Source organism: Brucella sp. BE17 (assembly GCF_039545455.1).
In the GTDB taxonomy this organism is placed as follows: Bacteria; Pseudomonadota; Alphaproteobacteria; order Rhizobiales; family Rhizobiaceae; genus Brucella.
Genome location: NZ_CP154467.1, coordinates 1,716,629 through 1,773,183, shown reverse-complemented (window position 1 = coordinate 1,773,183; position 56,555 = coordinate 1,716,629). Strand labels below are relative to the sequence as shown.

Here is a 56,555-nt window from a genome sequence, read left to right as displayed (position 1 = left end):
GGTGCGACCAGTCTATTGTAGCCCGCATAGCCATCCACTTGCAGGATACCTTTGAAGCCCTGCAATATCTGTTCGGCATATTGCCCAGATCGTCCCGGAGCATAAGTGAAAGCGACACCGGGCGGGGCATTGCCGCCCCATGGTCGATCATCCCGCGCCAAAGCCCAAAAATATCCTGTTTTGGTCTTTCCTGATCCGGGATCAAGAACAGGTGCACGCGTCTCATCCATGAAGAGTTTGTTCGATCGCTTCAGATCAGCAATGAGCGCATCAAAGACAGGGCGCAGCTCAAAGGCTGCCCGTCCCACCCAATCAGCCAGTGTCGAGCGGTCTATGTCGATGCCCTGACGGCCCATAATCTGGGCCTGCCGATAAAGCGGAAGGTGGTCCGCATATTTGGAAACCAGAACATGTGCGACCGTTGCTTCCGTCGGCAAGCCTGACGGGATCAATCGGGCGGGTGCTGGCACTTGCACAACACCATCCGTACAGGCGCGGCATGCGTATTTAGGGCGATGCGTGACAATGACACGAAACTGCGCAGGGATCACATCCAGACGCTCAGAAGCATCTTCGCCAATGCAATGCAGACAACCACCGCAGGCGCAAATCAGACTTTCTGGTTCAATGACTTCATCAATGCGCGGCAGGTGCTTTGGTAAAGAACCGCGATTGATGGCACGTGGCTTTGATGCAGGCTTCTCTGAAGCTGTATCCGCTTCATCTTCTGCATGGATCGCCGCAATTGCTGTTTCCAAGTCTTCCAGGGGCAGATCAAACTGCTCAGGATTAATCTTCTCTGACTTACGTCCAAAAGCGGCCTGTTTGAAGGCTGCAACCAGCTTCTCCAGTCGCGCAATGCGGTCATCTTTACGAAGACCGAGTGCCGTTGCTGCAATCAGTAGCGCCTTCAATTCAGCAATATCATTGGGCAGGTCGGCGGCATCCAGCATGGGTCGAACTTACCAAATCCGGCCTTGATATGCTTGACTATTAGGCTGTCAGAGTCACCTTGTCGCAGCAATTGGTGGCCATTTAAATAGTCATTGGCGCTCGGGCTTCCACCGCCCGCACGCGTCGCCAATCAAGCCCTGCAAACAAAGCCTCAAACTGCGCAAGGTTCAATGATATCAGCCCATCCCGGATCTCTGGCCAGCTGAACGTATGGGCTTCCAAACGCTTATAAGCCAGAACCATACCTGTGCCGTCCCAGTAGATCAGTTTTAACCGATCCGCCTTGCGCGAGCGGAACACGAATACAGTTCCCGTAAATGGATCCTTGCGCAGTTCGTTCTTCACCAACGCAGCAAGCCCGTCATGGCCTTTACGGAAATCGACAGGTGTTGTCGCCACCATGATACGCACCCGATTGGAAGGAAATATCATCCTGAGACCGCCAGTCCACGCGCCACTGCAACAATACGCGAAATTGGCGCACCCGATTCAAGGCGGACTGTCACTGGACCAATGCATATCTCCACGCAGCTGGTGTCAGAGCCCGATTGTTCCGCCAAGGGCTCGCTGATCACCAATCCTGCGAATTCTATTCCGTCGTCAGGTGCGGGCAAAACCAGTTGACCACGTTTGGCCAACGTCCGCCACATAGATAAACGGTTTGCCCGAACGCCATAACGCTGCGCAACATCAACAACCCGTGCGCCAGGCCGAAGAGTTTCTGAGACCAGCCTAGCCTTGAATTCTGGCGTCCATTTATTGCTTCCCCCGCTAATACTCTTCCCAGGGGTGAGAAACTCCACCGTAGGTCCCATGGGGAAACTCCTTCATCCTGCCATGAAAAGCCCTTCACAGATCTGGCCGCGCTAAACAACGTGGGACCAAAACATCGATTACGGTTCGACGCATTTGCAAGGTGTATGGATTTGCGACCTATGTTGGGGGGAAGCCTTCCCCCTGGTCGGCACTGGCGTTGCCGACGCACCCCCATCAGCGGGGAGACCCCGCAACGCCCCTCGCGAATGAGAGTGCGGACGGATTTTCCGTGACGGGTTGAGGGCTGGAAGAGAGGCTTCCGGCGCCTGTCGCGGAGATCATCCCGATGGCCGGACACGATCGCAGCCCTGTGGAAGGTGGCGCGCGCAGCAACCTATACGATGACATCACCAACAAGATCATCGCCGAGCTGGAGCAAGGGCGTCTGCCATGGGTCCAGCCCTGGGGCGCGTCACCCGATACTGCCCCGCTGGGCCTGCCGAGAAATGCTTCATCCGGCCGATCCTATTCAGGCATCAATATTCTCATCCTCTGGGGGGCTGTCATCCAGCATGGTTTCCCCGGTCAGGCATGGCTGACTTTCCTTCAGGCGCTTTCGCTTGGCGGAAATGTCAGGAAAACGGAGACTTAAAATGGCAACCATCGGCACCTTCAAGAAGACCGGCTCGAACGAATTCACCGGCGAAATCGTCACCCTCAGCGTCCAGGCCAAGGGCGTGCGCATCGTCCCCGACCTGCGCGCCACCGGCGAAAACGCCCCCAGCCACCGGGTTTTGGTCGGCCGCGCTGAAATCGGCGCCGCCTGGTCTAAGCGCTCCAACGAGGGCCGCGACTATCTGGGCCTCAAGCTGGATGATCCGAGCTTCAACGCTCCGATCTACGCCAACCTCTTCGACGAGGAAGATGGCGACACCTTCTCCCTTATCTGGTCCCGTACCAACGGTCGCCGCAGCGACTGATGCGAGGCACAAAGGCCCCGACCCGCAAGGTCGGGGCCTTTCTCATGCCCGCAAGAAACTCGTCTCGCCCACCGTAACTGCTACACCCAGTTCTCCACCCGCCCACCCGGCATGCGGACGAACTCCTTTATGCTGTTCGTCATCATGATCAGTCCTTCGGCGCGGACCGGCCTAGAATGGGCGGCCGCCTTTTCGCCATTCGGCTTCGATTACTGACACGGGAATGTCGTCAGAGCATCTCTCACACGGCACACAACGATGATAGCGAGAGATTGTTGAATGGATTGATCGGGTTAGGCGATCCACTTATCGGGTTAGGCACGCTACCGCAAAACCATTCAATACAGCAGCCTTTTCAGGTCGGGCATGGCCTTGCGCCGTCCGGCTTTGGGAGGACGCGCCATGCAGAGCATAGATTGGCGTAATCCGGCGGCATATAAACACGTCAAAGACCTTCCGCCCGCCGGTTTCGCTTGGGAATATCTTCGTCGTAACGAAGATTATCGCCATGACGTCGAGAGACTCGCGCAGAGGAGAGAACCCACGGGAGAAGAGGTTGACGCCTTTGCTTCCCGCTGGGGGGTGCGATTTCGCACACGACCCCGACGCGCAGCCTGACGGCGCACCGCCTTTCTGGTCGCCGCATCTCAATCCGCAGGCCATTATTCTGTCACCAGTCGAACGAAATGATCCCGATGGCGAACGGCTTGTCGCTCTCGCACATCTCGACGGCCTGCTCCTGCGCCGCGCGCCGGATGGCTGGCACGCCATCTGGCGTGTCGACGGGGTGGAGCATCAATTCTGGATGCCGCAGGGGGCGATCAATGCCGCGGTTTTCTATGCTGCAATCCTGCCTATGGACGAGTTCATGGAATTACGCGCCCATGCGGCTCGCCGCCTCTGGCGGTGTCTGACAGGCCGCTCTCCGGGACCGGATATTCGTGCCATGCCGGCGCAGCTTCGGCAATGGCACCTTCTGTCGCTACGGGCGCTGGACGCACGGCTGCACGGGGAAAGCTATCGGGCCGTTGCCGAAGTTTTACTCGGCTTCCGTGGCAATAAGGAAGATTTCGAGACTGATCCGCGCAAGAATAAGGCACGTCGCCTTGTTGCCCACGGCATCAGGATGATGCGCGGGGGCTATCGGCTGCTTTTGCATTATCCGCTCAAGCCGTTTCCACGATCAAAAGGCAAATGAAGCAATCTCACCAATTTCTGTTTGCCGCAGTCTGTTCCATTATTTGCCTGTAACCTTCCCGCGACAGCCATTGAGCGCGTTCCAGATGGCTCTGCCAGCATCGCCGGGTTCGCATCTCATCAGATGCCGGATCGCGGTGCAGAACAATCTGCGCCACTTCCTTCCAGTCCGCATCCTCGGCCTTGGCGTCAAGAAGACGCAGATAGGTCACGAAATGCTGCTCGTCATAGGCGGTGATAACATGACCGGACGGGGCCAGATCATCCACATCGGGATCAAGTTCGATGGGTGCTTTCACGGTCATTCCCCTTCTTTCAGAAGAGTTTCTGCGGTTCGCCCCCGCAATAAAACTCTCTGACTCCTGGTGATCGGGGAGTTAGTAACCGTGTTGAACGGCCCCATGGCCTTTAGCTGGAAAGCCTGTTGCATACGCCACAGGCTCCCCGACCATAGGGTCAAGGAGTGTGGTGCCGTCACGGCCGACACCAACCGTCAACAGGGGTTACTAAGCCCCGGAGCAGTGCGTCTGCTCCATCTGCATTCATAGCCGAACTGCGCGCCGATGTCTTGAGCGAATCCGCATCGACCTCCCTGAGTTGCTGAAATCTCACGTCTTTTCGCGCTGATATAGCCCCGTTCGGGGGTGCCGTCTGCGCATAGGCACAAATGCGGCACGCTACCCGCCGCCGATCACTTCCCATGGTTCGCCATAGCGCGCCGCCGTCTCCGGCAGCCGCATCAACCTGACGAACCGGAGGTGATCTCATGGCCGAGCGCCGCAATACGGAAATGCCACCGCGCATGCTGCGTACTCAGGAGGCAGCACGTTTCCTTGGTATTTCTCTTCGCACGCTGGAAAAGCACCGGACCTACGGGACCGGCCCGACTTATCGCAAAATCGGTGGCCGCGTGCTCTATACCGTCGAGGATCTCCAGTCCTGGGCCGACATCGGCGCGCGCAAATCCACCAGTGACAAGGATGCCGGCACGGTTTTTCCGGCGCGGCCTTTAACGCCTGAAGAGCGGAGCAAGCTCTGAATGCGGCGCGTCGATCACCCTGACGGCTTGCGGAGAGAAGGCGGTAGCGAGCGCAGCCACCTCGATCCCTTCGTCGTCGCAACCGGCGATGCCAGTCCGCGCGACCAGCGCGATCTGATGGAACGGCCTTTCTTCTCGCTGGCGAAGACGCCGCGCACGAAGCCGATTCTCTACAAGACTACCGATGTTGAGGTACAGGTGTTCGGGATGCCCGAACATGGCATGGCGACGATCTGGGATGCCGATGTGCTGATCTGGGCTGCAAGCCAGATCGTCGCCGCCGAAAACAATGGCATCAAGACATCCCGTTTCTTCCGTTTTACGCCCTATCATCTGCTGCGCGCCATTGGGCGCGACACCGGAAACCGGCAATATATGCTGCTGAAGGCGACGCTGGCCCGGCTGCAATCCACCGTCGTGGCCACGACGATCCGCAACGGCAAGCATTGGCGCCGCCGCCAGTTCTCCTGGATCAACGAATGGGAAGAGATGACGACGCGCGATGGGCGTGTCGAGGGCATGGAGTTCGTCCTGCCCGAGTGGTTCTACAACAGCGTTCTTGACCGGTCGCTGGTCCTCACCATCGACCCGGACTATTTCCGGCTGACCGGCGGCATCGAGCGCTGGCTCTACCGTGTCGCTCGCAAACATGCCGGACATCAGCCGCATGGCTGGGCGTTCGAGGTTGCGCACCTTCACCAGAAATCCGGCAGCATGGCCCGGATCTCCGATTTTGCGCTGGACCTGCGCCGCATCGCGGCCCGCCAGCCGCTGCCCGGTTACAGGCTCAAGATCCTACGCGAAGATCGCCGCGAACTGCTGCGAATCCGCCCTGAAAATCTATCCACAGTGCCTGTGGATAACATTGTGAATGCCGTCGGTACATCAGGCGCAAAGGGTATCGGTACATCAGGCGCAACACTATCGGCACATCAGGCGCACGAACCCCAGTTAAGTCTCTGGAACGAAGAGAAGAATCCGACTGCTAACTTAGAATCTAACATAGAATCTAACTTTTCTTCGTTGACGCGCGCGCATGGGAGGCACGGTGCCAGTGCCACTTTCCGCCGACCTGGGCGGGGTACGCCATGATCGTTGCGCTCCTCAATCAGAAAGGCGGCGTGGGCAAGACCACGCTGGCGCTGTATCTTGCCGGAGCCTGGGCTGCGCAAGGCAAGCGGGTCATCCTGATCGATGCCGACCCGCAAGGCTCCGCACTCGACTGGTCGCAGAGGCGCAGCCATGAAGGGCTCCCAAGGCTGTTCACCGTCATCGGCCTTGCCCGCGATACATTGCACCGCGAAGCACCAGAGCTGGCGCGGGACGCCGATCATGTCGTCATTGACGGTCCGCCCCGTGTCGCTGCTCTGATGCGCTCAGCGCTGCTTGCAGCCGATCTGGTGCTGATCCCGGTGCAGCCATCTCCTTTCGACGGCTGGGCCTCCGCCGAGATGCTGGCGCTGCTGAACGAAGCACGCATCTACCGCCCTGAACTGGCCGCCCGTTTTCTGCTGAACCGATGCGGTGCGCGCACCGTCATCGCCCGCGAAACGGCCGAGACACTGGCTGAGCATGATCCGCCCTTGCTGGCAACAACCGTCGGCCAGCGTGTCGCCTTCGCCGACGCCGCACAGACCGGACGGCTGGTCTCCGAGACCGATGGCGGAGAACGCGCCGCACAGGAGATCATCGCGCTTGCAGCTGAGGTGGATGCGCTCCGTATCGGGAGGATGCCATGACACGTCCGCCCGTCAAATCCGGCTTCGCATCGCGTCCGGGCAATCCCGATAGCTGGGTCAGAGCCGCCGATGCGCCGCCAACTGGCCTGACGGCTACGGAGGCGTACACCGCCCGTCTGACCATCGACATCACGCCCGAACTGCGCGGGCGCATCAAGGTTGCCGCTTTCCGGCGTGGCGTCACCGTCGCCGTGATGCTGCGCGAGCTGCTAGTCCGCGAGTTTCCACCCACCGAAGGAGACCAGCCATGACCGGCAAAACCGTGCGTGCAGCGCATGAACATCCGCTGGCAGACGGGCCTGCACCGTTCACAACATTGGTCGAACTGACCTTTCAGAAGAAGAAGGTCGAGCGCTGGATAAGCTTTGGTCGCAAGAGCTTTGAGCAGATCATCGACCGCCGTCGCAGCCTAGTCGGTTTTGCGCCCGACAGCATCTTCGCTTTCATTCGCTGGGCCTCCAACGATTACGGCACCATTGTCTCGCGGCTCGACATCCTGCGCGCCGTTGGTCGCGGCGAACCGTACCAGACCGTGCCCTTCGTTCGTCCTGGCGGCGAGATCCTGCTGCGTATCGAGGGCTGGCCGAAGGTCCAGCGGGTGCTGGCCCTGATCGACGCCGTGGACGCGCTTGGCGTCGATCCGGCCGATGTTGCGCCGGACCATTGGCGGCACGTCCACAACCGTTTGAGCGCCGGTCAGGAGCCCAATCCCTACACCCCGGAGCGCCATGCCGCGTGGATCAGGCGCCGGAGGATCGCACCATGAGCCGCCGTCATATCCTCGGCGTGTCCATCCTGGCGGTCGGCACGCTTGTCGCCACGGCGGTTGCCGATCTGCCAACCCGACTGATCTGGAATGCGACTGCCAGCGCGCCCATCGGCTTCTACACGGTTGCTCCCGCCGATGCGCTTGAAGCTCCCGAACTGGTCGCCATCATGCCGTCTGAGCCGCTGGAGCGGTTCATGGTAGAGCGTGGCTATATCGGACGCGGCATGCCGCTGCTGAAGCGCGTCCTCGGCCTGCCGGGACAGCGCGTCTGCCGCAGCGGTGCGATCATTACTGTTGATCATGTCGAGATGGGCGACGCGCTGGCGCGCGACCGCATGGGCCGGGATCTGCCGGTCTGGCAGGGCTGCCGCATCATCGGCGACGGTGAACTCTTCCTCATGAATTGGGAAATCCGGGACAGCCTCGATGGCCGTTACTTCGGACCTGTTCCCGCCAGTTCCGTCATCGGCCGGGCGCTCCCGCTCTGGACCGATGAGGAAGGCGATGGTCGCTACGAATGGCGGGCGGCCACGCATTGAACCCACGCCGAACCCTCAACGATAGGAGATTTTTCATGCCACAGATCGGATTGTTCACGCGCGATGAAACGGGCTTTTCCGGGCGACTTCACACGCTCACGCTCTTCCGTGAGCTTACCATCCTACCAGCCGAGCATTCGGACGCCGAAAATGCGCCAGACTACCGTGTCCATCACGGTGCTGATGACGGCCCCGAGGTCGGCGCTGCATGGAAACGCACCGGCGAAAAGGCTGGCGAATATTTCTCGTTGCTGCTTGACGATCCCGCCTTGCCGCAGCCGATCCGCGCCAACCTGTTTCGCGACGACGATGCAGGCTCGTCATGGTCGCTGCACTGGAGCCGCCCGCGCCCCCGCGAAGATCGGGACTGAGATCATGCGATCCCGAGCCCTTCTTCTCTTCACGGCCCTGCTGTCGGCTGGCAGTGGATTGACGCCAGCCATTGCGCAGGCACCGCCGCAAACCGCGCCTGTCGCAGCGCATCCCCAAGCTGCTTTCATTGCAGAGGCGTCACAGCGTTTCGGTGTTCCTGAGCACTGGATTCGGGCCGTGCTTCGTGTGGAAAGCGCGGGAGATGTGCGCGCCATCTCATCGGCGGGTGCAATGGGACTGATGCAGGTCATGCCCGACACCTGGGCGGGCCTGCGCAGCCGCCATGGTCTCGGGCGTGATCCTTACGATCCACGCGACAACATCCTCGCAGGTACGGCGTATCTGCGGGAGATGTGGGACCGCTATGGCAATGTCGCGGCCATGCTCGCCGCCTACAATGCCGGTCCGAGTCGCTATGATGAGCATCTGGCGACAGGCCGCGCTTTGCCCGCAGAAACACGCGCATATGTCGCCACGCTCGCACCTGTTCTTGGGCTTGCGACTGCGTCTGATGTGCCGGCGTTCGTGCCGCCGCCACCGCCGGATTGGCGCGAAGCTCCGCTTTTTGTTGCGCAATCCAGCGGCAATTCGGCGGCGGCCAATCAGCCGTCGAACGATGTCCGTGCAACCGTTCCTATGCGCGTTTCCGTCGATCAGGAGCCGCAGGACGACGGCATATTCGTGGCCCATGCGAGCAACGGAGATGCGCCATGAGCATGGCCTCTCCACGTTGTTTCGGTTCGCTTCCGGTGTGCAGTCAGGCAAGGGGTCGCCTGGCTGTATTCCCGGCAGGAAGGGCAAAAAGGGCAGCGAAGGCGGAGGGCAAGATAAAGGAAACCGGCACCCAGTCGGGTCGGTTTCTGGGCAAGCCCTTGTCTGCACACTGTTTTGGGGCGCGGCGCGCGGCACCCTGCTTTTGGGCCTCGGGTGCCGCGATCTGGTGCAAAGCCTTGGCTTTACTGGGCTTTGACCGGCACTATAGCCGAATATCTGCCGTTTGCGTGCCTAAACGACATGGAATACGCTCATGAGCACCGACGACGAGAACCCCTTTCGCCCCAGGCCAGGTCGGATCAAATCCGACGTGCCGAAAGCGGGCAAGGCGAAGAGCTTTCTGACGCAGGCGAAGAAACTGGCGCGTCAGCATAGCAACAGTTCCGGCAGATCATCATCATTAGCATCTCGGACGTCCTCGTCGCCTCCATCTGGTTCGGCCGGAAAGGGCGGAAAGACGTCGCGGGCTGGCAAAGGTCCGGGCGTGAAGCGCGGCCGGGGTGCGGCCTTCGTCCGCGCCCGAACCCTGTCGGGCGGTTGGCGTCACAGTACATCTGGAATGCGCCGCGTCGTCGTCAAAACCCGTTATGTCCAGAGCGCGGGGAAGAACGGCAAAGGGGCTGCCCATCTGCGCTATATCCAGCGAGACGGAACCTCGCGCGATGGCGAGCGCGGTCAGCTTTATTCCGCCACCGAGGACCGCGCCGATGGAGATGCCTTCCTCGATCGCGGCAAGGATGATCGCCACCAGTTTCGCTTCATCGTTTCGCCCGAAGATGCCGCCGATCTTTCAGATCTCACCGAGCACACCCGCGATCTGATGAGCCGCGTCGAGGCCGACCTTGGTACGAAGCTCGATTGGGTCGCCGTCAATCATTACAACACCGGCCATCCCCATGTGCATGTCATCGTCCGGGGGAAGGACGAGCTGGGCGAAAACCTGGTCATCAATGGCGACTATCTCGCCAATGGCATTCGCGAGCGGGCGAGCGAACTGACCATTCTGGAACTCGGCCCGGTGACCGAGATCGAGCAGAGCCGCAAACTGTCCGCCGAAATCGATCAGGACCGCTTCACACGCATCGACCGTGCCATGGCCGAGGAGGCTGAGGAACGGTTCCTCGACCTGCGCCATGAACCCGACGATCCGCGCCGCCAGTTCAGCCGAACCCTGCGCCTGCGCCGCCTCGTCAAGCTGGAGAAGATGGGGCTGGCCACGGAGCATGGGCCCGGCGTCTGGGAGCTTGGCGCGAAGATGGAACCAGCGCTGCGCGAACTCGGCGAGCGCGGCGACATCATCCGCAACATGCACAAGGCGCTGAAGGCCGACGGCCTGGAGCGTGACCCGATGACCTTCCAGATTCACGATGCAGCACCGGCGGCACCTATCGTCGGCCGCGTCGTTGACAAGTATCTGACCGACGAGATGGGTGAGAACCTGACGCTCGTGGTGGACGGGATCGACGGCCGGACGCATCATGTTCCGGGGATCGACCCGGCCCGCGTCGAGGATGCGCGGATCGGCAGCATCGTCGAAGTCGGTCCCGCCGACACGGGGCAACGTCCCTCTGATCGCACCATCGCTGCGATCTCGGAGAATGGTATCTATCGACCCAGCCGCCACCTCGAACAGGCGAAGTTCGAGGGCCGCATTCCGGGCGGCGACTATAAGGGCTATGTCGATGCCCATGAGCGCCGACTGGAGGCGCTACGCCGCGTCGGCATCGCCGAGCGGATCGACGCCGACCAATGGCGTATCCCTGAAGACTTCGAGAGCCGCGCCGTAGCCTATGATGCCGGCCGCAACCGTCAGGCCAGCATCCGTGTCCTCTCGGCCTTCGATCTGGAGAAACAAATCGGGGCGGACGGCGCGACCTGGCTCGACCGGCGGATGCTCGCCAACGACGCATCGGATCTCGCTCCGGCCGGATTCGGCCAGCAGGTGCGCGAGGCCATGGATCAGCGCCGCGACCATCATATCGAACAGGGCGACGCCACCCGCCAGCAGAATGGCCGTATCTTCTACCGGCGCAACCTTCTCGCCACGCTGCGCGAGCGCGAGGTGGCCCGCGTCGGTGCGGAAATGGCCGGAAGCAAGGGATTGCCGTTCCGGGCGACGGCGGACGGCGAGAAGATCAGCGGCAAGTTCACGGGGACGGTCCAGCTATCGAGCGGAAAGTTCGCCATCGTTGAAAAATCCCACGAGTTCACGCTTGTTCCATGGCGGTCGGTCATCGACCCTCAACTCGGCCGCCAAGTCGCGGGCGTCGTGCAGGGCGGATCGGTGTCGTGGCAGTTGGGGCGGCAGCTGGGGCTGGGTTTGTAGGCACTGCTATTCCGCTGCTTGACAACTGTCTCCGTCGCGAATGTTTTCACCGCGCGCTTCGTCGAGTAGCCAGTCAACAAAGCCGCGAACCAGATTTCCAGAATCGGCCTGACGGGGGATGACAGCGACATAGCCGGTCCTCGGCACCCGGATGTCGGGAAGCGGAGTCATCAATCTTCCGCTGGCAATGTCGATATCCAGCATGGGAAGCGGACCGATCCCGATACCAAGCCCGTCTTCCACCGCCTGGCGCGCCACGAAGAAGTGGTCAAATGTCTGTCGAGGCAATCCGGTCAGATGCTGGAGGCCCGCGGCTTCAAGCCAGTTCATCCAGTCGCCGGGACGCGTTTCGCTGGCAAGCAGCGTATGCACCTCAATGTCCATGGGCTTGAGGATCGGGCGCTCAGCAAATAACGCGGGGCTCATGATCAACGTATCCACGTCGTCGAGCAGCGGAACGACATGGTGCTGGGGCCATATATCTTCCCTAACCACACCGCGCCGGATCGAGAGATCCACGCCGCCGCGCAATTCTTCCTGAACACAGGACACGGTCGTAACGACGACTTCGACCTGCGGGTGATTGGCGTTGTAGCTCCCAAGCCGAGGGATGAGCCAGCGCATCGCCAGGCTGGTTGGGGCGCTGACGCGCAGGATGCGGCGCGCGTTCGGGCGCCCACAGGCCTCTGCTGCTACAGCCAAGCGACTGAATGATAGGCCGACCTCCGCGGCGAAGATTTTCGCCGTTGGTGTTGCGACCATCCGGCGTCCTTCCCGCACGAACAGCTTCTGACCCAGCCAGCCTTCCAATGCGGCGATCTGTCGGCTCACTGCGCCATGGGTGAGGCCGAGTTCAGCTCCAGCCTCGGCATAGCTCCCCGTCCGGGCAGCGACTTCGAATATACGCAGGGCGTTCAAGGGCGGAAGACGGCGCATCCTGTATCCGTGAGAAAAGCGAACGATATTCGTGAGAAAAATCATACTAGTCGATGAAAGCTCACACGTATACCGTCGAATGAGGACATAGCCAGACGTGGCAAGGCAAACAGCATTCTGGGCAGAATACTTAGAGATGAGCCGCAGCAGTCGATGGAACACTCAAAAGCGTAGCCTTGTCGGAGCCAGTCTCACACATGCCCTGCATGATGGTTACACGGACGCCCTCTATGCCTTCATGCCGATATGGCAGGCGCAGTTCGGGCTTTCCTATGCGGCACTTGCCGTTATGCGTGCCCTTTATTACGCGACCATGGGCGGTCTTCAACTGCCTGCCGATCGGCTTCTTCGCCGCTGGTCACCGCGCGCCGCGCTAGTCCTCTCGACAGCTATCGCAGCAGCCGGCCTGGTGATCATGGCTCTGCCATTGGGACTGGCGGGACTTTGCGTCGGCCTCGTCGTGGCCGGTATTGGGTCGAGCATTCAGCATCCGCGTGCTTCCATGCTTGTCGCCGAAAGCTATGGGGATGCCGCGCGACGCCCTCTCGGTATCTATAATTTCGCGGGCGATCTGGGCAAGGCCGTGTTGCCAGCGTCCACTGCGCTGCTGCTGACGGTTCTGACCTGGCAACCAGTGGTCGGATTGATGGCGATGCTCGGGATCGCTCTGATCTTTACTTTGGTTCGGCTGGTTCCCACCGTTTCCTCCTCCACGGAAGGTAGACGGCAGGCCACGATCAGCCATCAACGCAGCGGCTTTCGTATTCTGACGGTGATTGGCGGCTTCGATACCGCAACCCGCATGGGGTATCTGCTGTTTCTTCCCTTTCTTGTTCAGGCACGCGGTGGTGGCCTACCGACGGTCGGTGTCGCTCTTGCGCTACTGTTTTTGGGTGGCGCGTTCGGGAAAGCAGTATTCGGCGGCCTTGGAGAAAGGCTGGGCGTCGTAAGGACCGTGATGATAGCCGAGGCCACGACAGCCTCTCTGATTCTCGCGACACTGTTCACGCCACTTCCCTTGACGCTCATCTTGCTGCCGCTGCTCGGCATTGTTCTCAACGGCACATCGACGGTGCTCTACGGCACCGTGCCTGAACTTTCGGACGGCGATACAGGTCGGGCTTTCGCGATCTTCTATACGAGCGTTATCGGCTCCGGTGGCCTCGCCCCAATCTTATATGGCACCATTGCTGATCACAGCAGTCGGACAATCGGTGTTCTTGCGGCGGCCGCCACCGCTGTCTTGATCATTCCACTCGTACTGGCGTTAGGACCCCATCTGCGAAGGTCCGCAGCCCGAATCAAAAAACCGGCCGGCTCCTGACCGTCCTCACCCAATCACCTAAGGAAGGCAAGAAAATGAATACCGTTTCGCAGACACCCCTGATGTTGATAACTGGAGGAAGCCGTGGCGTGGGTGCTGCGACAGCGCGGCTTGCCGCGGCTAAAGGCTATGATGTCGTCATTACTTTTGTTTCCAATGAGGCCGCCGCTCATGCGGTCACAGCCGATGTGGAAGCCGCCGGGCGCAAGGCTTTGGCCGTGCGGGCAGACAGTGCCGATCCCGAGCAGATCACCCAGCTTTTCTCCACGATCGACCGGGAATTTGGCCGGATCGATGTGCTGGTCAACAATGCGGGGATCATTGCGCAGCAATCACGGCTGGAAAATATCAGCTTCGAGCGCATGCAACGGATGTTCGCGGTCAACGCGATCGGCCCGATGCTGTGCGCCCAACAGGCAGCCAAGCGGATGTCCACACGCTCCAACGGGAGGGGCGGCGTCGTAATCAACATCTCGTCTGCATCGGCCCGACTCGGCAGTCCAAACGAATATGTCGATTACGCCGCCTCGAAGGGCGCCCTCGAAACATTCACCATCGGCTTCTCCAAGGAAGTTGCGCGGGAAGGAATACGCGTCTGCTGCGTTCGTCCCGGCCACATCTACACCGAGATGCATGCGAGTGGCGGAGAGCCTGGACGGGTGGATAGGGTCAAGGACACAATCCCCATGGGAAGAGGCGGGCAGCCGGAAGAAGTCGCTCGCGCGATAGTGTGGCTGGCGAGCGACGAGGCCTCCTTCATTACCGGTACATTCCTCGACGTCACCGGCGGCAAGTAAGCGAAGCACTTTTGCGAAGTTTGTCGAGGTGGCAGAAGTAGGCACTGACGTTAGGAAATCGAAAAGCGGCCAATCGCGGACAAGAGCCCAAACAGCTCACGTATAACGACGGTTCGCGTCGTGACGTAATGCCTCGAGATCCTCACCCCTCATCGTTGGTTACGCCGCAATCATCGCCGTAACTGCCGCCCGCCCGATATCTGCCGTGGCGCGAAGATCGTGCGCGGTCGCTCCGTCCTTGGCCTGAACGGCAATCCCTTGCAGAACAGCGCAGAGGAAGCGCGCAGCCTCGCGGCAACGAGCTGGTGGCAGCCAATGCCGAAGGTCATTCTCAAGGCGTTCTGCCATATCGTGTCGGCGGGTAGCAAGCTCGTCGCACAGTTGAACGTGATCTGGGTGGCAGAAAAGCAATCCTATTGAAACCATGCATCCGCGTTCGCCCTGCTCCCCCGTCACTCTCTCGATGGCTTGATCGAACAGATGCCTAAGGGCTTCGTCGAGGGTCAGGGCTTCGTCTTCACTACGGGAAAGCGTGAATTCTGTCATCGCCGAGTAGCGATCCAGAGCCTCGCGATATAGCCCGGTTTTGCTTCCGAACGCGGCATAGAGACTGGGAGGCGCTATACCAATCGCTTCTGTGAGCATGGCAAGCGAGACTCCCTCGTAACCGTGCCTCCAGAAGAGATGCAATGCTGTCGCAATTGCACCGTCACGATCGAAGCTGCGAGGGCGGCCACCTTTATTCGCTTCCTGTTTCATATCGATCACTAAATAACCGTTGACCGCGACAAGTCAACGAGTTTAGATATGTAGTGATCAATAAATAAGGTGTGACATGATCCTCAAAACCTATGCACGGATGTTTTCGGCAGACTGCGATGCAACGCTGGTCACCCTCGAACGGCTTCACGGTCGCAAAGCACATGTGCGGTTCCGCTTCGGTGAATGGGATTTGGCCGGCGTTGGGGATATGTTCGTCGTTGCGGGAACAGAGCAATCACTGGCACCAATTCGAGACAGCCATGGTCCCGTAATAGTGCGTGATATCAAGGCAATTGAAGCCGAGCTGCTTGCGTGCGGAGCAACTATCACCCAGCCAATCGTTGACGTTCCTACAGGGCGGATGCTCTATGCCCGCCATGCCGATGGCCTCCACGTGGAATATGTGGAATGGACGGATGAACTGGTTGAACGATTTATCCGCGAGCCGCAACGTGACGGACGCTTGTCATCCGAACTGTAGACGGTGCTGGCTGCCGTATGCACGCGTAATATGGCTGCGAGCCAAGCGAGCATGTTGCCACATCATCGTCGAAGACTCGCAGCGTCAAGCTGGATGTGGTGATGTGCCTCGGCGCGAAAAATACTGCGCTGGCGTGCTGCCCAAGGCCTTCTTGAACATCGTTATGAACGCGTTGACCGACTCGTATCCCAGTTCTACGGCGACATTCTGCACCGTTTCTCCGCTGGCCAGTTCGCGCAGCGCGACGACGAGGTGAAGCTGCTGCCGCCAGCGCCCGAACGTCAGTCCCGTCTCGCGGATCAGCAGGCGGGCCAGTGACCGGTCGCTCATTGCAAGCCGCTTTGCCCAATCACTCAGCGTACTGCGATCTGAAGGCTCGATCGTGAGAGCTTCTGCCATCGCCCGTATTTTCGGATGGTTGGAGATCGGCAGGTTGAGCCGCTCATGCGGCATCTGCGCGAGTTCGTCGAGGATCACCCGCGCGATGCGGGCGGCATGGCTGTCGGCGAGATAGTCCGCACCCTCGCCAACAAGCCGATCGACCATCTCGCGGATCATCGGGGAAACCGACAGCGTGCAACTGTTTCCAGGCAGGTTCGCCGCGCCCGGGTCCACGAATAGATAGTTGAGCCGGGCGTTCGCGGTTGCGCGGGCGCTGTGGGGCACACCGCCGGGAATCCAGACCCCGCAGTTGGGGGGTACGATCCAGATCTCGTTGCCCGCAATGCAGGTGACGGCGCCGTGCAATGCGAGGATCAACTGGCCTTTCCGATGCACATGCAAAGGGATTTCCGCCTCATGGTCCGCGAAATCGAGCTTGTGGGCGACAGCGGGCAGATGGGTGAGGTCAGGATCGAAAACAGAAACGGCAGATCGCAGCAAAGGCATCAGAATGGCCAGGTTTAGGTATTTTATGTCACAATACCGAATTTATTTACTTTTGCAAATCGATCACAACTGGCGGCATGAACACCGCCCATCCCATAAACATCCCTTCGATTGAGACCGTTGCAGCCCGGTTTAAAGCTGGAACGAGCTTCCTGCGCACGCCCGCCATAAAGGCGGATGCGGATGCGATCCTGTTTTCAGCGAAAAGCTTTGCCGCAGCGATGCTGGCCTACTATGTTTCTCTGCGGATCGGGCTTCCCAAGCCGTTCTGGGCGATCATTACCGTCTACATTGTCTCGCAGACGTCTGCCGGAGCGTCGCTCAGCCGTGGTGTCTATCGCTTGGCCGGGACTTTCTTCGGCGCGATAGCGACGGTCGCGATCGTCCCGAATTTCGTGAACGATCCGATGCTATGTAGCCTCGTGCTTGCGGGCTGGATCGGCCTTTGCCTTTTTTTCTCGCTGCTCGATCGTACACCACGCGCTTATGCCTTTGTTCTTGCTGGCTATACCGCGAGCCTGATCGGGTTCCCGAGCGTGCTCGATCCAAGCGCGGTTTTCGAGACGGCGTCGGTGCGCGTCCAGGAAATCTCGATCGGGATCCTGTGCGCGGTCCTAATCCATCGCTACATCCTGCCTCAACGCATGACCGGCCAGTTCACCGGCAAGTTGTCGGCCACTTTGCGGGCAGCCCGTCGTCTTGCGGGCGATGCACTAAGTGGAACGCCGGGAGAAAGCCGTCGCGACCGCCACCAACTCGCAACGGACCTGTTAGCAATCCAGGGGCTTGCCACGCATCTACCCTATGATCCGGCGCCAACACCGCCACGCCAGATACTGCAACTTATCCATGACCGGCTTGCCCGTTTGCTGTGGCTCGCAGCCGAGATCGAAGACCGGATTGAGGCCGTTCGCTTAGGCGACGGCGATGCGCCCGGTGAGTTGATCGCCTTGGTCGGTGAAATCGGTGCCTGGGCCGCAAGGGGCGCGACGGAAGACCGGGAGGCTGCAGCAGCCCAACTGATCGCGCAGGCAAGATCAGTCCAGAAGCGCTTTGGCGCCGATGCTACGATGCCCTGCGATAGGCTTGCAGCCAACCTGGCAGGTCATCTCGCCGAATTGGTCGGTCTTCTACAGGACTGCGACAGGCTGGAGCGGAACATCGCAGCCACGGGGCGATTGCGCGATGCCACGCCGCTTCGTGGGCCGAAGCGGGCGAAAGGCTATGTCTATCACCGCGATCCTTGGATGGCGGGGCGCACCGCGTTCGGCGCGATCATCGGCATTCTCATCGGCTGTGCCTTCTGGATCTGGACGGCCTGGCCGGAGGGTGGAATGGCCGTCTCCATTCTTGGCGTCTGCTGTACCCTGTTCGGCAATTTCGATGCGCCTGTGCCCTTTGTCGTCAAATATATCGTCGGCTCAATCTACGGGGTCATAATCAGCCTAGTCTACAGCTTCATCATCCTGCCCCAGGTCACGGAATTTCGGGTTCTTGTCGCGGTGCTTGCGCCGGCCTTCCTGTTCGCTGGTTCCCTCCAGGCACGCCTGCCGACGACCTTCATGGCGCTCGGCATCACGCTGACCATTCCAATCCTCTCGGCTCTCGGTCCCAATTATACAGGTGACTTCGCCACTTCACTCAACAGTGTGATCGCGCTGTTTGCAGCGGTCGGCTTCGGTGCGGTGAGCATGTCCCTGTTCCAGACCGTGCCGGTCGATGGAGCGATCAACCGCTTGCTCCGCTTGAGCCGCCGAGACGTTGGCCGACGCGCGCTTGGCGCTGCACCCAACGAAGCGCGCTGGACAAGCCTGATGATCGATCGGACAGCTTTGTTGCTGCCTAGGTTGCGGCTGACCGGCAAAGCGTATCCAGATGTGCTCGACGATACGCTCCACCATCTTCGTATCGGGCATGTCGTCGGACAGCTTCGCAAGACGATCCCACAGATCAAGGGTGAGGTCGGCGTCGAACTGAGAGAGCTTCTATCAGTCATCGCCAAGCGCTTCATTGGCGGGAAGCCGCCAAAGACGACCGGCCTTCTCGACCTCGATCAGCGGATCGAGAGCCTGATCGAGAAGATCGCAGGCAGCGTGCTCAGGAACCGCCTGGAGATTGTCGATCTGCTCATCGACCTGCAGTTCGCGCTTGGCTCTCAAGCAGACAAGAGGATTATGGCCGATGATCGTTGATCTCAATGTCGGAGGCGTCCTCGTCCCTGGCCTGGTGGTGCTCGCGTTTATCGCGCTGATTGCCACCATGGCGGTGCTCCGCCTGTTTGCCGTCACCGGTCTCAATCGCCGTTTCGCTTATCGGCCACTGGCCGAACTCGCCACCTTTGTCATCATCTACGGTCTGCTCGTGCAGTACCTGCCATCGATCGGACTCCTGCCTTGAAACCTGTTTTATCCCTGCTTGGGCGTTATGCCCTGACTCTTTGCCTCGTCGCCGTCTCCGCCTTTATCGCGCTGAAGGCGTGGTACCATTACGAGCGAACGCCTTGGACCCGCGACGGACGGGTTGGGGTCGATGTCGTGCAGATCGCGCCGGAAGTCTCCGGCACGGTCAGCGCAGTTTCCGTGGTTGATAATCAGAATGTGCGTCGGGGCGACATTCTTTACGAGATCGACCCCGAGCGGCTAAGGTTGGCAGTGTCGTTGGCTGAGGCTGAAGTTGAAGCGAAACGCCAGGATATGATCGTTCGTCAGGCGACGGCGCGGCGGCATAGCCAGCTCAAGGACGTTGTCTCCCAAGAGGCGTCCCAGCAATCGAGTGGCGCGGCTGCGGTCGCCGGCGCCGCCTATCAGTCAGCGATGGCGGCGCTTGATCTAGCCAGGCTTGACCTCGCCCGATCGACTGTCCGCGCGCCGGTCGACGGCTATATCACCAACCTCAGGCTTAGGCCCGGCGACTACGCGACCGCTGGCGTGACGAAGGTCGCCGTCCTCGACGCCGCCAGCTTCTGGATCACCGGCTATTTCGAGGAGACGAAGATCGGCCAGATCCGAGTTGGCGACCCGGCACGGATCATGCTGTTGGGTTTTGATCAGCCAGTCACTGGTCATGTCGAAAGCCTCGGTCGGGGGATCGACAACAGCAACGATGCGCCCGGTCATCTCGGCCTCCCCAATGTAGCGGCGACATTTTCCTGGGTGCGGCTTGCCCAGCGCATCCCTGTGCGCATCCATATCGAAAAGGTGCCGTCCGGTGTTGAACTCGCAGCGGGTATGACGGCAACAGTTGAAATACTCATCTCAGATGATGAGGCCGTAGTGAGCAAGCGACCATGAAGGCCATCTAGCCCGGCTATTATTGGATAAGTTGGCGCCCCCTTTGAGAACGATAAACGACGTTCACGGATGTCCTAAGCGACAGTTTCGTCGCCAATCATCGATGATGACGACGTTGTGGACCGTTCTTTTCGGCAGTGGTACGATTTAGCTTTGCACAATTATTAGCGCTCCAGGCGAACGTGGCGGAAGTTCCAACTATTTCGATGTTCGGAGAACTAAGGGCAAGAAGACCTCGTCTATGATTTCCTTGATGCTTGTGTCAGAAAGAGGTCTGAGCGTCATTAGCATATCGTGGCGTGCCAAGTCAGTCGGTAGGGAAATTATACGGGGCGTGATCCGCGATGGATCAATTTCGCCGCGTTGCGCCCCTCGCGCTAATATGTCAGCCACTAATCCTTGCTCGCCAATTCTTCCTGGAAGGTCTGCCAGGTGAATATTGTCTTTCAGGAGATCCTCTCGCATATCGAAAAGGATCCGAATCAGATGCGGTTGTGCTCTTTCTGACAGCCCCTGAAGAAGCGATATCATCTCGCTGCGGACACTGCCTTGATCCGTCACATTAATAGGGTTGCGGGCCACGTAGCGAGCAAGAGCAGCGACGACGAGTTCACTACGGCTCTTCCAACGCCGGTGAATAACTGGTCGGCTTGTACCCGCGCGGCTTGCAGCGGAATCTAATGTCAAACCACCATATCCCTTGGTTATTATTTCATGCCAAACGGCATCTAAAATCGCTTCGTCCAACTCCGGACCACGTCTTCTCTGGGCTTTAGCGCTCATTTTTCCCTCAAATAAGATGCGGAGCGCATCTTGACTCTTTCGAAATAGGATGCGACGTGTATCTTATAAGCAGGAGATACTCGTATGTCAAAACGTGAGAACTTTCCACGAAGAGTACTAATTTCGGGAGCAAGCGTGGCTGGTCTGACGACAGCGTACTGGCTTGACCGATTTGGATTTGACGTCACTCTAGTCGAGAGGGCATCAACTGTACGTAGTGGGGGATACCCCATTGACGTGCGTGGGACGGCGATTGGCGTTCTTGAGAAAATGAGCCTCGCGCCGCAGGTTAGGTCGGAGCACATAGACTCCCGCTCCATGACGTTCGTCAACGGTCATGGACAGGTAATCGGTACCATTCCGCCCTACGTCGTCATGGGGAACGAAATAGAACGCGACGTCGAACTTCCTCGCGGGGCGCTCACCGGTCTTATTTATGGTTTCGTCAAAGAAAGCCGCGTTACTTGCCGTTTCAGAAACTCCATTGAAGCACTCGATGATGACGGTGCAAGCGTTAGTGTGCTTTTCGAAGATGGAGTAAGAGAGAAATACGATGTCGTTATCGGTGCGGACGGCCTTCATTCCCGCACACGTCAACTAGCATTCGGGCCAGAGGATAAGTTCAGCCATTATTTGGGCTACTGCTTCAATCTTTTCACGATGCCAAATGACCTGCGGCTGGCGCACGAGGCAATCACCTACGCAGAACCGGGTCGCGCCGCTGGCATGATCGCAGTACGAGAAAGCCATGACGTTTTCGCTTTCCTAATCTTTGCAACAGAAAATCCTGGTCCAGCATTATCGCGTGATCTGATCGAACAGAGACGGCTTACAGAAGCGGTTTATGCAGAAAGCGGGTGGCAGGTACCTAAATTGCTCAATGCAATGTCCAATGCGGATGATCTTTACTTCGATTCCGTCAGCCAGATCCGAATGAGTAATTGGGCAAAGGGGCGAGTTGGTTTAGTCGGAGACGCAGCTTACGCGCCATCGTTTCTGTCTGGGCAAGGCACGAGCCTTGCACTTGTGGGTGCCTATGTTCTCGCCGGCGAGCTTGCCTCCCATTTTGACCCTGTCGAGGGTTTTATGGCTTATGAGAAAACCATTCGCCCTTACGTGGAAGCCAACCAAGCCTTGGCGACCGGTCAAGGAAGTCATTCCTTTTTCCTTCCCCGCACACCTGAAGAAATTGAACAACGTGACGAGATGTTAATCCGCTCAGCAAACGGGGAAACTCTAGGAGCGGCCAGTGAGACCTCCGTCAAAGCCTATAACCAGCTAGAGCTTCCGAAATACTAGCTGAACGAGAACAGGCGGGAACATCCAGCCTAAACAGGCAGCAAGTGTCCTGGAATGTGTTGTTTAACGCACGCGATCCTGTCCCACCGCCCGCATACAAATTTTCGATTTAGCTGCGCTCGGTCAACAACCGTCGGCTTTGCGCTGATACCCGTAAATGGAGCAGAGACATGACAATCGAGTTTGGCCACTGGCCAGAAAATCCCGTGAGATCATTTCAGGTTACCAAGATTCTGGGGCTTGCGTCCCTTGGATTTGCAGACGTCACCGAGATTTTTGAAGCCTGCAAGAGAATTGACCCGGAGAGTGACGACTCTTGGATCAGGGAATGGCTTGCGACATCGAGAGCCGTGGAAAAGCATGGGCGGGATGCTGAAGCCACCGGCAACTGGCTCTCCGCAAGAAACGCCTACTGCCGAGCGTGCAACTACAACCGTGTCGCGGAATTCTTGATTGAGGCCCAAGACACGCGAAAAATTGATCTGCTTAAAAAGACATCTGAGCTATTCGACGCCGCCTCTCGCTATTTCGATGTGGTTCCTGAGAAGGTGCAAATCGACTACGAAGGTGTGAAACTCGAGGGGTATTTTTTCGCCCCACCCTGGGTGCAGGAGCCTAGAGCGACTGTATTGTCTTTGAATGGCGGCGATTGCCAGACTACGGAAAACTATTTCAACATTGGCCCAGCATTAATCCAAAGCGGATACAACTTCTTCGTTTACGACCAGCCCGGCACAGGACTATCCCTTTATGAAAAAGGAAAGCCAAGGCGCGCAGACGCGGAACACTTTCATTCCAAGGCAGTAGATTTCCTTGCTTCCCGGCCCGAGGTTGATGCGAGCAAGATCATTGTGTTCGGCGAGAGTTTCTCAGGCTACGATTCACTCAGGCTTGCCTCACAGGATCCTCGTTTGGCCGCGGTCATTTCTAATGGAGGGCCGCACAAGTTCAATTGGGGTGAAATGCTCAAGTGGATGCCGCCCAGCTACGCAGCCCACGCAATGCATATTTTGGGCGCAGAAAGCCTGGACGATTTCGCGAACGACCCTCGTTTCAACTACAATCTCGATGGTTTTGTGGAAAAAATCGAGTGCCCTCTTCTCGTCATGCACGGCGTAGAGGAGGTGATGGTGCAACCAAATCCGCTCCATCAAGCTCTGACAAATTATCAGCAGGCAGGGACGTCCAACAAATCCTTCGTCGCGATCGAAGATCGGCGGCTGGGTGGTCTTGAACATTGTCAGGTGGACAATCGAAACGTCACGCATGAGGTCGTATTGAATTGGCTGTGCTCTATCGGTCTGGGTCCGGCAGCGCCGCGCGGAATGACTGAGATTGTGCAGCCATGACCAGACCCAGAATACTTATTGTTGGGGCCAGCATCGCTGGACCTACGGCCGCTTTCTGGCTAGTGCGTGCCGGCTTCGATGTCACCATCGTCGAGCAGGCATCTGAGTTGCGCCGGGGCGGAAACGGTGTTGACGTAAGGTCGGAGGCGCTCGCAGTTATCGAGAGAATGGGCCTTTTATCTGCTGTTCGCGCCAGGGTCCTCAGAATCAAGGGTATGCGTTTCGTCGATCACCGCGATCGGGAACGCGCGAGAATGCCGCTTGCGGCAATGGAACGGATGGTTGGTTCCGAGGATCTGGAGATCAAGCGCGGCGATCTGGCGGAACTGCTCTTCGACGCAACCAAGAACGACGTGAACTACATATTTGGCGAAACGATCAAAACTTTCACCCAAGATGAACGTGGGGTGGATGTCACGTTCGCAAAGGGGCCGCCTCAACGGTTCGACCTGGTCATCGGCGCGGATGGGCTGCATTCGAGTGTGCGTCGCGCAGTGTTTGGGGCGGAGGAGGCGTTCCTGAAATTCAAGCAACACTACTTCGCTTTTGTGAACGTCGATCTTCCCATGGGCGAATACGGCTGGGTGACGTTTTACAACGAGCCTGGAAAATCCGCGGCAATCTTCCGCGCCGAGCCTGGACTTGGGCAAATAAACTTCATGTTTCGCAGCGATACTCCGCTCAGCTACGATTACCGCGACGTCGAGAAGCAGCGCGCTATGCTACGCGAGGCCTTTACGGGTCTCGGCTGGCATGTACCTGCCCTGCTTGGGAAGACCGACAGCTCTCCTAATTTCTACTTTGATGCGCTTGCTCAGGTTCAGATGCCATCATGGTCGTCGGGGCGGGTGGTGCTTGTGGGAGATGCCGCATATTGCGCGTCCCCTGCGTCAGGTGCAGGCGCGCTTCTTGCATTAACCGGCGCTTACCGGTTGGCAGGAGAACTGGCTGCCCATGGAATTTCTTCCGCAGCTTTGTCAGGCTACGAAGCTGGCCAGCGCCCGTTGGTTGCGCGAAAGCAAAAGCAGCTATTCACGGGGCTTTCTACGCCTCGCACCCGCTTGGGTATTCTCACTCGCAACTGGCTACTGTCGCCACCACTTCGTGCGCTGATCTCAAGGATGCAGGGCAAGGAAACGCCAGCCAATATCCACGAGTACCGTTTTCGACCTGCCGTCTCGCTGCAAGCAGAGGGTGCGACTGGACTTGCAACTGAGAGGCTGCCTTCTAGCTCGTTTGCGCGCGAGGGCAGGGGTGTCGAGCGTTGATAAAAATAAGTATTGGAAGAGGTGAGCCCGCGCAGACAAATGCGATAAAGTTCGGGCGGGACAGAATGCGGTTCATCACGAAACACGCGTGGCGTCTTGATGGAACATTGGTATCCTCATGCCGTACGGGACTCTTTTTTTTGTTGGCTATGCCCTTGCTTACCGCATGCACAACCGTGCCTCTAAAAGAGGGCGGTACGCTCACCTCGTACAGTCGCCTTAGTCCTGAGAAAGGCAAACTGTCCAAGCGGCGAACTTATGTCGACAGCGCGGCTCTGTCACCATTGAGAACTGCTACGATCATTCCTACGAGCTTCACTCAGGCAGCCGCTTTGCGAGTGCAGACCCCGGATGATCGCAGATTGGTGACGAACATCCTTGATCGCTCACTCTGTATCGCGCTTAGTGACCGGTTTTACATGGTACCCTTCGGCCAGGGTGCCGACGTTACCGTTCGCGCAGTCGTCACGGATATAATACCGACGGACAAAGTCGCAGCGGGAGCTTCAACGGCGTTAACGCTCGGGACCGCAGTAGCGCTTCCCCTAGCCGCTCCACGCCTGCCAATCGGGCTCGGCGGCATTGCGATTGAAGCCGAAGCAGTTGGCCAGCGAGGGAATCAGCTCGCTGCGTCGGTCTGGGCGCGCGGAGCTAACTCGATTTCGAACACGCCACAAGTATCCGAGGTTGGAGATGCTTACGCATTAGCGGCCACTTTTGGGAGCGAGTTCGCAAAGCTTCTGGTCTATGGCCAGGATCGAAATGGACCCGATTTTTCGCTGCCATCAGCCAACCGGATCCAGTCATGGTTTGGTGGCAAGCCCAAGCACGCCGCGTGCGATACCTTCGGGCGCTCACCGGGTATAGCTGGCCGGATCGCTAATCGGCTGGGCGCTCCGCCTGATTGGACCGACAAACAAGCTGAGCTAGGGGCATCACGCTAGTGCTGCGCTGGAGGACTGTCATCACTACACCATGCGCTCTCACGATATCAATGATGATCAAGGACATGTTCATGCCTAAGCCTTTTAAGTGGCGACTGGACAGTTGCGGACCCAAGTCAGCGAAACACCTCCCACCCGGCTCACGGTGATTGGTTTCGTGGGCATGAGTTCTCAAGCAGCGATGGCAAACTCGCGGTCACCTGACTTAGATTGTTGCGAACCTTATCACAGAGGTAGTTTTGCGCCGTAGCAAAGGTCGCGCAACAAGAGCGTCACGGATTTACGCTCTTACAGACGGACGGGTTTCACTGAAATCGCTCGTCCAAACGCTGGCTGTTGCCGAGTATTTGAGTTTCCAACGGGCCGCTTCGGCGTTGGGCACCAGTCAGTCGAGTGTCAGCGCCCGGATCAAGCTGCTGGAAGAGGACCTTGGTGTCATTCTCTTCCAGCGCAACACGCGCGGCGTTCGGCTCACCGATGCTGGACGCGAGTTCGTCGATCAAGTTCAGGAAGCCGTCAGCACTCTTGATGCTGCGATCAAGACCGCCGGAATGAATGCACAAGGAGATAAGGGCGAACTGCGGATCGGCGTTTATGCGCTTACAGCAGGTTGGTTCCTCGACCGATTACTGAATCAATTCCACGACAAGTATCCAGATATTCGGTTGCAAATCACAGAAGCAACGGCCCGTGAAGCTGAGATGATGCTTCGGGAATGCAGAATTGATATCGCTTTTATAGCTCAGAACCATGAAATTTCTGACCTCAATTCGCGCGTCATATGGCGCGATCGTCTGGTCGTCGCGTTACCAGTTGTGCATCCTTTGGCCCTGCGGACAAACATCGAGTGGCGTCAACTCGCCGGTGAAACATTTCTCGTTCGGCATGGCGGAAGCGGCCCACAGATTCATGACCTGATCGTGACGCGGGCGACTGGAAACTGGTTGACGCCGACAATTCACCGTTGCGATGTTGGACGCAGCACGTTGCTATCAATGATTGCGGCGGGCCATGGTATTTCTCTGTTTGTGGAGGAAGTCATCCGAGCCAATACTGCGAACGTTTGCTTTCTGCCGATCAGCGACGAACCGGAAACGATAGCCTTTTCTGCGGTGTGGTCGCCCCAAAATCGCGATCCTGCGCTTTCAAAACTCCTCAGCGTCGCGAAGAAAGTCGACTGCCACCACCTTTCCCCTGATACTCGGTAACGCATCCTGAGGGGGCCGCTGCATCCTTCCTATTTGCCGCCGATGGTATCCGGCATTCCTCCGGCAAGACCTTTTCTGTTGCCACTCGCGTAAACCGCTATTCTCTGATCGGCTCCGTCACTCTTGCCAATTGGAGCCTGTATGCGTGGAGGCCGAATACTCTGGAACCAGATCATTGTCGTCTTCACCATCGTCGTGGTGATGGTATGGGCTGCAACGCAATGGGTTGCTTTCCGGCTTGGCTTCCAGCCCCAGCTCGGCGATCCCTGGTTCGATATTGCCGGATGGCCACTCTATTATCCACCTGCCTTCTTCTGGTGGTGGTTTTCCTATGACGCCTATGCGCCCGGCATCTTTACCGAAGGCGCGTTCATCGCCGCGTCCGGGGCGGTTCTTGCCATAGCTGCCGCCTTTCTCCTGTCGATCATCCGGGCACGGGAAGCCCGCAATGTCGCCACCTACGGTTCTGCGCGCTGGGCCGAGGACAAGGAAATCCATGCTGCCGGATTGCTCCGCCCGGATGGCGTCGTGTTGGGGCGGCACAGCAAGGATTATCTGCGTCATGACGGCCCCGAGCATGTGCTGTGCTTTGCGCCAACCCGATCCGGCAAGGGTGTTGGCCTCGTGGTGCCGACGCTGCTGACCTGGCCGGGAAGCTGCATTGTCCATGACATCAAAGGCGAGAACTGGAATCTGACCGCAGGCTTCCGGTCCAATCATGGCCGCGTCTTGCTGTTCGATCCGACCAATGTGCATTCGGCAGCCTATAATCCGCTGCTGGAAGTCCGGCAGGGGGAATGGGAAGTCCGCGATGTGCAGAACATCGCGGACATTCTCGTTGATCCCGAAGGCAGCCTCGACAAACGCAACCACTGGGAAAAGACCAGCCACAGCCTGCTGGTCGGTGCGATCCTGCATGTTCTCTACGCCGAGAAAGAAAAGACACTGGCTGGTGTCGCCAATTTCCTGTCCGATCCGCGCCGTCCGGTCGAGGCGACCTTACGCGCGATGATGGACACGCCGCATCTGGGCGAAGCCGGGGTGCATCCCGTCATTGCCTCGTCTGCACGGGAGCTTCTGAACAAATCCGAGAACGAACGCTCTGGCGTGCTTTCGACCGCCATGTCGTTTCTTGGACTTTATCGAGATCCGGTTGTGGCCCGCGTGACGGAGCGCTGCGACTGGCGCATCGCCGATCTGGTTGGCGCGAAAGAGCCGGTCAGTCTCTATCTTGTCGTGCCACCCTCGGACATCAATCGGACCAAGCCACTGATCCGCCTCATTCTTAACCAGGTCGGGCGGCGGTTGACCGAGGAACTGGAAACGTCCGGCAAGCGGCATCGGCTGCTGCTAATGCTGGACGAGTTCCCCGCACTGGGGCGGCTGGATTTCTTTGAATCGGCGCTCGCCTTCATGGCCGGCTACGGTCTGAAAGCGTTCCTAATCGCCCAATCCTTGAACCAGATCGAGCGCGCCTACGGGCAGAACAATGCCATTCTCGATAATTGCCATGTGCGCGTGGCCTTCGCGGCCAATGACGAGCGCACCGCCAAGCGGATCAGCGATGCGCTCGGCACGGCTACGGAAATGCGCGATTCTACCAACTATGCCGGCCATCGCCTCGCACCATGGCTGGGGCACCTTATGGTGTCACGGCAGGAAACGGCGCGGCCACTCCTGACGCCCGGCGAAATCATGCAGCTTCCACTCACCGACGAGATCGTCATGGTGGCGGGGGTCCCGCCGATCCGTGCGGCCAAGGCACGCTACTATGCTGATGCGCGGTTTCAGGAACGGGTAATGTCGCCGCCCGATCTGCGCAAGCAGTCGGTAAAAATCAGCACATCGGCGCCAGATGACTGGACGAGCCGCATTGTCGCGGCTGCGACCGGCAATGTCTCCGCCTCAGATACATCCGATGACGATCCGGCCAATGCCGGTATCCGGCGCGAACCTGAACTACCTGAGCATGAGGAAATCATCCCGCCACCTCCGCCACCATCGCAGGAGTTCGATTTTCTGGATGATGAGCCGGACGTTGATGCCGCCAAGGCCCGTGCTCTGCGATCGCGGATGCGGATGATTGCCCGGCAGGCGTCGATGAATCCCGATGACGGCATTGAACTTTGAAAGGGCGCCCATGATGACGCGCACCCGTATGAATGTCTATTTCGACCCCGCTCTGCTGAAACAGGTGGAAGCGCTGGCGCTACGCCGCAATGTCTCAAAATCCGCCGTGATCGAGGCTGCGGTAGCATCCTTCATGTCCGGCGATACGACTGAGCGGCTGGAAGCCGCCATGTCGCGCCGCCTGGACAAGCTTGGCCGTCAGTTCGACACACTGAACGAGGATATCGCCATTCTGGGCGAAACCCTTTCGCTATTCGTACAATTCTGGCTGACCCTCACGCCGCCGTTGCCGGACAGCGCAAAGCAATCTGCGCGTATCAAAGGAAATGAGCGTTTTGAGGCGTTCATGCAGTCACTTGGTAAGCGCCTCGCCACCGGTGACAGGTTTCTCAAAGAAATATCGCACGATATGGCTGCGCTACACGACACCCCATTGGGCGGTAAAAACGAAGGTGACGGCGATGGGGTCTAGGATTGCAACCCGGCCTATTCACCGCCAGACCCCGCCGATGGCCGCACGCGCGTAAACATATGTTGAAACAGTCCAAAATCAGGTTCTTTTAATCGACCCCGATCCGGGGTCCGTCTTTTGCGCGCCCCTTCATGAACGGGGCCGCTATGACCGCACCACATCAGAAGCCGGAAACGATTGCCCGTGGTGCGCGGATGCTGCGTACCGCGCTTGGGGCATCCATCGCCCGGTTTCTGGAAGATCCTGGCGTGGTCGAAGTTATGCTGAACCCGGATGGCCGTATCTGGGTGGATCGGCTGTCCGAAGGTCTGGCCGACACGGGGGAAAGACTTTCCGCTGCCGATGGCGAGCGGATCGTGCGCCTCGTCGCCCATCATGTCAGTGCAGAGGTTCATGCCCGATCCCCTCGCGTCTCGGCCGAGCTGCCCGAAACCGGCGAACGGTTCGAGGGATTGTTACCACCCGTTGTCGCCGCGCCCGCCTTCGCCATCCGTAAGCCCGCCGTCGCGGTGTTCACGCTCGACGATTATGTGGCAGCCGGGATCATGACCAGTTTTCAGGCTGAAGTGCTGCGCCTGAACGTCGCCACGCGCGCCAACATCCTAGTGGCTGGCGGCACGTCCACCGGCAAAACCACACTAACCAATGCGCTGCTGGCCGAGGTGGCGAAGACATCGGATCGCGTGGTCATCATCGAGGATACGCGCGAGCTGCAATGCGCCGCGCCCAATCTCGTGGCCATGCGGACCAAGGATGGCGTGGCGACGCTCTCCGATCTGGTCCGCTCATCGTTGCGCCTTCGCCCTGATCGCATCCCGGTCGGGGAGGTCCGTGGTTCCGAAGCGCTCGATCTGCTTAAAGCTTGGGGAACGGGACATCCTGGCGGCATCGGCACCATTCATGCCGGTTCCGGCATCGGTGCCCTGCGCCGTCTGGAACAGCTCATCCAGGAAGCTGTCATCACCGTCCCGCGCGCGCTGATCGCCGAGACCATCGACCTTGTTGCCGTCCTTGCCGGGCGCGGATCTTCCCGCCGCCTGGTCGAACTCGCCCGCGTCGACGGGCTTGGACCAGACGGCGACTACGCAATCACCCCTGCAACCACCTCGAAAGGAGATCATTCATGATCCGCACGATTTCGCGCGGCTGCCGCATCATGGCAACCGCCGCCGCCGTTGTTTCCATCAGCCTGATGCTGGCGCCTGCCGCACACGCTTCCGGCTCTTCCATGCCCTGGGAAGCACCCCTGCAATCCATCCTTCAGTCGATCGAGGGGCCGGTCGCCAAAATCATCGCCGTGATTGTCATTATCTCGACAGGTTTGGCGCTGGCCTTCGGCGATACGGGCGGTGGCTTCCGCAAGCTAATCCAGATCGTGTTTGGCCTCAGCATCGCCTTCGCCGCCAGTTCCTTCTTCCTGTCGTTCTTCTCGTTCGGCGGCGGGGCGCTCATCTGATGGCGGGCGGCCTCGAACAGCTCGACGCGGTGCCGGGTTTTTCCGTCCCGGTCCACCGGGCGCTCACCGAGCATATCCTGCTCGGCGGCGCACCGCGCTCCATCGCCATCGTCAATGGCACGCTGGCCGGGGCCGTAGGCCTCGGCCTACGCCTGTGGCTGGTCGGTCTCGCCATCTGGGCAGTCGGACACTTTCTCGCGGTATGGGCAGCTAAACGCGATCCGCTCTTCGTCGAAGTCGGCCGCAGGCATCTGCGCATCCCCGGTCATTTGTCAGTGTGAGGGCGCGGCTATGATGAACCTCAGCGAATATCGCCGCACCTCCGCCCGGCTTTCCGACTATCTGCCGTGGGCAGCTCTGGTCGCGCCAGGCATTGTGCTGAACAAGGATGGCAGTTTTCAGAGGACGGCGAAGTTTCGCGGGCCGGATCTGGATTCTGCTGTCGCTGCCGAACTGGTCGCGGTCGCCGGTCGCATCAACAACGCAGTGCGTCGTCTTGGGTCAGGCTGGTCGATTTTTGTTGAAGCGCAGCGCTCCCAGGCCGCGACCTATCCAGACAGCCGTTTTCCAGATCCGGCCTCCGCTTTGGTCGATGCCGAACGCAAGGCTGGCTTCGAGGAAGCTGGCACCCATTTCGTTTCAGGCTATTTCCTGACCTTCCTCTGGCTGCCACCTGCCGAGGACGCGGCTCGTGCCGAGACATGGCTCTATGAAGGCCGCGAGCAATCTGGCGTCAATCCGCATGAATTGTTGCGCGGCTTCATCGACCGCACCGACCGCGTGCTGGCCTTGCTCGACGGGTTTATGCCGGAATGCGGCTGGCTCGATGATAGCGGCACGCTCACCTATTTGCATTCGACCATCTCGACCAACCGGTATCGCGTGCGCGTGCCCGAAGTGCCGATGCACCTTGATGCGCTGTTGCCCGACCAGCCCCTGACCGGCGGACTGGAGCCGCGCCTTGGCGATCAGCATCTGCGCGTCCTCACGATCATCGGCTTCCCGACCGCGACCACGCCTGGCCTGCTCGACGAAATAAACCGGCTCGCGTTCCCGTACCGCTGGTCCACCCGCGCCATCCTGATGGACAAGACGGATGCGACGAAGCTCCTCACCAAAATCCGCCGCCAGTGGTTTGCCAAGCGCAAATCCATTGCTGCGATCCTCAAGGAGGTGATGACCAACGAGCAATCGGCGCTGGTGGACACCGATGCGTCCAACAAAGCCCTCGATGCTGACATGGCCTTGCAGGAACTCGGCGCTGACGTCGCCGGCATGGCCTATGTCACAGCAACCGTCACCGTCTGGGACGCCGATCCCCGTATGGCTGACGAGAAGCTGCGTCTGGTCGAGAAGATCATTCAGGGCCGTGACTTCACGGCCATGCCGGAAACAGTCAACGCCGTCGATGCCTGGCTAGGCTCGATCCCCGGACATGCCTACGCCAATGTCCGGCAGCCGCCAATCTCGACGCTTAACCTTGCCCACATGATCCCGTTATCGGCCGTGTGGGCGGGGCCGGAACGGAACGAACACCTCGGAGCGCCCCCCTTGCTTTACGGCAAGACCGAGGGTTCGACGCCGTTCCGGCTTTCCCTTCATGTCGGCGACGTGGGACATACTCTCGTCGTCGGCCCGACCGGCGCGGGCAAGTCCGTGCTGCTGGCGCTGATGGCGCTGCAATTCCGTCGCTATGAGCGCAGCCAGGTATTCGCCTTCGACTTCGGGGGATCGATCCGGGCATCCGCGCTCGCCATGGGCGGCGATTGGCATGACCTCGGCGGCGGGTTGACCGAGGGATCGGAGGTTTCCGTTTCCCTGCAACCGCTCGCGCGAATTGATGACGCTTATGAACGGTCATGGGCCGCTGACTGGATCGCCGCCATTCTGATGCGCGAAGGCATGACCGTCACGCCGGAGGTGAAGGAGCATATCTGGACGGCGCTGACCTCGCTGGCATCTGCTCCCGTCAGCGAACGCACCATCACAGGTCTTGCGGTCCTGCTGCAATCCAATGACCTGAAACAGGCGCTGCGGCCCTATTGCATCGGCGGCGCTTATGGCCGGTTGCTTGATGCCGAGGCTGAACATCTCGGTCACGCCGATGTACAAGCCTTCGAGATCGAGGGGCTGGTAGGTACGGGCGCTGCGCCTGCCGTGCTGGCCTATCTGTTCCACCGCATCGGCGACCGGCTCGACGGGCGACCGACGCTGCTTATCATCGACGAGGGCTGGCTTGCCCTGGATGATGAAGGCTTCTCAAACCAGCTCCGCGAATGGCTGAAGACGCTGAGGAAGAAAAACGCTTCGGTCATCTTCGCCACGCAAAGCCTGTCCGACATCGACGGCAGTAATATTGCGCCCGCCATCATCGAAAGCTGCCCGACACGGCTGCTCCTGCCGAACGAACGCGCGATCGAGCCGCAGATCACGGCGATCTACCGCCGTTTCGGCCTCAATGACCGGCAGATCGAGATCCTCGCACGGGCCAGTCCCAAGCGGGACTATTACTGCCAGTCGCGGCGCGGCAATCGCCTGTTTGAGCTGGGCCTCTCCGAAGTCGGCCTCGCGCTCTGCGCCGCGTCATCCAAATCCGATCAGACCCGCATCGCCGATCTTGTAACCGAAAATGGGCAGGACGGCTTCCTCGCCGCCTGGCTGCGCGAGCGCGGCGTCGAATGGGCGGCCGAGCTGATCCCCGATCTCACCAATCTCACCCCCCAGACCGAAAAGGAGTCCTGACCATGACTATCCGTCTTTCCCGTTTGCGGGCCATGCTCATGGCGGCAACACTGCTTGCCGCGCCGCTTGCGCTCTCACCCATGCTGACCAGCCCGGCCCACGCACAGTTCGGTTTCGGTCGCATCGTCTATGACCCGACCAACTACGCGCAGAACCTTCTGACTGCCGCTCGCACGCTGGAGCAGATCAACCATCAGATCACCTCGCTTCAGAACGAGGCGCAGATGCTCATCAATCAGGCGAAGAATCTGGCGAGCCTGCCATATTCCTCGCTTCAGGCGTTGCAGCAGAACGTCCAGCGCACGCAGCAGCTCCTGAGCCAGGCCCAGAACATCGCCTTCGACGTGCAGAACGTCGATCAGATGTTCAGCCAAAAATACGGCAATGTCTCGCTGTCGGCCACCGACACCCAGCTTGTCGCGGATGCCCGTTCGCGCTGGCAGAACACAGTTGGCGGTTTGCAGGATGCCATGCGCGTGCAGGCTGGTGTGGTCGGCAATATTGACACCAACCGCGCCGAGATGTCGGCTCTGGTCGGCCAGAGCCAGAACGCCACTGGCGCCTTGCAGGCAACGCAAGCGGGCAACCAGCTTCTCGCCCTCCAGTCGCAGCAGCTTTCCGACCTGATCGCACTGATGTCGGCCAATGGCCGGTCCGAGGCGCTGAGCGAAGCCGAACGCGCCACCGCCGCCGAACAGGGCCGTGTGCAGCGCGAGCGCTTCCTGACACCAGGTTCGGGCTACCAGCCCGGCAATGCCCGGATGTTCGGCAACGGCAACAACTAACCGGACAGGAGGGGCGCAACATGGACGGCAAGATGCTGGCCCGGCTGGGCGCGATCATATTCGTGGCTATCGCCATCACCGCCACGGTGATCGAAATGGCCCGCGAGGACGAACCGGCGCAGAACCGCCCGGCTCCGTCGCTTCAACCCTCTGCCGATCCGCTCCGCCAGAGCCTGCGCCGTTGCCAGCAGTTGGGCGAGGCCGCAGGGAGTGATCCCGGCTGCCACGCCACTTGGGCCGAGAACCGCGACCGCTTTCTCGGCCGGACGCCGGTGCCCGCCGCCCCGCATCAGAACGGGGGAGAGTGAACCATGGGTGGCACCGGCGTCATCGACAATTTTCTGGTCGTATTCACCAGCTATATCGACAGTGGGTTCGGTCTGCTTGGCGGGGAAGTCGCCTTTATCGCCACCACGCTGATCGTCATCGACGTAACGCTGGCGGCATTGTTCTGGTCCTGGGGTGCCGACGACGACATCATCGCCCGGCTGGTCAAGAAAACGCTCTTCGTGGGCGTCTTCGCCTATCTGATCGGCAACTGGTACAATCTCGCCCAGGTCATCTTCGACAGCTTTGCCGGTCTGGGACTCAAGGGGTCGGGCACCGGCTTTTCCGCCGCCGATCTGCTGCGTCCCGGCAAGGTGGCCCAGACTGGACTTGATGCTGGTCGCCCGCTGCTCGAATCCATCTCCGACATGATGGGCTACTGGTCGTTCTTTGAGAACTTCATCCAGATCGCCTGCCTGATGTTTGCCTGGGCGCTGGTGCTGCTCGCCTTCTTCATTCTCGCCGTGCAGCTCTTCGTAACCCTGATCGAGTTCAAGCTGACCACGCTGGCGGGCTTTGTACTCATCCCGTTCGGCCTGTTCGGTAAGACCGCCTTCATGGCCGAGCGCGTGCTCGGCAATGTCGTTTCCTCCGGCATCAAGGTGCTGGTGCTGGCCGTCATCATCGGTATCGGCTCGACGCTGTTTTCACAGTTCACGGCAGGCTTCGGCGGCGTGACGCCGACCATCGACGATGCCATGGCGATCGTGCTGGCAGCCCTTTCCCTTCTCGGCCTCGGCATATTCGGTCCCGGTATCGCGTCCGGTCTCGTTTCCGGCGGCCCGCAGCTGGGCGCAGGTGCTGCCGTTGGAACCGGCCTTGCCGCAGGCGGCATGATGCTTGCCGGGGGTGCCGCCGCAGGCATGGCCGCGAAGGGAGGAGCAGCAGCGCTCTCTGGTGGAGCGGCTGCCGTACGGGGTGGTGCTGCCGCCGCAGGTGCGGCGAGCGCCGCCTATAGTGTCGGTTCGCTTGGCCAGTCCGGCGCTGCCGGTGTTGCTTCGGGTCTGGGTGGTGTTGCCCGTGCCGCAGGCTCCGCCGCCGCATCGCCCCTGAAACGTGCTGCCTCGAAGGCATCGGAAAGCGTCAAGTCCAGCTTTTCCGATGGAGCGCGTGCCGGCTTCGGCGTCAGCGGCGGCTCTTCGACGGCTGGAACAGTCGGAGGTGCGAGCGAGGCTGCGAGCGCGGCCCTGTCACCCGCCGCGCAGGCTGGCGGTTCTCCGGCATGGGCAAAGCAGATGCAGCGCAAACAGACACTCGGCCAGGGCACGTCGATGGCCGCCCATGCCGTGCGCTCTGGCGACAGCCATGGCGGCGGCTCCTCCATCAATCTTTCTGAAAGTGACCGCTCATGAACATCTTCAAACGTCCATCGGCCCATTACGGCAAATCGCCCGAACCCGAGACGCCCTATCAGAAAGCTGCCCAAGCTTGGGACGAGCGTATCGGCTCGGCTCGCGTGCAGGCAAAGAACTGGCGCATCATGGCCGTCGGCTCACTGATCCTGTCCGCTGGCTTTGCCTCCGCGCTGGTCTGGCAGTCGGCGCGTGGGACCGTAGTGCCTTGGGTGGTGCAGGTCGACAATCTCGGGCAGTCGCAGGCTGTTGCGCCGGCCGTCGCCGACTATCGCCCGACCGATCCCCAGATCGCTTTTCATCTCGGCCGCTTCATCGAGCAGACGCGCTCGATCGCGTCCGACGCCATCATCGTGCGCCAGAACTGGCTGCGCGCCTATGAGTTCACTACGGATCGGGGTGCTGCGACCCTCAATGATTATGCCCGTGCCAATGACCCGTTCACCAGGGTCGGACGGCAGCAGATTGCGGTCGAGGTTTCGTCGGTGATCCGAGCCTCGAATGACAGCTTCCGTGTCGCCTGGACCGAGCGCCATTACGAAAATGGCCAGCTCTCCGCGACCGAACGCTGGACGGCGATCCTGACCATCGTAATCCAGACGCCGCGCGATGCTGAGCGCCTGCGCGCCAATCCGCTCGGTATCTACGTCAATGCAATTTCATGGTCGCGGGAGATGAGCCAATGACCCGCACAATGGTTCGTAATTCCGGCTTGCCGGTTTTCCGTAAACCCGCTTTGGCGGCTTTGTTGTTGTCGGCGACCATGCTGGCCGGTTGCGCAACCAACCGCACGCCACAGTTCAGCTATGATGCCGATGTTCCCGCATTGCCCGTGGTGCAGGCCGCCGTCACCGACGACCGGCCCCGGGCATTGCACACGCCGCCCGCGTGGACAGTGGCACGCGGCGGCACCGCTGCCGGAACGCCGGCAGGTCGCGTCGAGAATGCCAATGCCGCGGCCCGCGTCGAGCCGCGCCGGGAAGGCTACTATAACGCTATCCAGATCTATCCGTGGTCGGAAGGCGCGCTCTATCAAGTCTATGCCGCGCCGGGCCAGATCACCAATATCGCGCTGGAGCCTGGCGAGAGCCTGACCGGCGCGGGACCGATTGCCGCTGGCGACACCGCCCGCTGGATCATCGGCGACACCGAGAGCGGATCGGGAACAACGCGCCGCGTCCACATTCTCGTCAAGCCTACCCGGCCCGATATCTCGACCAATCTCGTGGTGACGACCGACCGGCGCACCTACATGATCGAGTTGCGGGCGCGTGAGGCGCTCTATATGCCGTCTGTGTCCTGGTCCTATCCTGCGCTGCCTGCCGGTCAACGCCAGACGGCTCCCGCCGCGCCGATCATTCCAGCCGAGGCCGCGCGCAACTATCGCTACTCCTTGCAGGTGCAGGGCGATAGCCCGCCATGGCGGCCGGTTTCCGTCTTCGACGATGGACGCCGCGTCTATGTCGTTTTCCCGGCCGGGATTGTGCAGGGCGAGATGCCGCCGATCTTCGTGCTTGGATCGAACGGCGAGCCGCAGATCGTCAACAGCCGTATCCATCAGAACGTCTTGATCGTAGATCGCCTGTTCGGCGCGGCCGAGCTGCGCCTGGGCAGCGGCGATCGTCAGCAGACCGTCAGGATTATCCGCGTTGAACAAAGGCATGCGGCTCAGCCCGCGAATACCGGGGAGGAGCCGTCATGAGCGAAGAGACGACCACCAATGCGCCTCCCATGCGCCTGCGTGCCGAGCCGCCGCGTGTCACTCGCCTGTCGCGCAAGATGCTGGCTGGTGTTGGCGCTGTCGCGCTCCTCGGCATTGGTGGCGCACTGATCTATGCGCTCCAGACCCGCGATATGAATGGCAGCGGCGAAGAACTTTATTCGACCGAGAACCGCCCGACAGCGGACGGGCTGGCCGGTCTGCCGCGTGATTATACTGGGCCGGTTCTGGGACCAGCTTTGCCGGGAGACCTCGGCGGCCCGATCCTCGACGCCCAGAACAGGGGGCAGCCCGTTACGCCGTCCGCTATGGCGACACCAGCCCGTGATCCTGCCGAGGAGCGACGTCTTGCCGAGGAAGAAGCAGCACGTCTTAGCACCGTGTTCTTCCAGTCGGGGCAGAGGATAATGACAACACCTGGCTCCAGTGTGCCGGGCCTCGCTGGCCTTGACCTTGGCGGTCAGCCCGCAACGCAGGACCGGCACACGGCATTTCTCAATGGTCCGGTGGATCGGCAGACCGTCGCCACCGACCGGATCATGGCGCCAGCCTCGCCCTATATCCTTCAGGCAGGGGCCGTGATACCGGCGGCGATGATTACCGGCATCCGTTCCGATCTGCCTGGCCAGATCACCGCGCAGGTCACGGAAAATGTCTATGACAGCCCGACCGGCAGCCTGCTCCTGATCCCTCAGGGAACACGGTTAATCGGCCAGTATGACGCCAGTGTGCAGTTCGGCCAGCGCCGTGTGCTCCTGGTCTGGAACCGCCTGATTCTGCCCAACGGCCGATCCATCGTGCTGGAGCGCCAGCCCGGTGCGGACGCTTCCGGCTATGCCGGGCTTGAGGGTGGCGTCGATTACCACTGGTGGGATCTGATGAAAGCGGCGGGCCTGTCCACGCTGCTCGGCATCGGCACGGAACTGGCGACCGACGACGAAGACCGCCTGATCCGCGCCATCCGCGACGGGGCGCAGGACACCATCAATCAGGCCGGACAGCAGATCGTCCAGCGCCAGTTGCAGGTCGCGCCGACCCTGACCATCCGGCCGGGCTATCCCGTCAGGGTCATCGTCACCCGCGACCTTGTACTCGAACCTTACAGGAACTGACCATGACAAAGCTGAAACTTGGGCCGCTTGTTGAGAACAAACCCGTCAAAGTGACGGTGGAGCTGCCGGGCGCGCTCCACCGCGATCTGATAGACTATGGTGCTCTCTTGGCCGATGGCGGCGCGCCCATCGAGCCTGCCAGACTGATCGTGCCGATGCTGGAGCGGTTCATCGCTACGGATCGCGGCTTTGCCAAGGCGCGGCGTGTCCAACAGCACGCCAAGATAGCTAGAGTAAGCAATGATGCGCTATGATGACATTTGCTCGCTGTGTCGGTCCAGCAGACAGTTCAGTCAATAGAGGGGCAAGTTGCCAAAATCTCCGAGCAGTCTGGGCTGCGAAGCGCGATCCGCTCTTTGTCGAGGTCCGGGGACAGAAACTGTGCATCTGCCGTCATCTGTCGGTGTGACTCGGCTTTGGTCGCCCAGAGCCAGAATACCGCCAGCGCGCTGCAAGGCACCTAGGTCGGCAACCAGCTTTTCGCTTCGCAAAGCCAGCAGCTTTCCAACCTGATCTCGCTCATGTCGGGCAATGGCTGGGTTGCCCCTTACATGAGGCATTTTGCTATCGGCGGTTCCGCCGCAAAATCATTGACCCGACTGAAGTTGTAGAGATACTTGTAGTTGTTTCGGGAGGCGGATGATGCGTCTAATTGGTCTTACAGTTGAGAACTTTCGTTGTTACTCAGCACCTGTCACGGTACGCTTTGGTAATTTGACCGCGCTTGTTGGTAGAAATGACGTAGGTAAATCTACTCTCATGGACGCGCTGGCAATCTTCTTTGAAACTGCTTCGCCTGACAAGGATGACGCCTGCAAGGCAGGTGATCCCAAACAGATGCGCATAACATGCGAATTCGATCATCTTCCTGAGCAGATGGTGGTGGATGCTGAATTTCCTACCACGCTCTCTGGGGAGTATCTTCTGAGTGCGAACGGAACGCTTGTGATTCAGAAGACCTACAATGGAAGCCTCGGGACGCCGAAGATCACTGCGATAGAAGCATTGGCTGACCATCCGACAGTAGAAGGGTATAACGACCTTCTTACTCTCAAAAAAGCGGACCTTGCCAAACGGGCGGCCGATCTCGGCGTGAATTTGGATGGTGTGGACAAGAGAGCAAACGCCCTCGTGCGAGCGGCGATTTGGCAGAGCTGTGACGACCTTAAACTAGCAACGGTCGCGGTGCCTCTTGATGCAGAAGGGAGTAAACAGGTTTGGGCTGAGTTGCAGCAATACCTGCCAACGTTCGCACTGTTTAAGTCAGACCGAGCTAGCACAGATCAAGACGCGGAAGCTCAAGATCCTCTAAAGGCCGCAATTAGAGAAGCGATCAAGGCCGTCGAGCCAAAGTTGCAGGAAATTCGAGATTACGTTGAAGGTGAGGTGAATAAAATTGCTACCGCAACTGTAGAGAAGTTGCGGGAAATGGATGCGTCCATTGCTGAAACCCTCAATCCCGTCATCACGACCAAGAAATGGGATACGTTATTTTCTACGAGTATTACTGGTGACGAAGGCATTCCGCTAAATAAACGTGGCAGCGGCGTAAAACGCCTCGTCCTCCTCAATTTCTTTCGGGCGAAAGCCGAGAAGGCTGCTGTCGAGAAAGGCTCAGCATCGGTAATCTATGCTATTGAGGAACCTGAGACCAGCCAGCATCCTAGAAACCAACGCCTACTATTGAACGCTCTTCGAGAACTCTCGGATGGAGAAGGTAAACAAGTCATAGTTACCACGCATACTCCTATGTTGGCCCGTTATCTGGACGAGACTGATCTTCGATTCATACAGCGAGGAGAAGGCGGAATTCGTTCGGTCAACGAAGGCAATGAAGCAACGTCCGCTGAAATAGCAAAATCTCTGGGAGTTCTTCCCGACCACAATGTTAAAATCTTTATCGGCGTGGAAGGTCCACATGACATTGCATTTCTCAAAGGTGTATCTCGAATACTTATCGCCGCAGGCGAAGAAGTGTGCGACCTCGAAAAACTAGAGTTAGATGGGGAACTCATCTTCGTGCCACTTGGGGGTAGTAACCTAGCGTTATGGGCATCGCGTCTGGCCCCGTTCAATAGGCCAGAGTTTCACATTTGTGATCGTGACAATTCTCCGCCGGGTCTGCCGAAGTATGCCGATCATATGAATGCAGTTAACGCCCGCGCTGGATGTCAGGCCGTTGCAACACAGAAGCGTGAGTTGGAAAGTTACCTGCACCATGAGGCCATTAATGAGGCCTACGCTATGAACCAGATAAACATTGCATTTGCAGCACCCTTCGGTGATTTCGACGATGTACCGAAAATCGTGGCGCAGGCAGTCCATGCGGCTAATGGTGCTGATCCTTGGGACAATCTTGATGAGGAGAAGCGGCGGAAGAAAGAGAGTGCAGCGAAGCGCTGCCTTAATAATGCGGCGATGTCTCGTATGACCCTCGATAGGCTTGCGGTAACAGATCCTCAGAATGAGATCAGGGGGTGGCTTACTACAATTTCACAAATGATGGTCGCGGTCGATATATAGCCATTTGGGCTGGCGACGAACTGTCTCGGGCGGGAACCATATGCCACTGTCTATAACTCATTCTCCAACTACAGAATGTGATTTTTCGGAATGGACAATAAGCAAGAAAAATCGTGCCAAACTAATCGAAATTATCGCCTATCTCTATTTGCGACAGGAGGAAAACGCTCAGCGAGTGATCAATGCTTTGGAACCGCGACGGCGCGTTTCAAAAGGCAGGGTCGCTCAGAATGTCGTGAGGAAGCTGACGGCTCCGCGTGCCGAAGACGTTGAGCTTTTCCGGTCGGGAACCGACGAACAGAAGGAGGCGGCAAGAAAGCGGATAAGGACGTCCGTTATTCACCGGGACGGACTGTTATTTCAGCATATCTCCTGGGTTGCGGCGCGGCTAGCTCTTTCGAACGGTTATATGACATCGCCTCATGTCCGACAGGCAGACAAGGGATTCGACGGCTTTATAATCGAACTGGAAGATGGTGGGCGCGAGATCAAGCGCATTGTGCTTTGTGAGGACAAAGCTTCGAAATCGCCGCGCAGCCTTATAAGCTCCAGCGTATGGCCCGAGATCGGAACTATTCTGTGCGGTGATCGCGATGATGAAATCCTCGCCGACCTCGTAACCTTGCTGAAGAGTGTCCCTGACATTGACGCTGAGGCAGCGGTCTGAGCTGCTGCCGGTTTTGAGGACACCGAGTTAAGGTGTTTTTGGAACTGGAGAGTTTTTATGGAGAGACGCAAGTTCAGCCGGGAGTTCAAGCTCGAGGCTGTTAAGCTGGTCAGGGAACGGGGCGTTGCGGTGGCGCAGGCGGCCCGCGATCTGGATCTGCATGTGAACGTGTTGCGCAAGTGGGTGCGCGAGCAGTCTTCCGACCCGCAGCAGGCCTTCCCCGGTCATGGGCAGATGAAGCCCGAGCAGCTTGAGATCGAGAAGCTGCGCCGTGAGGTCGCCAAGCTCAAGGCGGAGCGCGATATCCTAAAAAAAGCCGCGGCCTACTTCGCCAGGGACTCGATATGAGGTTCTCTTTTGTTGCGAAGCACCGAGGGATCTGGCCGGTCTCGTGGATCTGCGAGGCGCTCGGTGTGTCTCGCTCGGGCTTCCATGCCTGGCTCAACCGCTCGCCGAGCAGACGGACTCAATATGACGAAGTGCTTGTCGCCGGGATCCGGTCCAGCTTTGCCGGAAGTGATCGCACCTATGGCGCCCGGCGAGTCTGGCACGATGTGCTGGCCGAGGGGCTCGAGGCCGGCCTGCATCGCATCGAGCGGCTGATGCGCCAGGAAGGCCTGCGGGCACGCCCTCGTCGGCGCGGCCTGCCCAAGGATGGCGGGCAGCGCCACGCGGTCTCGCCCAACATCCTGGACCGGGCGTTCGTGGCGTCGGCGCCGAACCAGAAGTGGATCGCCGACTTCACCTACATCTGGACGGCTCAGGGCTGGCTCTATGTGGCGGCGGTCGTCGACCTCTACTCCCGCCGGGTGGTGGGCTGGTCAATGAGTTCATCGATGGCCGCTCAACTGGTGACCGATGCGCTGATCATGGCGATCTGGCGTCGCGGCAAGCCCGACAGGCTGCTGCACCACTCCGACCAGGGCAGCCAATATACATCCGAGCAGTTCCAGCGCCTGATGGCCGATCACGGCATCACCTGCTCAATGAGCCGGTCTGGCAATGTCTGGGACAATGCGGCGATGGAGAGCTTCTTCTCCTCGCTCAAGACCGAACGCACCGCCCGCAAGGTCTACCGCACAAGGGACGACGCCAAGGCCGATGTGTTCGACTATATCGAGCGCTTCTACAACCCGAGGCGCCGACACTCGACACTGGGCTATCTCAGCCCCGTGGAATACGAAGAGCAAGCTAAGCTAGCCTAACTTCGTGTCCACCGAACCGGCAGCAGCTCAGTCGACGAGATGTTCTGGGAAGGTGCTCGCGAGTTCAGAGTTGCCGTGGCGACCGGCGAAGATCAGCGCAAGGCCGGAAGCTTTCTGCATATCATAGCCGGGTTTGAAGCGGTCGCTGGTGGTGAGCTCGAAACTCGCACGGCCGGAGTGCTGGCTTTCGAGGACGTGCGCAAGGGGTTGGCTCTTCTCGCCGGCGAGGTGGCGGCTAAAGTCCAGGAGATCGCCGGTGTTTGATCCAAGTTCTCGCGCTCTTCTACGAGAGGCTCCGGACCTACCGGGTCTCGATCCTGAAACGTTGGATGAGTTGTTGACGGCGGCTCACATTGAGTTGGCGACAGTTCGCCTTCTGTCACGTGAAGGTGAACCTGAGCCTGCAAGCGGAGTGATCGACCGGGTGAGGCGTCTTGCTTCGACTTTTGAAGCCTATGTCGCACTCAATCTTCGACCTGAGCAGACGCGTGCCGCGGCCTTCGTCGCCGCTAGTGCTCATCAGATATTGAGCCGCGTTCGTGAAACTGCGTTGGTTCGTCCAACCGTTGTTTCGAGTGATGCAATTGCATCATCAATCTCGGCAACGCTACTGTTCTTGGTTGCTGATCGGGCGGCGGACGCTGCGGAAGTGGCGGGGCAACTCCGGGCCAGGGGCGAACGGCGGGCGGTTCGACGATCTCTGATCCTGAGCCTTCGGGAATTGGCAACTGGCAATCTCACGACGCTGATAGAGCGTGACCTTGGCGAAGACTCCATCGCAACGGGAGATAGCCGAGAAGTAGCCACTGACCTTCTTCTAAGGGAATGTGCTTACGTGGTTCAGGGACTTGGACAGGAGGCGCGCGGGAGCGCTGTGTCCGACCCTGATATCCGTTCAAGGCTCAAGCGTGTTATCCGCTTGTCGGAGGCCACAGCCGTAGATATCAACGTTGCGATGGAAGGAACCGTGCATCACCAGTTTGCCGGTCCGCATCATCTGGCCACACTGTTGAGTCGGCTTGTTGATGGAATGCAGGCCGCGATGCTGGTTCGACTCCCAACACCATCTGGAGCGCAAGCCAAGGCATGGGCTGACTGGCTCCTGTCTCAGGCGCAATCGCGTCCGTTTCTGTGGATCAATCATCTGAAAGCTATCAGGACGGGATACCTGAACCGTGGCAGGTCTATGGTGATGACATCGCCCACCGGTTCGGGGAAGACCACGCTATCCGTCCTGAAAATCGCAGCAACCCTATGCGCGGGAGAGAGCGTCGTCTACCTGGCTCCTACTCACGCTCTCGTAGATCAGGTAGAGACCGATCTCTCTGCACAAATCGGAGGCCTAGAGGCGGTCAGCGTCGTTGAAGACGTTGCGCTCGAAGAGCTTGGGGACAAGCTACCACCATTCTCCGTCATGACACCCGAGCGTTGCCTTGCCCTCCTTGGTTTCGCGCCTGAGCTTTTCGACAAGGTCGGCCTCCTCGTCTTCGATGAGTTCCATCTCATCAGTGCCGACGATCCGGCTACGTCATCGAAAATCAGCGCACGCGCCATTGATGCGATGTTAGCGTTCTTGACGTTTCTCCGCCATCGCAAGGAAGCAGACCTGCTGCTGCTGTCTGCTATGGTCGCCAACGGCGCCGAAATCGCTCGTTGGCTGCGGGCCGTGACGGGAAGGGAGGTCGAAGCGTTCGACGATCCTTGGAAGCCAACACGGCAACTTCGCTCTTGCGTCATCTATGATCGCTCTGACGTGCTTGAGGCTGTGCAAGCGGCATCGAAGGCGAAGACCCAGTCCGCGCGGAGTCGGGTCCCCGCACAGCCTCTTGGACTCTTTTCGTTGATTTCTGGATGGCACCCCAAAAGGTCGGAGAAGCTGGTCGTGCAGGCGCTCACGGATCAACGGCCGCCGCTCGTGAAAAATGCCAAGGGGAAGTTGACATCGAACAGGAACGAAGTCGCTGCGCGGATCGCGGCCGACTATGCGGCCGTAGGAAAGCGCGTGATCGTCTTCTGCAACGATACTAAAGCATGCGGGAGCGTTGCGGATCAGATCAATGGACTATTGGCCCCGGCCACCATCGCTCTGGATGAGACGCAGGAGGAAATGCGCAAGTCAGTTCTCAGGGATGTGGGAGCGGCCGAAGCCACATTCGATCCCATGGGGTGCAGAGCAGCGGTGCATCATGGTGATCTGCTGCCATTGGAGCGGCGGTTGACGGAAAGCGTTTTTCGGGTTCGCAGGGATTCTGAGAGTGAGGATCTGGGCCTTGATGTGGTTGCCGCGACATCCACAATTGCGCAAGGGTTGAATCTGCCGTGCGATGTCGTGATTCTTGCAGGAACCGACAGGAGCGCGGTTGATGACCCAAGCGGCAATCCTCGCACGGACTTGCGTCCTCACGAGATACTCAATGCGCTCGGGAGGGCTGGACGCGCGGCGTATGCTGCAACCGGTCTGGCAATCGTTGTTCCCGCAAAACCCATCGGTGTGGAAAGAGGGAACCTCTCTCTTCCGTCCGAAGGAATTCTGAAGACCGTTTTCTCCGAGCAGGATGCCTGTGAGGAGGTTTATGATCCGATAGAGTTGCTTCTTGATCGGATCGAGGTATCCGCTAACCCTGATCCAAAAGTGCAGTCGATAATCCGGCGTTTGTCTGCTGTCACCACAGCAGGAGAGAGCGGCTTCGACGATATCGTTCGCCGTTCGCTGGGGTTTTTCCGGCGTAGGGAAGCTAATGCTTTGGGGGCGGACAAATGGCTCGAACGTCGCCGAACCGCGCTCAGGGCTGCCGAGGAACAACTGGAAGATCCGCCCGTTCTTGATTGGCAACGGGAAATTGCTGTCCGCAATGGTGTTCCGCCAAGGCTGATCGAAAGATTGGTCGAGGCGTTTGATCATGCGCCAGTTGAAAAGACGGCTACCGAGGACTGGATAAATTGGCTGCTGGATATAGTGGCCGAACATCCTTTGGATTTGACGATCTTCGTCAGGGAAACAGCTCTTGAGTCCGTTTTCGGCCGCGCCTACACGAATAAAACAAAACCTAAGGCCACCGCTAAGCGGATATTGGGAGCGCTCAAGACGTTGGTTTCAATGTGGTGCGCAGGACGCACGCTGGTCGAGATCGAGGCTTGGCTTCTCGCGTTCATTCGGAAGCACGAAGGAGAGGTCAAACAGCGAGCAAACCAATCCTCAACAGCACAACGGGCTCGCCGCTTCGCCATACGCATCGCCCCTGATCTCGGCTTTCTGTGTGGTGTGCTTGGGCAGATCGCCGCTTACAAGAACGCTGAAGAGGGCGGGGTTTCACTTCCCGTGGTTGACATGTTGCCACAGATGGTAAGAGGTGGGGATCATGATCGTCATCATACGGCCTTAAGACAAATGACAACAAACGCCTCGCGGGTTGAGACTTTTGGAGCATATGTTTCATTGCGTGGATCATTCAAGGCGGGTGCATCCGCAGAAATGGATGTTGTACGAGACGAGGTTACTACGGCAATGTTGCTCCAGTCATTCACGGATTTGGACGACGAGGAATAGGCCTCAAAACGATCCAAGCGCCGATTGCTCCATTTCAGACAGTGACTTGTAGTGAATGTCGGTATCGGTAGTTGCGTGCCCCCGCAACCAACGATCCCTGAAAATCCATCAAGCCCTTCTTAACGAAGGGCTTTTTGCGTTTTTGTCCCTCAGCCGCACCGGCGCGGCCCATGAGGTCTTCGAGGATTGCCCGCTCGCTGAGAAATTCGGGCTTCTTCTTACCAGATGCAAAGGTGAGGATCGCGGCAAGATCGCCTCGCAGCACAATCACCAGTTTGTCAGCATCCGGAACCAGATAGACGAGAGAGCGCAACCTTTCTGGTTGCCTTTACCCGCGTTTCCTCATTATCAAGCTGATCATGCAGTGCTGCGATCTGCTCGTGATAGAGTTTGGCCATGTTTGGATCCAGAAGGGCAGGCGGATCGTTATCGTTCGCCGCTACACCGAACGCTTTTAAACCTAACACCAAGGCAATCTACGCTCGGGTACACATCGCCGAGCCAAGTCGAGACGATGAACTAAAAATTCGCGACAGAAACCCTCTAATAAATCATAGCAAGTCCTGTTTTACTCCGTAGGCTACACTGATGACGTTCGTGTAGATTTTGCTTGCTGGCACAGACGTCGGCTCGAAAGGTGGACTTCTATCCGTGATCTGGGCGAAAATTTCAATTTATACAGGGCAATTATTCGAATAGGGGGCAAGCTTAAAGACGAAAAAATGCTAGTACCCAGGTACTAACGCAGATCGAAGTGTGTTGATTTTTCGCTTGAAATCGATCAAATAATCGATTACCGATTAAATGTTCGATTTGAGGGCCGGGAGGGCCCCTTAGGGAGGTTTTCATGTTTCGAAGCATGGTTTGTGCATTGATTGTGTCCGTCGTGTGTGCACCTGTTGCTGTGCATGCTCAGGCGTTGAGCGGTAAGAAAATCGGTATCGCCGCACGCGAAATTACCAACGATTATAATCGCGACATTATCGCCGGAGCCAAGACGGTGCTGGAGAAAGATGGTGCGCAAATTGTCGTTACCGATGGCGGCGCCGATCCGCGCAAGCACAATGAGAATATCGAAAGCCTCATCAACTCAGGCGTTTCGGGAATCATTGTGCAACTCGGCGATGCACAGCAGTTGTCGCCTGTCGTACAAAAAGCGAATGCGGCGGGTATTCCTGTTGTGACGACCTCAATCGGCTCGAAAGTGGAAGGCTCTGTTGCCGACGTTGGGGGTGATGATCCTCTCATGTCCGCAATCATGAGCCGTGCACTGCTTTCGAGCATTAATTATAAGGGCGACGTTTATGTGTTTTGGGTGCCGGGCGCACCGTTGCTCGAAACGCGCAAACGTATCCTTCAGGCGATCGTTGCCGACTATCCTCAGGTCAAGCTGCATGAAGTGCCGACGGAGCATAGTGCTGCGCGGGTTCAGGCGCAGATGGAAGACATTCTGACCGCAAATGCCGAGCCGGGCAGTATCGCTGCGGTTTGGGGGGCGTATGATTTGCTCGTATCAGGCGCGGTCGAATCCATCCGACGCAATGGCCGCGACGAAATCAAGGTTGCATCTATCGACGGAGACCGCGTTGGGTTCCAGATGCTGCTGGATGCCGATAGCCCGTTTATCGCAACTGTCGTGCAGGACGTTCCGCGTATTGGTTCTCTTGCTGCCGAAGTTCTGACGCAGAAGATGAGCGGCAAGGAAGATTTTCCCGATACGCTTTTCACTGACGCCTGGCTGGCGACGCGCGCTAATGGTGTGGCCGCTGCTGAAAAACGCTGGGGTGACAATGTCTGGGACGAGCTTTCCATAGAGCGTTCAGATGTAGAAAGCCGCTGGACGCAGGATGGTGAGCTTCAGGTCGTCCATCCCGTGCTGCCCTGACAGGCAAACGGCAGGGGCTCGAACACTCGTTCCCCTGCCCACGCACAAGGTAAGCAAGAGGATCTGTCATGGTTTCCCACCAAACGGGCAAGGCTGTGGCGGGCATGGATGTGCCCGCGCTGGAATGCCTTTCTATCAGCAAGGTTTTCCCAGGTGTGAGGGCGTTGAGCGATGTCTCGCTGTCGATCCGTAAAGGTGAGATACACGCGCTTCTTGGCCAGAATGGCGCGGGAAAATCAACGCTCGTCAAGGTTTTGACTGGCGTTTATCAGCCCGATGGTGGCGAGATATACGTCGATGGTAAACCGGTTCGTATGCGCAGGCCTACAGATGCCGAGGCGAACGGGATCGCTATCGTTCATCAAGATCAGCAACTTGTGGCGCAGTTCGATGTTACCCAGAATATCTTTCTGGGGCATGAAAAACTGGCCAGCGGATTGCTCGACAAGGCGGCTATGGCCGTTGCTGCCCGGACGGCTCTTGAGCGTGTAGGCGCTTCCTTTACACCTGATACGTTGGTGCGCGACCTCAGCGTCGCGCAACGCGAACAGGTATCCATTGCTGCCGCCCTGCTTCGCAATCCGAAGATTCTGGTTTTGGATGAACCGACGGCGTCGCTGAGCGAAAAGGAGGCAGAGCTTCTATTCACGGCAGTTCGATCCCTGCGGGATCAAGGCGTGACTATTATTTACATTTCGCACTATCTCGACGAGGTGCTGGATCTCGTTGATCGTATCACTATCCTGCGAGACGGGTGTTTTGTGGCCACACGGGATGCGCAGGGTACGAACCGTTCGGATATCGTGCATATGATGGTCGGGCGGGAAATTTCCCAGCTTTATCCGAAAGAGACGCTTCCATTGGGGGAAGTGTTGCTGGAGGTAAAAGGGTTACGGCAGGGACATGCCGTCCGTGGTGTGGATTTCTCGGTGAGACGCGGTGAGATTTTTGGCATTGCGGGCCTTATGGGCGCGGGCCGTTCGGAACTGGCTATGGCTCTCATCGGTGCCTTGCCGCGCAGCGCCGGTGAGGTGATCCTGCGGGGTCAGGTATCGGCTCCCGCCGACCCGGGCGCTGCGAGACGTGAAGGTTTCGCGATCATACCTGAAGATCGTCGTCATGAAGGTCTTCTCACCGACATGACGATGCGTGAAAATCTGACCTTGCCGAATGTAAGTCTGTGGTCGCGTGCCGGTCTTATCGATCTCAAGCGGGAAAAAGCGGATACGGCTGCCATTGTGCAGAATCTTAATATCCAGCCGCCCATTCTCGATCAGCTGACGCGCAATCTCTCTGGCGGTAACCAGCAGAAGGTCGTTATCGGTCGGTGGCTTCCCGGCGATACCGAGGTGTTTCTGTTCGACGAGCCGACCACCGGCGTCGATGTCGGGTCGAGGGTGGAAATCTATCGTCAGATGATCGAGTTGGCGCGGCGTGGTGCTGCAGTCATCTTCATATCTTCCGATTTTGAGGAAATTGCCGGCATGTGCGACCGCGTCGCGGTCATGCACAAGGGCAAGATAAATGCTGTGCTCGAAGGAGCGGACAACAATCCCGAGACCATGCTTTATTGGGCTTCGGGCAGCAACGAGACAGAGCACGGCACTTCGGCGGTCCCAAGCACCGATGAGGGCAAAACGGACGCGCGAAAGCCTGCGAGAAATACGCTCACCCGCTGGAGCACTATTGGGGGAATGGTGCTGGCGCTGATGATCATTACGCTGCTTGCCCCCAATTTCCTGTCGATTGGCAACGTCTTTGACGTGCTGAAACAGGGCAGCGTTCTTGCCTTCATCGCTCTTGGGCTGACAGTGGTGCTTATTGCTGGCGGGCTTGATATGTCCGCAGGCGCGGCAAGCCAGCTGGCAACGAATATCGCCGCCGGTTTTATGATTGGTGGTACAGGCCTTATTGGCGCGATCGGAATCAGTCTGGCAGCCGGCGTCGCGATCGGCGTGGTGAATGCCGTGCTTGTGCTTTTTTTCGGCATGCCAGCCTTTGTCGCCACGCTTGGAATCATGTTCGTGACCATGGGCGCGACATTACTCTATAATGGCGGCCAGGCACTTACGCTGTCTAACGAACCCGCATTTTTCTTTATAGGGCAGGGATATGTAGGGCCTGTCCCATTCGTATTCATTCTGCTGCTTATGGTGACGGTGATTTTGCACCTGCTGTTGCGTCATACAAGGCTCGGCCTGCGGATGTATGCAGTCGGGCAAAATCTCGAAGCCGCCGAATTGCGCGGCGTGGCGCGAAAGCCTTATGCTTTTGCCTCTTTCGTGATTGGCGGGCTGATCCTTGGTCTTGCTGGCGTCGTTCTTGCTTCTTACAGCTACGGCGCTTCGGCCTTGGCGACGGGAATCGATTTTCTGATCAGCGCTCTGGCGGCAGCCTTTCTGGGAAGTGCCTTGTCGCGGGCCGGTGACCTCAGTGTCGCGGGAACTGTGATCACTGCGCTTTTCCTCGCATCTCTGTCGAATGGTTTGGTCCTGATCGGCATTTCAAACCAGTTGCTTCCGGGCATTCAAGGGCTCGTTCTTATTCTCTCGATTGCGCTGGGCGTATTCCGGCGAAGAGAGATCGGGCAGGTATTGATTTTTTGAGAGCTTCGCGATGAACACCATGGCTTCTTCCTCTTCCTTCATGCGCAGCGCAGTCGATTTCCTGCGGAATTACGGCGCGATTATCGGCATGGTTCTCGTGCTCGTGCTGTTCTATCTGCTCAAGCCTGCATTTCTCAGTCCCGCCAATGTCGCCAATGTCTTGCGACAGAGCACAGTTCTCATCATCCTCGCGCTGGGGTTGACAGTGGTTATGTCGATGCGGGGCGTGGACCTCTCGGTAGCGCAGGTCGCCGATGCCGCCGGACTGATCGCTGCTATGCTGATTATCCACCAGTATCCTGTCTGGACCGCATATCTGTTGCCGTTGTGTTTCGGACTATGTATCGGCCTGATCAATGCTGCGCTCATGGCCTATATAGGTGTGCCGGCAATTATCGGAACATTGGGTATGATGTTTGTCATCCGTTCCGGTGAATTGATGATGACAAATGGTGCTGAGCCGCAAATGCTCTTCACGCTGCCACGCAGTGTGACAAAGCCCTTTCTGTTCCTCGGTCAAGGGACGATCGGCCCGGTTTCGGCGCTGATCGTTTTGACTGTGGTCGTCTTCGTCATGACATTTGTGTTGATGCGATACACGCCTTTTGCACGTCGGGCAAAGGCGGTGGGGCTGAATGTTCGTGCGGCGTTTCTTGCCGGTATCGATATCAGGCTCATCTTCGGTGCTGGCTTCATCGTTGCGGGCTTGCTTGCGGCTATTGCGGGTGTCGCGCTTGTGTCACGAACCGGTATTGCAATGCCGCGTGGCGCGGAACCCTACCTGCTGGATGCCTTTGCTGCTGCCTATCTGGGCACGCTTGCGTCCAGACGTGGTGAAATGAATATATTCGGCACGCTACTGGGGGCGCTGTTCATTGCATTTCTCGGCAACGGATTAACCCTACTCGGTCTTGGGGCGCCTTATCGTCTCGCGCTGAACGGCGCATTCATATTGCTTGCCATGGCCGTTGGCGGATTGAAACGCCAGCATTGAGACAATGAAGGAGAGCAACGAATGATTATCGATGCACACAACCATCTTGGCACCCGCGCGGGTGAAGTCCAGACCGGCGCTGACCTGATCGCAAGGATCGACGCCGTAGGCGTGGATAAGGCGGTGATGTTTCCTTTTGTCGAAGGCAATTTCACCAATGAGCCGATTAAAGAAGCTTTTGACCAGTTTCCCGATCGCCTTATTCCATTTTGCGCGGTCAATGCATGGGAGGCGGATGCTGCCGATGAGATACGCCGATGCGTAGTGGATTGGGGCTTCAAGGGATTGAAGCTGCATCCGACCATCAATGGATATCACCTTGCCGATCCCCATCTGGTCGATCCGTTGTTTAAGGTCGCCGATGAGCTGGGCATTCCCGTGATCGTTCATGGAGCGAGCGACCTTTTTAACAGCCCGCCCGAATTCGCGCTCATGGCAGCGCGGTTTCCCAACGTTCCGCTTCTGATGGCACATATGGGCTTTTTCTGGTCTGTGGATCAGGCGATCGCTTTCGCGCGTGAATTCCCGAACCTCTATCTTGAAACATCGCGCGCACCGATATTCGAGATACAGACGGCTGTGCGGTCGCTCGGTCCCGATAAGGTGATATGGGGCACGGATTCACCGTTCGTCGATTACGAATGGGAATTCAGGAAAATGGAAAGAGCGACCGATGACGCTGCTGGCTACGCGAAAATCGTGGGCGGCAACATTGCCCGCCTGTTGAAGCTTTAGGCTGTGTGCCTTATGGCGATAAACAGGCAATCCAAAAGCAGGGAGCGGGCTTGATGAGCAGTCATGGCGACAAAGGTGAAGCCAACGGCGACAGGCGGCTTGACCTTGCTGCCCGTGCGGCGTGGCTCTATTTTGAAAAGAGCAGGACGCAGGATCAGATTGCTGCGGATCTTGGAGTTTCGCGACAGGTTGTACAGCGCCTGATCGCTCTTGCGCAGAGCGAACGCCTCATTCGTTTTCAGCTCGTTCATCCGATGAGCGAGTGCATTGAGCTGGCCGAGCGGCTCAAGGATCGTTTTTCGCTGCAATATTGCGATGTCGCGATGAACGAATTCGGCAATAATGAAGATATACCGGCGGTCGGTCTACATGCCGCATTATATCTCGAAACCGTTTTGCAGCAGAAGGCGCCGCTGACAATTGCGATAGGCAATGGCAAGGCGATGCGTGAAGTGTCGCGTCGCTTGAAGCCTATCAACCGCCCCCAGCACAAATGCGTTTCATTGATGGGTAATCTTACCCGTGACGGACGAGCGAGCCATTACGATGTGGTCACCTGGCTTTCCGAGCGCATCGGGGCGCAATGCTTTCCCTTGCCGATGCCCGTTGTGACGCATTCGGTGGAGGAACGCGAAGTCTTGCAGGCACAGCCCGGATATAGAAACCTCCAGTCGCTGGTCGAGGAGGCGAGCCTGCTTATAATGGGGATCGGCTATTGGGGACCGGAAGCTTCGCTTTATAAGGATGGATTCATCACCGCTGCCGAAACGGGGCAGGCGATGGAGTGTGGTGCCATCGGGGAGCTCCTTGGAACCGCCATCGATGCAAACGGGAATGTCGTCGATGCAGACTATCATCCGCGCTTGACCTCTTTTGCTCTGGCTTCTGCCGTCGGACGGCCAACGGTGATTGTCGCCTCCGGAACAAATCGCGCGAGTGCAATTTCTGCGGCGTTGTCCGCAAGGCTTGCCAATGGTCTTATCACCGATGAAAATACAGCGCGTCTGATCCTGGGCGAGGCATAAGATACTCGCTTGGGCGCATGCGTTGCGCAATCTTGCGTCCGCAAAATATTGACACTTCTGGAACCGAAGCAGGGCAGATTATTCTGCTGCTTTCGGTGCGGCCAGAATCGGAGTTGCCCCCGCACCACTCAGAACGGATCAGGATGAGTCATCTCGTCACCAGAAGGGTGTGCTGAAATAGTATCTGATCCTAAGCTGGTATCGGTGTATGTTAAAAAATATGAGGACTATCCTGTAGCTTATTGGCATCTGCCATATCTGTGCGCACCGCAGCCCTCACACCGAAAATCCCGAGAATACAGGGATTTTATGGGTATCAGACAGGCAATCTAAGATGTCGGGGCATGAAATTAACTCCGTTCGGTGCTTCGATTTTCTTAAAACACTGAAATTAGATGTAAAAAAAGTATCATAATATTCTATGTTGTGATGTAGCCGTGGGCGCTCGCACCATCCAGAATGCATCGATCATGAGACGTGGTCTGGAGCAGAGGAGCCCAGCCCTCCAACCGTATCATGATCTGCGTCAGGGAGGATGTCATGCAGCCGGATCTGGAGCTTGTGCATATTCGCAAGGGAGAGTCCTTTGCGGCATGGATGCATGGTTATCCATTTCGCACTGTGCGCTGGCATTACCATCCCGAATATGAAATCCATCTGGTTGTGGCAACCTCCGGCACCTACTACATGGGCGATCATGTCGGGCGTTTTGCGCCGGGGCAACTGATCATGACCGGCCCCAATCTGCCGCAAAACTGGATCAGCGAGATCGAGCGCGGTGAAATCGTGCCCACGCGCTCGCTGGTGATCCAGTTCCCGGAAGCCTTTATTGAAAATGCGCTCATAACTATGCCGGAAATGGTCGATCTGCGCCCGTTGCTGGAGCGCAGCCGTCGTGGGCTGTTGTTTGATGATGAGACGAGCGTCAGAATTCGCCCTCTTATGGAGCGGCTGATCGTGGCGCAGGGGTTAACGCGGATTGCGCTTTTCTGGGAAATACTCGATCTGCTGGTTAATGCGCCTGAAGCCGAAGTGCTGGCAAGCCTCAGCTATGAACTTGATGTAGCGCGTTTTAACCCCGGCGGGATCAATCGCGCCCTTGCCTATCTGCGCGAACATCTGACAGAGCAGATTGAAGAGAGCGAACTCGCCGAGATGCTGGGGCAAAGCCAGAGCGCGTTTTCACGTGCCTTCAAGCGCCATACAGGAACAACGCTGGTGCGCTATCGCAACCAGTTGCGTGTCGACCTGGCCTGCCAGATGCTGCTGACGATGCCGGAAGTGCGGATCACCGATATCTGCTATGAGATCGGCTTCTCCAACCTGTCCAATTTCAACCGGCATTTTCTCAAGCTCAAGGGCATGTCCCCCTCGCAGTTTCGTACCACTTTTGCCGCAAACAAAATTCCGGTGATGCCAGAGCAGTCTGGATCAGATCAAACCGAGCCGGAGAATGCAGCCATTCGTAATTTGGGCGGGCGGGTTTCTGCCCAAAACATGCAGGCGTCGCCTGTCAATCTATAGCGGGCTATAACGGGAGGTAAATCTCAATGAAAAAAGCTATTCTAACTGTGAGCACTGTTCTTGCTCTTCTGGCATCCCCTGCTGTTGCGCAGGAAAAGCTTAAAATCGGGATGACGTTTCAGGAACTCAACAATCCCTATTTCGTTTCGATGCAGGAAGCGCTCCGCGGTGCAGCCGAGAGCATTGGCGCTGACGTTGTTGTCAGCGATGCTGGCCATAATGTCGCCAAGCAGATTTCCGACGTGGAAGATATGCTCCAGCAGAACATCGACATCCTGCTGCTCAATCCGACCGACAGCGCTGGCGTTGAAGCAGCCGTTGTTGCTGCCAAGGAAAAAGGCGTGATTGTCGTTGCAGTCGATGCCAACGCAAATGGTCCCGTTGATACTTTCGTCGGCTCCAAAAATCGCGATGCTGGCTATCAGTCCTGCAAGTATCTTGGCGAAAGCCTTGATGGAAAAGGTGAAGTTGCCATTTTGGATGGAATTCCGGTTGTTCCTATCCTACAGCGCGTTGAAGGCTGCAAGGCTGCGCTTGAAGAGTTCGAGGGCATTAAACTGGTCGATACCCAGAATGGTCGTCAGGATCGTTCAGTCGCACTTGGTGTCGTTGAAAACATGATCCAGTCGCATCCTAATCTTACAGGCATTTTCTCGGTCAATGACGGTGGTGCTATGGGCGCTCTGGCCGCAATTCAGGGCTCGGGCCGCGATATCAAACTGACCTCTGTCGATGGTGCGCCGGAAGCGATCCAGGCCATCAAGGACGGCACGCCTTTCATCGAGACCACGGCGCAGTTCCCGCGTGATCAGGTGCGCGTTGGTCTTGCGATGGCGCTGGCACAGAAATGGGGTGCACGCGTCGTGCCCAAGGAAGTGCCCATCGACGTCAAGGTGATCGATGCCAAGAATGCTGAAGGTTTCAGCTGGTAATCATGCTGCTCGCCCCGTTCCGCTCAATGGTGGGACGGGGCC

57 protein-coding genes and 2 pseudogenes (1 of these 59 cut by a window edge) are annotated in these 56,555 nt (G+C 58.5%); 51 read left to right on the top strand and 8 right to left on the bottom strand.

Annotation, left to right across the window (positions count from 1 at the left end):
* Positions 1-953, bottom strand: the 5' portion of a protein-coding gene (locus tag AAIB41_RS08610) for an IS66 family transposase (protein ID WP_343312894.1). The gene continues 586 nt to the left of window position 1, outside the view; 953 of the gene's 1,539 nt are visible here — the first part of the coding sequence; the start codon lies at positions 951-953; the stop codon falls past the left edge of the window.
* 82 nt (positions 954-1,035) lie between these two features.
* Positions 1,036-1,386: an IS66 family insertion sequence element accessory protein TnpB gene (gene tnpB / locus AAIB41_RS08605; protein ID WP_343312893.1), complete on the bottom strand. Its 351-nt coding sequence runs from the start codon at positions 1,384-1,386 to the stop codon at positions 1,036-1,038.
* Between the two features lie 670 nt (positions 1,387-2,056).
* Between tnpB and AAIB41_RS08600 the strand changes: the two are divergent.
* The 4 genes and pseudogenes from AAIB41_RS08600 to AAIB41_RS08585 form a co-directional block, all read left to right on the top strand.
* Positions 2,057-2,350, top strand: a pseudogene (locus AAIB41_RS08600) (ArdC-like ssDNA-binding domain-containing protein); the annotation flags it as partial.
* Positions 2,351-2,363: 13 nt separating this feature from the next.
* The gene (locus AAIB41_RS08595) at positions 2,364-2,690 is read left to right on the top strand and encodes a DUF736 domain-containing protein (protein ID WP_343312892.1); all 327 of its coding nucleotides are present in this window, start codon (positions 2,364-2,366) and stop codon (positions 2,688-2,690) included.
* Between the two features lie 366 nt (positions 2,691-3,056).
* Entirely contained in the window at positions 3,057-3,308 is a 252-nt protein-coding gene (locus AAIB41_RS08590) for a DUF6499 domain-containing protein (protein WP_343312890.1), read from the top strand.
* Complete coding sequence (locus tag AAIB41_RS08585) at positions 3,247-3,888, top strand: DUF2285 domain-containing protein (protein ID WP_343312889.1); 642 nt, start codon at positions 3,247-3,249, stop codon at positions 3,886-3,888. The genes AAIB41_RS08590 and AAIB41_RS08585 overlap by 62 nt, the downstream gene beginning before the upstream one ends.
* A gap of 7 nt (positions 3,889-3,895) precedes the next feature.
* Here the strand turns inward: AAIB41_RS08585 and AAIB41_RS08580 are convergent, their stop codons facing one another.
* Positions 3,896-4,186 carry a DUF2285 domain-containing protein gene (locus AAIB41_RS08580; RefSeq protein WP_343314717.1) on the bottom strand — a complete coding sequence of 97 codons (291 nt, stop codon included), beginning with the start codon at positions 4,184-4,186 and terminating at the stop codon, positions 3,896-3,898.
* A 467-nt stretch (positions 4,187-4,653) separates the two neighbouring features.
* On the opposite strand from AAIB41_RS08580, the gene AAIB41_RS08575 reads away from it, so the two are divergent.
* Genes AAIB41_RS08575 through AAIB41_RS08530 form a run of 10 tightly spaced genes read left to right on the top strand, consistent with a single transcriptional unit; the run spans position 4,654 to position 11,445 of the window.
* Complete coding sequence (locus AAIB41_RS08575; protein WP_162694273.1) at positions 4,654-4,926, top strand: helix-turn-helix domain-containing protein; 273 nt, start codon at positions 4,654-4,656, stop codon at positions 4,924-4,926.
* Positions 4,927-6,018: a replication initiator protein A gene (locus AAIB41_RS08570; protein ID WP_343312887.1), complete on the top strand. Its 1,092-nt coding sequence runs from the start codon at positions 4,927-4,929 to the stop codon at positions 6,016-6,018.
* On the top strand, positions 6,015-6,665 hold the full coding sequence (parA, locus tag AAIB41_RS08565; RefSeq protein ID WP_343312885.1) for a ParA family partition ATPase: 651 nt from the start codon (positions 6,015-6,017) through the stop codon (positions 6,663-6,665). Before AAIB41_RS08570 ends, parA begins: the two co-directional genes overlap by 4 nt.
* Positions 6,662-6,916 carry a hypothetical protein gene (locus AAIB41_RS08560; protein ID WP_343312884.1) on the top strand — a complete coding sequence of 85 codons (255 nt, stop codon included), beginning with the start codon at positions 6,662-6,664 and terminating at the stop codon, positions 6,914-6,916. Before parA ends, AAIB41_RS08560 begins: the two co-directional genes overlap by 4 nt.
* Positions 6,913-7,431: a DUF2840 domain-containing protein gene (locus AAIB41_RS08555; RefSeq protein WP_343312883.1), complete on the top strand. Its 519-nt coding sequence runs from the start codon at positions 6,913-6,915 to the stop codon at positions 7,429-7,431. The genes AAIB41_RS08560 and AAIB41_RS08555 overlap by 4 nt, the downstream gene beginning before the upstream one ends.
* Positions 7,428-7,973: a S26 family signal peptidase gene (locus AAIB41_RS08550; protein ID WP_343312882.1), complete on the top strand. Its 546-nt coding sequence runs from the start codon at positions 7,428-7,430 to the stop codon at positions 7,971-7,973. The genes AAIB41_RS08555 and AAIB41_RS08550 overlap by 4 nt, the downstream gene beginning before the upstream one ends.
* 35 nt (positions 7,974-8,008) lie before the next feature.
* Positions 8,009-8,344, top strand: a complete 336-nt coding sequence (locus tag AAIB41_RS08545) for a DUF736 domain-containing protein (RefSeq protein WP_343312881.1) — start codon at positions 8,009-8,011, stop codon at positions 8,342-8,344.
* 4 nt (positions 8,345-8,348) lie between these two features.
* On the top strand, positions 8,349-9,059 hold the full coding sequence (locus tag AAIB41_RS08540; protein ID WP_343312880.1) for a lytic transglycosylase domain-containing protein: 711 nt from the start codon (positions 8,349-8,351) through the stop codon (positions 9,057-9,059).
* Complete coding sequence (locus AAIB41_RS08535; protein WP_343312879.1) at positions 9,049-9,315, top strand: hypothetical protein; 267 nt, start codon at positions 9,049-9,051, stop codon at positions 9,313-9,315. Before AAIB41_RS08540 ends, AAIB41_RS08535 begins: the two co-directional genes overlap by 11 nt.
* 57 nt (positions 9,316-9,372) lie before the next feature.
* Positions 9,373-11,445 (top strand): DUF3363 domain-containing protein, encoded by a 2,073-nt coding sequence (locus AAIB41_RS08530; protein ID WP_343312878.1) that lies wholly within the window; start codon positions 9,373-9,375, stop codon positions 11,443-11,445.
* A gap of 6 nt (positions 11,446-11,451) precedes the next feature.
* Here AAIB41_RS08530 and AAIB41_RS08525 read toward each other — a convergent pair whose 3' ends face one another.
* A complete protein-coding gene (locus AAIB41_RS08525) occupies positions 11,452-12,381 on the bottom strand; it encodes a LysR substrate-binding domain-containing protein (protein ID WP_343312877.1) in 930 nt (309 codons plus the stop codon).
* A gap of 136 nt (positions 12,382-12,517) precedes the next feature.
* Between AAIB41_RS08525 and AAIB41_RS08520 the strand changes: the two genes are divergently transcribed.
* Together AAIB41_RS08520 and AAIB41_RS08515 are read left to right on the top strand one after the other, a co-directional pair.
* Positions 12,518-13,705, top strand: a complete 1,188-nt coding sequence (locus tag AAIB41_RS08520; RefSeq protein ID WP_112974346.1) for an MFS transporter — start codon at positions 12,518-12,520, stop codon at positions 13,703-13,705.
* A gap of 35 nt (positions 13,706-13,740) precedes the next feature.
* Positions 13,741-14,502 carry a glucose 1-dehydrogenase gene (locus AAIB41_RS08515; RefSeq protein WP_112974347.1) on the top strand — a complete coding sequence of 254 codons (762 nt, stop codon included), beginning with the start codon at positions 13,741-13,743 and terminating at the stop codon, positions 14,500-14,502.
* A 159-nt stretch (positions 14,503-14,661) separates the two neighbouring features.
* Here AAIB41_RS08515 and AAIB41_RS08510 read toward each other — a convergent pair whose 3' ends face one another.
* Positions 14,662-15,261, bottom strand: a complete 600-nt coding sequence (locus tag AAIB41_RS08510; RefSeq protein ID WP_112974348.1) for a TetR/AcrR family transcriptional regulator — start codon at positions 15,259-15,261, stop codon at positions 14,662-14,664.
* A 76-nt stretch (positions 15,262-15,337) separates the two neighbouring features.
* On the opposite strand from AAIB41_RS08510, the gene AAIB41_RS08505 reads away from it, so the two are divergent.
* Positions 15,338-15,745 carry a hypothetical protein gene (locus tag AAIB41_RS08505; protein WP_343312874.1) on the top strand — a complete coding sequence of 136 codons (408 nt, stop codon included), beginning with the start codon at positions 15,338-15,340 and terminating at the stop codon, positions 15,743-15,745.
* Positions 15,746-15,829: 84 nt separating this feature from the next.
* Here AAIB41_RS08505 and AAIB41_RS08500 read toward each other — a convergent pair whose 3' ends face one another.
* A complete protein-coding gene (locus AAIB41_RS08500; RefSeq protein ID WP_343312873.1) occupies positions 15,830-16,633 on the bottom strand; it encodes a helix-turn-helix transcriptional regulator in 804 nt (267 codons plus the stop codon).
* Positions 16,634-16,710: 77 nt separating this feature from the next.
* Between AAIB41_RS08500 and AAIB41_RS08495 the strand changes: the two genes are divergently transcribed.
* From AAIB41_RS08495 to AAIB41_RS08485, 3 genes are read left to right on the top strand one after another with little or no spacing between them, the layout of a single operon-like run.
* Positions 16,711-18,825, top strand: a complete 2,115-nt coding sequence (locus AAIB41_RS08495) for an FUSC family protein (RefSeq protein WP_343312872.1) — start codon at positions 16,711-16,713, stop codon at positions 18,823-18,825.
* On the top strand, positions 18,815-19,030 hold the full coding sequence (locus tag AAIB41_RS08490; RefSeq protein WP_343312871.1) for a DUF1656 domain-containing protein: 216 nt from the start codon (positions 18,815-18,817) through the stop codon (positions 19,028-19,030). Before AAIB41_RS08495 ends, AAIB41_RS08490 begins: the two co-directional genes overlap by 11 nt.
* Positions 19,027-19,923 (top strand): efflux RND transporter periplasmic adaptor subunit, encoded by an 897-nt coding sequence (locus tag AAIB41_RS08485; RefSeq protein ID WP_343312870.1) that lies wholly within the window; start codon positions 19,027-19,029, stop codon positions 19,921-19,923. Before AAIB41_RS08490 ends, AAIB41_RS08485 begins: the two co-directional genes overlap by 4 nt.
* Before the next feature lie 198 nt (positions 19,924-20,121).
* Here the strand turns inward: AAIB41_RS08485 and AAIB41_RS08480 are convergent, their stop codons facing one another.
* Positions 20,122-20,706 carry a TetR/AcrR family transcriptional regulator gene (locus AAIB41_RS08480; RefSeq protein ID WP_343312869.1) on the bottom strand — a complete coding sequence of 195 codons (585 nt, stop codon included), beginning with the start codon at positions 20,704-20,706 and terminating at the stop codon, positions 20,122-20,124.
* An 84-nt stretch (positions 20,707-20,790) separates the two neighbouring features.
* On the opposite strand from AAIB41_RS08480, the gene AAIB41_RS08475 reads away from it, so the two are divergent.
* From AAIB41_RS08475 to AAIB41_RS08360, 24 genes and pseudogenes are all read left to right on the top strand, one after another.
* On the top strand, positions 20,791-22,005 hold the full coding sequence (locus AAIB41_RS08475; RefSeq protein WP_112161660.1) for an FAD-dependent monooxygenase: 1,215 nt from the start codon (positions 20,791-20,793) through the stop codon (positions 22,003-22,005).
* 170 nt (positions 22,006-22,175) lie between these two features.
* Positions 22,176-23,354, top strand: a complete 1,179-nt coding sequence (locus AAIB41_RS08470) for an alpha/beta hydrolase (protein ID WP_111827804.1) — start codon at positions 22,176-22,178, stop codon at positions 23,352-23,354.
* Positions 23,351-24,622: an FAD-dependent monooxygenase gene (locus AAIB41_RS08465; protein ID WP_343312868.1), complete on the top strand. Its 1,272-nt coding sequence runs from the start codon at positions 23,351-23,353 to the stop codon at positions 24,620-24,622. Before AAIB41_RS08470 ends, AAIB41_RS08465 begins: the two co-directional genes overlap by 4 nt.
* A gap of 65 nt (positions 24,623-24,687) precedes the next feature.
* A complete protein-coding gene (locus AAIB41_RS08460; protein ID WP_343312867.1) occupies positions 24,688-25,566 on the top strand; it encodes a DUF3313 domain-containing protein in 879 nt (292 codons plus the stop codon).
* A 239-nt stretch (positions 25,567-25,805) separates the two neighbouring features.
* The gene (locus AAIB41_RS08455) at positions 25,806-26,774 is read left to right on the top strand and encodes a LysR substrate-binding domain-containing protein (RefSeq protein ID WP_343312866.1); all 969 of its coding nucleotides are present in this window, start codon (positions 25,806-25,808) and stop codon (positions 26,772-26,774) included.
* A gap of 141 nt (positions 26,775-26,915) precedes the next feature.
* Positions 26,916-28,904: a conjugal transfer protein TraG gene (locus AAIB41_RS08450; RefSeq protein ID WP_343312865.1), complete on the top strand. Its 1,989-nt coding sequence runs from the start codon at positions 26,916-26,918 to the stop codon at positions 28,902-28,904.
* A gap of 10 nt (positions 28,905-28,914) precedes the next feature.
* Entirely contained in the window at positions 28,915-29,376 is a 462-nt protein-coding gene (locus tag AAIB41_RS08445; protein WP_343312864.1) for a CopG family transcriptional regulator, read from the top strand.
* A 146-nt stretch (positions 29,377-29,522) separates the two neighbouring features.
* Positions 29,523-30,503, top strand: a complete 981-nt coding sequence (trbB, locus tag AAIB41_RS08440) for a P-type conjugative transfer ATPase TrbB (protein WP_343312863.1) — start codon at positions 29,523-29,525, stop codon at positions 30,501-30,503.
* On the top strand, positions 30,500-30,832 hold the full coding sequence (locus AAIB41_RS08435) for a TrbC/VirB2 family protein (RefSeq protein WP_343312862.1): 333 nt from the start codon (positions 30,500-30,502) through the stop codon (positions 30,830-30,832). The genes trbB and AAIB41_RS08435 overlap by 4 nt, the downstream gene beginning before the upstream one ends.
* Positions 30,832-31,113, top strand: coding sequence for a VirB3 family type IV secretion system protein (locus tag AAIB41_RS08430; RefSeq protein ID WP_210105279.1), 282 nt, complete (start codon positions 30,832-30,834; stop codon positions 31,111-31,113). The genes AAIB41_RS08435 and AAIB41_RS08430 overlap by 1 nt, the downstream gene beginning before the upstream one ends.
* A 10-nt stretch (positions 31,114-31,123) precedes the next feature.
* Entirely contained in the window at positions 31,124-33,574 is a 2,451-nt protein-coding gene (gene trbE, locus AAIB41_RS08425) for a conjugal transfer protein TrbE (RefSeq protein WP_343312861.1), read from the top strand.
* Between the two features lie 2 nt (positions 33,575-33,576).
* The gene (trbJ, locus tag AAIB41_RS08420) at positions 33,577-34,359 is read left to right on the top strand and encodes a P-type conjugative transfer protein TrbJ (RefSeq protein WP_343312860.1); all 783 of its coding nucleotides are present in this window, start codon (positions 33,577-33,579) and stop codon (positions 34,357-34,359) included.
* A gap of 20 nt (positions 34,360-34,379) precedes the next feature.
* The gene (gene trbK-alt / locus AAIB41_RS08415) at positions 34,380-34,667 is read left to right on the top strand and encodes a putative entry exclusion protein TrbK-alt (RefSeq protein WP_343312859.1); all 288 of its coding nucleotides are present in this window, start codon (positions 34,380-34,382) and stop codon (positions 34,665-34,667) included.
* 3 nt (positions 34,668-34,670) lie between these two features.
* The gene (gene trbL, locus AAIB41_RS08410; RefSeq protein ID WP_343312858.1) at positions 34,671-36,038 is read left to right on the top strand and encodes a P-type conjugative transfer protein TrbL; all 1,368 of its coding nucleotides are present in this window, start codon (positions 34,671-34,673) and stop codon (positions 36,036-36,038) included.
* The gene (gene trbF / locus AAIB41_RS08405; RefSeq protein WP_343312857.1) at positions 36,035-36,724 is read left to right on the top strand and encodes a conjugal transfer protein TrbF; all 690 of its coding nucleotides are present in this window, start codon (positions 36,035-36,037) and stop codon (positions 36,722-36,724) included. The genes trbL and trbF overlap by 4 nt, the downstream gene beginning before the upstream one ends.
* Positions 36,721-37,740 (top strand): P-type conjugative transfer protein TrbG, encoded by a 1,020-nt coding sequence (gene trbG, locus AAIB41_RS08400; RefSeq protein WP_343312856.1) that lies wholly within the window; start codon positions 36,721-36,723, stop codon positions 37,738-37,740. Before trbF ends, trbG begins: the two co-directional genes overlap by 4 nt.
* On the top strand, positions 37,737-38,870 hold the full coding sequence (locus tag AAIB41_RS08395; protein WP_343312855.1) for a TrbI/VirB10 family protein: 1,134 nt from the start codon (positions 37,737-37,739) through the stop codon (positions 38,868-38,870). Before trbG ends, AAIB41_RS08395 begins: the two co-directional genes overlap by 4 nt.
* A gap of 2 nt (positions 38,871-38,872) precedes the next feature.
* Positions 38,873-39,124: a DUF2274 domain-containing protein gene (locus AAIB41_RS08390; protein WP_343312854.1), complete on the top strand. Its 252-nt coding sequence runs from the start codon at positions 38,873-38,875 to the stop codon at positions 39,122-39,124.
* A gap of 71 nt (positions 39,125-39,195) precedes the next feature.
* Positions 39,196-39,279 (top strand): annotated as a pseudogene (locus tag AAIB41_RS08385) (conjugal transfer protein); the annotation flags it as partial.
* Positions 39,280-39,509: 230 nt separating this feature from the next.
* Positions 39,510-41,393 carry an ATP-binding protein gene (locus tag AAIB41_RS08380; RefSeq protein WP_343312853.1) on the top strand — a complete coding sequence of 628 codons (1,884 nt, stop codon included), beginning with the start codon at positions 39,510-39,512 and terminating at the stop codon, positions 41,391-41,393.
* 409 nt (positions 41,394-41,802) lie between these two features.
* Positions 41,803-42,060: a hypothetical protein gene (locus AAIB41_RS08375; protein ID WP_343312852.1), complete on the top strand. Its 258-nt coding sequence runs from the start codon at positions 41,803-41,805 to the stop codon at positions 42,058-42,060.
* Positions 42,061-42,117: 57 nt separating this feature from the next.
* Positions 42,118-43,265 (top strand): IS3 family transposase gene (locus AAIB41_RS08370; protein ID WP_343312851.1). Its coding sequence is split into 2 segments (ribosomal slippage): positions 42,118-42,376 and positions 42,376-43,265, totalling 1,149 coding nucleotides; the frame shifts between segments, so codons are not numbered across the junction.
* A gap of 75 nt (positions 43,266-43,340) precedes the next feature.
* Positions 43,341-43,529: a hypothetical protein gene (locus AAIB41_RS08365; RefSeq protein WP_343312850.1), complete on the top strand. Its 189-nt coding sequence runs from the start codon at positions 43,341-43,343 to the stop codon at positions 43,527-43,529.
* A 148-nt stretch (positions 43,530-43,677) separates the two neighbouring features.
* Positions 43,678-46,812, top strand: a complete 3,135-nt coding sequence (locus tag AAIB41_RS08360; RefSeq protein WP_343312848.1) for a DEAD/DEAH box helicase — start codon at positions 43,678-43,680, stop codon at positions 46,810-46,812.
* A 34-nt stretch (positions 46,813-46,846) separates the two neighbouring features.
* Here AAIB41_RS08360 and AAIB41_RS08355 read toward each other — a convergent pair whose 3' ends face one another.
* The gene (locus AAIB41_RS08355) at positions 46,847-47,125 is read right to left on the bottom strand and encodes a hypothetical protein (protein ID WP_343312847.1); all 279 of its coding nucleotides are present in this window, start codon (positions 47,123-47,125) and stop codon (positions 46,847-46,849) included.
* A 534-nt stretch (positions 47,126-47,659) separates the two neighbouring features.
* Here AAIB41_RS08355 and AAIB41_RS08350 point away from each other — a divergent pair.
* The 7 genes from AAIB41_RS08350 (at position 47,660) to AAIB41_RS08320 (ending at position 56,513) form a co-directional block, all read left to right on the top strand.
* Positions 47,660-48,697 carry a substrate-binding domain-containing protein gene (locus tag AAIB41_RS08350; RefSeq protein WP_343312846.1) on the top strand — a complete coding sequence of 346 codons (1,038 nt, stop codon included), beginning with the start codon at positions 47,660-47,662 and terminating at the stop codon, positions 48,695-48,697.
* Positions 48,698-48,765: 68 nt separating this feature from the next.
* Positions 48,766-51,303: an ATP-binding cassette domain-containing protein gene (locus AAIB41_RS08345; protein WP_343312844.1), complete on the top strand. Its 2,538-nt coding sequence runs from the start codon at positions 48,766-48,768 to the stop codon at positions 51,301-51,303.
* 19 nt (positions 51,304-51,322) lie between these two features.
* Positions 51,323-52,297: an ABC transporter permease gene (locus AAIB41_RS08340; protein ID WP_343312843.1), complete on the top strand. Its 975-nt coding sequence runs from the start codon at positions 51,323-51,325 to the stop codon at positions 52,295-52,297.
* Positions 52,298-52,318: 21 nt separating this feature from the next.
* The gene (locus AAIB41_RS08335; RefSeq protein ID WP_343312842.1) at positions 52,319-53,032 is read left to right on the top strand and encodes an amidohydrolase family protein; all 714 of its coding nucleotides are present in this window, start codon (positions 52,319-52,321) and stop codon (positions 53,030-53,032) included.
* A gap of 53 nt (positions 53,033-53,085) precedes the next feature.
* Positions 53,086-54,057 (top strand): sugar-binding domain-containing protein, encoded by a 972-nt coding sequence (locus AAIB41_RS08330; protein WP_343312841.1) that lies wholly within the window; start codon positions 53,086-53,088, stop codon positions 54,055-54,057.
* A 540-nt stretch (positions 54,058-54,597) separates the two neighbouring features.
* A complete protein-coding gene (locus AAIB41_RS08325; protein WP_343312840.1) occupies positions 54,598-55,581 on the top strand; it encodes an AraC family transcriptional regulator in 984 nt (327 codons plus the stop codon).
* Positions 55,582-55,607: 26 nt separating this feature from the next.
* A complete protein-coding gene (locus tag AAIB41_RS08320) occupies positions 55,608-56,513 on the top strand; it encodes an ABC transporter substrate-binding protein (protein WP_343312839.1) in 906 nt (301 codons plus the stop codon).
* Positions 56,514-56,555: the final 42 nt, after the last annotated feature.

Coding starts and splice junctions, on each gene's coding strand:
- AAIB41_RS08480 (WP_343312869.1), bottom strand. CDS start 20,706: ATGAGCGCTAAAGCCCAGAGAAGACGTGGTCCGGAGTTGGACGAAGCG.
- AAIB41_RS08510 (WP_112974348.1), bottom strand. CDS start 15,261: ATGAAACAGGAAGCGAATAAAGGTGGCCGCCCTCGCAGCTTCGATCGT.
- AAIB41_RS08525 (WP_343312877.1), bottom strand. CDS start 12,381: ATGCGCCGTCTTCCGCCCTTGAACGCCCTGCGTATATTCGAAGTCGCT.
- AAIB41_RS08495 (WP_343312872.1), top strand. CDS start 16,711: ATGAACACCGCCCATCCCATAAACATCCCTTCGATTGAGACCGTTGCA.
- AAIB41_RS08500 (WP_343312873.1), bottom strand. CDS start 16,633: ATGCCTTTGCTGCGATCTGCCGTTTCTGTTTTCGATCCTGACCTCACC.
- AAIB41_RS08335 (WP_343312842.1), top strand. CDS start 52,319: ATGATTATCGATGCACACAACCATCTTGGCACCCGCGCGGGTGAAGTC.
- trbK-alt (WP_343312859.1), top strand. CDS start 34,380: ATGGACGGCAAGATGCTGGCCCGGCTGGGCGCGATCATATTCGTGGCT.
- AAIB41_RS08545 (WP_343312881.1), top strand. CDS start 8,009: ATGCCACAGATCGGATTGTTCACGCGCGATGAAACGGGCTTTTCCGGG.
- AAIB41_RS08490 (WP_343312871.1), top strand. CDS start 18,815: ATGATCGTTGATCTCAATGTCGGAGGCGTCCTCGTCCCTGGCCTGGTG.
- AAIB41_RS08460 (WP_343312867.1), top strand. CDS start 24,688: ATGCGGTTCATCACGAAACACGCGTGGCGTCTTGATGGAACATTGGTA.
- AAIB41_RS08350 (WP_343312846.1), top strand. CDS start 47,660: ATGTTTCGAAGCATGGTTTGTGCATTGATTGTGTCCGTCGTGTGTGCA.
- AAIB41_RS08330 (WP_343312841.1), top strand. CDS start 53,086: ATGAGCAGTCATGGCGACAAAGGTGAAGCCAACGGCGACAGGCGGCTT.
- AAIB41_RS08435 (WP_343312862.1), top strand. CDS start 30,500: ATGATCCGCACGATTTCGCGCGGCTGCCGCATCATGGCAACCGCCGCC.
- AAIB41_RS08375 (WP_343312852.1), top strand. CDS start 41,803: ATGACATCGCCTCATGTCCGACAGGCAGACAAGGGATTCGACGGCTTT.
- AAIB41_RS08505 (WP_343312874.1), top strand. CDS start 15,338: ATGATCCTCAAAACCTATGCACGGATGTTTTCGGCAGACTGCGATGCA.
- trbE (WP_343312861.1), top strand. CDS start 31,124: ATGATGAACCTCAGCGAATATCGCCGCACCTCCGCCCGGCTTTCCGAC.
- AAIB41_RS08515 (WP_112974347.1), top strand. CDS start 13,741: ATGAATACCGTTTCGCAGACACCCCTGATGTTGATAACTGGAGGAAGC.
- trbF (WP_343312857.1), top strand. CDS start 36,035: ATGAACATCTTCAAACGTCCATCGGCCCATTACGGCAAATCGCCCGAA.
- parA (WP_343312885.1), top strand. CDS start 6,015: ATGATCGTTGCGCTCCTCAATCAGAAAGGCGGCGTGGGCAAGACCACG.
- AAIB41_RS08340 (WP_343312843.1), top strand. CDS start 51,323: ATGGCTTCTTCCTCTTCCTTCATGCGCAGCGCAGTCGATTTCCTGCGG.
- AAIB41_RS08380 (WP_343312853.1), top strand. CDS start 39,510: ATGATGCGTCTAATTGGTCTTACAGTTGAGAACTTTCGTTGTTACTCA.
- AAIB41_RS08535 (WP_343312879.1), top strand. CDS start 9,049: ATGCGCCATGAGCATGGCCTCTCCACGTTGTTTCGGTTCGCTTCCGGT.
- AAIB41_RS08590 (WP_343312890.1), top strand. CDS start 3,057: ATGGCCTTGCGCCGTCCGGCTTTGGGAGGACGCGCCATGCAGAGCATA.
- AAIB41_RS08560 (WP_343312884.1), top strand. CDS start 6,662: ATGACACGTCCGCCCGTCAAATCCGGCTTCGCATCGCGTCCGGGCAAT.
- AAIB41_RS08575 (WP_162694273.1), top strand. CDS start 4,654: ATGGCCGAGCGCCGCAATACGGAAATGCCACCGCGCATGCTGCGTACT.
- AAIB41_RS08345 (WP_343312844.1), top strand. CDS start 48,766: ATGGTTTCCCACCAAACGGGCAAGGCTGTGGCGGGCATGGATGTGCCC.
- trbB (WP_343312863.1), top strand. CDS start 29,523: ATGACCGCACCACATCAGAAGCCGGAAACGATTGCCCGTGGTGCGCGG.
- trbL (WP_343312858.1), top strand. CDS start 34,671: ATGGGTGGCACCGGCGTCATCGACAATTTTCTGGTCGTATTCACCAGC.
- AAIB41_RS08390 (WP_343312854.1), top strand. CDS start 38,873: ATGACAAAGCTGAAACTTGGGCCGCTTGTTGAGAACAAACCCGTCAAA.
- AAIB41_RS08540 (WP_343312880.1), top strand. CDS start 8,349: ATGCGATCCCGAGCCCTTCTTCTCTTCACGGCCCTGCTGTCGGCTGGC.
- trbJ (WP_343312860.1), top strand. CDS start 33,577: ATGACTATCCGTCTTTCCCGTTTGCGGGCCATGCTCATGGCGGCAACA.
- AAIB41_RS08430 (WP_210105279.1), top strand. CDS start 30,832: ATGGCGGGCGGCCTCGAACAGCTCGACGCGGTGCCGGGTTTTTCCGTC.
- AAIB41_RS08530 (WP_343312878.1), top strand. CDS start 9,373: ATGAGCACCGACGACGAGAACCCCTTTCGCCCCAGGCCAGGTCGGATC.
- AAIB41_RS08450 (WP_343312865.1), top strand. CDS start 26,916: ATGCGTGGAGGCCGAATACTCTGGAACCAGATCATTGTCGTCTTCACC.
- AAIB41_RS08470 (WP_111827804.1), top strand. CDS start 22,176: ATGACAATCGAGTTTGGCCACTGGCCAGAAAATCCCGTGAGATCATTT.
- AAIB41_RS08550 (WP_343312882.1), top strand. CDS start 7,428: ATGAGCCGCCGTCATATCCTCGGCGTGTCCATCCTGGCGGTCGGCACG.
- tnpB (WP_343312893.1), bottom strand. CDS start 1,386: ATGATATTTCCTTCCAATCGGGTGCGTATCATGGTGGCGACAACACCT.
- AAIB41_RS08570 (WP_343312887.1), top strand. CDS start 4,927: ATGCGGCGCGTCGATCACCCTGACGGCTTGCGGAGAGAAGGCGGTAGC.
- trbG (WP_343312856.1), top strand. CDS start 36,721: ATGACCCGCACAATGGTTCGTAATTCCGGCTTGCCGGTTTTCCGTAAA.
- AAIB41_RS08320 (WP_343312839.1), top strand. CDS start 55,608: ATGAAAAAAGCTATTCTAACTGTGAGCACTGTTCTTGCTCTTCTGGCA.
- AAIB41_RS08555 (WP_343312883.1), top strand. CDS start 6,913: ATGACCGGCAAAACCGTGCGTGCAGCGCATGAACATCCGCTGGCAGAC.
- AAIB41_RS08465 (WP_343312868.1), top strand. CDS start 23,351: ATGACCAGACCCAGAATACTTATTGTTGGGGCCAGCATCGCTGGACCT.
- AAIB41_RS08325 (WP_343312840.1), top strand. CDS start 54,598: ATGCAGCCGGATCTGGAGCTTGTGCATATTCGCAAGGGAGAGTCCTTT.
- AAIB41_RS08520 (WP_112974346.1), top strand. CDS start 12,518: ATGAGCCGCAGCAGTCGATGGAACACTCAAAAGCGTAGCCTTGTCGGA.
- AAIB41_RS08595 (WP_343312892.1), top strand. CDS start 2,364: ATGGCAACCATCGGCACCTTCAAGAAGACCGGCTCGAACGAATTCACC.
- AAIB41_RS08475 (WP_112161660.1), top strand. CDS start 20,791: ATGTCAAAACGTGAGAACTTTCCACGAAGAGTACTAATTTCGGGAGCA.
- AAIB41_RS08395 (WP_343312855.1), top strand. CDS start 37,737: ATGAGCGAAGAGACGACCACCAATGCGCCTCCCATGCGCCTGCGTGCC.
- AAIB41_RS08445 (WP_343312864.1), top strand. CDS start 28,915: ATGATGACGCGCACCCGTATGAATGTCTATTTCGACCCCGCTCTGCTG.